The following is a 57,671-nucleotide window of genomic DNA, read 5'->3' as shown; positions in this document are numbered from 1 at the left end:
AGAAGGGGCTGCTGTAATGAGCAAGATTCTCGTCATCGCCGAACACCACGACGGCAAGCTCAACGCCGCCACCGCCAAGACTGTCAGCGCCGCCGCCGCCATCAGCGGTGCCAGCATCGATGTCGTGGTGCTGGCCGCCGATCCGGCCGCCGTCGCCGCCGAGGCCGCGAAGATCACCGGCGTCGCCAAGGTCCTGACCGTGGCCAACGCTGCCAACGCGCAGCCCATCGCGCAGGTGCTGGCGCCGCAGATCGCGCAGCTGGCCAAGGGCTACACCCACGTGTTCGGCCCATCGACCACCTTCGGCAAGGACCTGATGCCGTGCGTGGCCGCCCTGCTCGGCGTCAACCAGGTCTCCGACCTGATGACCGTCGAAGGCAGCCACACCTTCAAGCGCCCGATCTATGCCGGCAACGCGATCATCACCGTGGAAGCCCCGGCCGACCAGATCGTGGTCGCCACCGTGCGTGCCGCCTCGTGGCCGGAAGCGGCCCAGGGCGGCAGCGCCGCCATCGAAGCAGCCAGCGTCGATGCTGTCCTGCCGACCCACACCCGCTTCGTCGGCCTCGCCGCTGGTGCCAGCGACCGCCCGGACCTGCAGAGCGCCAAGCGCGTGGTCTCCGGTGGCCGCGGCGTCGGTTCGGAAGAGAACTTCAAGGTCATCTTCCAGCTGGCCGACAAGCTCGGTGCCGCCGTCGGTGCCTCGCGCGCCGCGGTCGATGCCGGCTACGTCCCCAGCGACCTGCAGGTCGGCCAGACCGGCAAGATCATCGCGCCGGAACTGTACGTGGCGGTCGGCATCAGTGGTGCCATCCAGCACCTGACCGGCATCAAGGATGCCGGCACGATCGTGGCGATCAACAAGGACGGCGATGCGCCGATCTTCGAGATTGCCGATATCGGCCTGGTGGGGGATCTGTTTACGATCCTGCCGGAGCTGGAAAAGGCGTTGTAAGGCGCTCTGGACCGGAGCGGGTCCAGATCTACCCGAGGGGGCGTCCAAACAGACGCCCCCCCCTTCATTTCTGGATCCGGTGACCCTCGCCAATGAGCGGACGCTTCTTTAGATTCCTGATTTCCGGCGGCACCGCGGCCGCCGTGGAGTACCTCGTCTTCCTTTTGATCCAACTGTCTCTGGGGGAGCGTTGGCTCATCCTGAGCCAGACCCTGAGCTTTGGCTGCGGCTTTGTCGCAAGCTTCCTGCTCAACCGCAGCTGGGTCTTTCGCAGCAGCGGCGCAATGAAGGCAGAACTGCTAAAGTATGGCGCAATCGCCGCATTCAACCTCGTGGCGGGCAATGCGGCGATGCTGCTGCTGACCGGCCCTGCCGATCTGGATCAGTACATCTCAAAGTTGCTGGTGATGGGGTGTATCGCCGGCTGGAACTATCTGATTTTCTCGAAGCTGATTTTCAAGCAGCAGACCGGCAAGGCGTGATCACATGTCACTCGAATATTCCAATGTCGCTGTAGTGATCCCTGCCTACAATGAAGGAAGCGCGATCAAGGACACCATTCACGCGATTCCTGGTAACTTCCCCAAGATAATCGTGATCGATGATGGGAGCCGGGACGATACGCATGAGCGTGTCCGCGAAACCCGAGCGACCCTGATCCGCCACCCGATCAACCTCGGGCAGGGTGCTGGTCTGCAGACCGGCATCGACGCGGCGTTGCTGGATCCTGCGATCGAATACATCGTCACTTTCGATGCCGATGGCCAGCACCGGATCGAGGATGTTGAAAGAATGCTGGCCTATGCGGCACAGCACAAGGTGCAGATCGTGATGGGTTCCCGCTTCCTGGGCAAGGCCGTCAACATGCCGCGGATGAAGCGCGTCATCCTGAAGGCCGCTGTCTGGTTTTCCAATGTAACGTCAGGCGTACACCTCACCGATACGCACAATGGCCTCCGCGTCATCCATCGCTCGGCGGCGGAACGGCTAAAGCTGGAACTTCCTGACTTCTCGCACGCTTCAGAGATCGTCGAGCGGATTGGGCAACAGCACTTCAGCTATGCGGAAGTGCCGGTCACGATCATCTACAGCGAGTACTCCCGCAGCAAGGGCCAGTCGATGATCAATGCAATCAACATTGCCTTTGATGCAATCCTGAGAAAGGTGATCAAGTAACCATGCTCATTCGATTTCTGCTGATCGCCTCAACGCTGACCATCGCCTGGTATTTCCTTACCTCGCGCGGCACTAGCCGGTCCAACGCATTCAAGAAAGTACTGTTGGTGGGCTTTGTCGCCGCGGCAATCGTTGCCATTCTGATACCTGAAGCGCTTACGCAACTGGCGAATTTTGTGGGTGTCGGACGCGGCACCGATCTTCTGGTCTATGTACTGGTCCAGGTCGTCGCGTTCCAGATGTTCAATACCTACGCAAAAGACAAGCAGAACCAGCGACAGATCGTTCATCTGGCGCGCCGCATTGCAATTCTGGAATCCATGACTGCGACGGCGCCCGCGGCAATCAGTGGTGGTGCCACTCCGGCTGATGGCGAACAGAAGCACTGACGGAGCTGCAGCCAGATCGATCCGGCGGCCTTATCCACTGAAAGGAATTGGAGGACAACGTTGAGAAGCAGGATTCTGGTGACCGGAGGGGCAGGCTACATCGGCTCCCATACGGCAATCGCGCTGCTGGCTGCAGGCTACGAAGTTGTCATCCTCGACAACTTCAGCAACAGTGAGCGCTGGATACCTGCACGAATCGCAGAGCTGTCCGGCTCCAGCTTTGAATCGGTGGAGCTGGACCTGTGCGACAAGGCCGCTACGCTGGAGTGCCTGCAGCGAATCAAGCCCGATGGCGTCATTCACTTCGCAGCGCTGAAATCCGTTGGCGAGAGTTTTATTCGGCCACTCCACTATTATCAGAACAATCTCTCAGGCACCCTGAATCTGCTGGATGCCATGTTGCAGGTGGGCTGCAAGAACCTGGTGTTCAGCTCGTCAGCTACTGTCTATGGCTATCCTGAGCATTGCCCGATCGGGGAAGATGCTCCACTTTCTGCCATCAATCCCTACGGGCGAACCAAGCTGATGATGGAGCAGGCCATCCAGGACATCAGCGCGGCGAATCCGGAATTCAATACCGCCCTGCTCCGCTATTTCAACCCGGCAGGTGCGCACCCCAGTGGTCTCCTCGGCGAGTTGCCGCGGGGCACACCCAACAACCTGGTTCCATTCGTGGCTCAGGTCGCTGCTGGGCTGCGTGAACGGGTGCAGGTGTTCGGTGGAAATTATCCCACTGTCGATGGAACCGGAGTACGCGACTACATCCATGTCATGGATCTGGCTGACGCACATGTGCACGCGCTGGCCTACCTTTTGCAGCGCAAGCAGGATCTGCTAGTGAACCTGGGCACCGGGCGCGGATACTCGGTACTGGAGATCATCGCTGCATTCGCGCGCGCGAGCGGAAAGCCGATTCCGTACGACATCGTGGATCAACGCCCCGGAGATGCCGCTGAATGCTATGCCGATCCATCCCTTGCTACGGAATTGCTGGGTTGGCATGCCTCTCGCGATCTTGACCTGATCTGCGTGGATACCTGGCGCTGGCAGCAGCATCTCGAACAACACTGAATCTTCCGGCAGCGCCCCTAATCCGGACTTCCAATATGCATGTCACCATGCCTGCCCGTGTAATCGGGCTGCCGCAGGCTTCCGTCGTCGCAGGACTACTAGCCGCTGCCGCGGCAGTATCCATCATCTCCCGCGTGCCCGGGTCCGAGCTTCTGGGCTTCTGGCAGACGTTGAGTGTGGCGGGCCTTTGCGCGGCGGGTCTCTGGTACGTTCTTGTGCCTGTGGCACGCCGGCTGGTTGTCTGGCAGACAAGCCTCGGGCGACGTGGGCGCTGGCTGTCCATCGTGCTGGCTCTTCTGTCTGGAATGATCTGGCTGTATGCCTTACCAGTCGGACCGGCGCCTGCCGGCGTGGCCGATGTGACGGTGAGTGTGCTTGATGGTAGCAATGAGCATGCACAGGGCCGGGAAGTCTGGCTGCGCCTAGAGCGCGATGGCGTCGATGTGCCTTCGGCGGATCTGAAGCAGACCGGCGACTGGCTCGACAAGGCGCCGTTCCTAGTCGCCGCCAATCCACCGGGCCAAGCCTCCGTACACTGGCATGGATCCTATACCAACAGACTTCGCCTGGTGTTCATTTCGCATGCCTGGTCTGGGCGTGCCCGAGTTGCGTGGAATGGCAACCACAAGGACTTGGACCTGTATAGCGCGGAAGGCAGCAGTGCCACCGTCGATCTGGCAGGCATGGTCACCACCAACGGCTATCTTGCCTTCCCTGAACGCAATGGCCGCCAGTGGTTCACTGCGGCGTGCGATGCGCTTGTACTGGGTGCGCTGACCCTATTCGTCTTTGGATGGCTTGCAATGCGACACTGCATGGAAGCCGAGGCTGCGTCACATGGCGCGCTGGCGAGCCTGCAACGCCAGACGATGATGCTTGCCATGCCCATAGTGCTGACGAGCCTCTTTGCGCTTTTCATCTTCTATCCGGGTCTGATGACCTCAGACTCACTGGATCAATGGCGCCAGGCAGGCCATTTCGCATTCAATGATGCCCACCCGCTACTGTATGGCCTGTTCATGGTGGCCATGCGCTTCGTCTGGGATAGTCCCGCTTCTGTAGCGCTTGTGCAGCTGCTTCTCTTCTCCGCAAGTTGCGGCTGGTTACTGGCCAGCCTGCAGCGCCTGACAGGCACCTCGAACCGAGTTGTCTGGGCATCGGCGTGGCTTGTTGCTCTGTATCCACTGCTGCCGATTACTGCGGTGACGCTGTGGAAGGATGTGCCATACGCCACCGCTGTGATTGCACTGACCGCCTTCCTCATGACTTCGCTGTCCCACCGTAATGCGCAGCGAATCAGCGCAGGCGGTGCCGCTGGCCTCTGCCTGATCATGTTCTGCGCGATGACCCTACGCCACAACGGCCCGCCGGTTGCCTTCGCCGCCGCGCTGGCGCTGTTCTTCCTCGCCAAGAAATCCCGCTTTCGCGTGGTGCTGGCACTGGTCGGCGCCATCGTATTGATGGCTCTACTGAAGGGACCGGTATCGAGCGTAGTCGGCATTGATCGCAAACCGGTGAGCTACATTCTGTATTCGCACCACATTGCTGCGCATCTGGCTGCCCATCACCTGCCCGAAGATCCTCAGGAAAGAGCACTGCTGCGACAGCTCAACCACAAGCAGCCCGACTGGGCGTACAACTGCGCAACGGTCAATCCTGTGATCTTCAACCCGGATTTCGATGCACATCAGGCCATGCAGCACAATGATGACCTGCTCCGGATCTGGTTGGCGCTTGCGACGAAACGGCCCGACATCGAGTATGCCCACGGTCTATGCTCGAGTGGACTGATCTGGCGCGTGATCGATTCGGACATCGACCCCCTGTATCTTGCAAGCCTTGGGCTATGGGCACCGCACGGTAAAGTGACGTGGATTACCGGCGAGGCAGGCGCCCCCTCAGCGGAATCCAAATCGCCACAACTGGCCGAGTTCATAGGCCAGATGGTGTTGATGCCGGGCATGCAGGCTGTGTTTCGGCCGGCACTCTTCATGTATGCGCTCATCTTCGCCTGTGGCGTAGCGATGTACCGCCTCAATGACCGATCGATGGCTCTGTTGTTGTTCCTGCCCGCAGTGCATACCGCCTTCTTGTCCATTTCGATCGTGGCACAGGATGCACGGTACCAGCTGCCCTTGTACGCGATCACCCTGGCTGCGGTTCCGTTACTTCTTTTCGCCCGCAGGGCGACTACCCAGCAGCCCGCCGATGCAAACCCGCGTTCCCGCCCGGCATGAGTTGGTATAAGACAGCCAATGCCAGCGGTCTGGCAGCAGGTGTGGTTCTGTCGGCCGCGTGGCTGCCGGCATCGGCGCGCTTCCTGAGCCTGGCTACAGCGCCTGCAGTGATGGTGTTCATACTTGCCAGCGTGCTGTCTGGCTGGTTGATGGCCGCCGTCCTGCGGCGTACGCACCCGATATGGAGCCGTGTAAGAATCGGCGCGCGGATAGGCTGGATCACCAGCTGCATCTTTGCCGGCTGGCTGCTGACCTGGATGATTCCATTCGACCCGGCACCAGCAACAACGCTGCAGGTGGAGATCGAGTCCCTCGGTAAGGGCACCCCCGAATCCAAGGGATCGGAAGTCTGGGTCCGCCTCATAGCTGATGGCCGTGATGCCCGGCTGCGCGACGTCGAGGCGGGCCCAAGCTGGACTGCGGCTAATGGCTACCTTATCTCTCCGATCAACAGCCCACCGGACAAGATCCACTGGAACGGCCATTATTCCAGCGACGTCTACGTGGAGTTCTTCACCCACCCCTGGTCTGGGCAGGCAACCCTGCGCTGGGCCGGCAAAGAGCAGCACTACAACCTCTACAGCCCCACTGGTGGCGAAATCCGGGTTCGCCTGGCCGGAGCTGTCCCCAATCCACACTTCCTGACGCTTCCCACGCGGACGCCCTTGCAGTATCTGGTGCAGGCCTGCCAGTCCGTGACTCTCGGCCTGCTGCTGTTGGCCGGCTTCGGGCTGGCATCGCGTTGGCCATCGCCCTGGCAATCAGCACGGAACGACGAAGCGCAACCGTCATTGGGCCGGGAAGTCTTGATCGCAGCACTGCCATTGCTGCTTGTCGGCAGCATCCTGCTGGTATTGTTCCTCCCCGCCATCCTGACCACCGACTCATTGAACCAGTGGGCGCAGGCGGCAAGCGGGAGTTTCGATGACGCCCATCCGGTTCTGTATGCGTTCTACCTATGGTTCATCCAGCAGATCCTGCCCAGCCCCACCCTTGCAGCCTGGCTGCAGCTGGCCGTTCTGGCGCTGGCATCCGGATGGTTGGCGACTGTTGTCCGCCGCGCCTGCAACGCGCCGCGCTGGACATCGACGGCCGGCGGCCTGCTGCTGGCTGCGTATCCAGTGACGGCGTTGTCATCCATAACACTGTGGAAAGACGTTCCGTATGCAACCAGCGTGGTCGCGCTGACCGCCTTTGTCATTGGCAATACCTTCCTCGACCGACCAAGCCTGCGCAAGTGGTACAACTGCCTGGCGTTGGTGCTGCTCGCTGCCTGCTGCATGGCGCTGCGGCACAACGGGCCTCCCGTAGCGGTCGCGGCCTTCTTGATCCTCCTGCTGCGGCCCGGTACCCGCATGCGTGTGCTGGCCTGCTTGCTGCTGGCTGCCAGCCTCATGTGGGGCATCAAGGGCCCGTTGGCCGACAGCCTGGGCACGCATCGCAGCAGTGCGGCTTACATGGCATACACCCACCACCTGTCCGCGCATCTGGCAGCAGGGCAGAATCCGGAGTCTGCCGAGGACAACGCGATACTTGAAGCCGTCGACAGCGGAGCCAGCGACTGGCGATATCGCTGCTCGATGGTGAATACGACCATCTTCAATGATCATTATGATATTCCGACGGCCGTGAAGCATCAGGATGACCTGTTCCGGATCTGGCTCGGCATGGCCCTGAAACGGCCGGATATCGAACTTGACCACGTGCTTTGTGCCAGCGGAATGGTCTGGCGCTACCGGACCTCGGGGCCACTGTATCTCTATGTCTTCGGCTTCGAGATCGGCGAAGAGCAGAATCTGCAATGGGTGCAGCCGGGGCTGAGCGGACCGCCGCAAGCATCCGTGCTGCCGAACGCGACCAACTGGATGGGCAAGACCCTGTTGAAGCCGCAGCTGGGACGCCTTTGGCGCCCCGCTCCTTTCCTGATCGCGCTGTGCCTGCTGACCGTAGTTGCGTGGAGGCGCACCGGTGATCGGCGCATACTGCTTGTGCCGATGCTGGTGCTGGTTCATAGCGCGATCCTGATGGTGGCGATCATTGCCCAGGACGCGCGCTATCAGCTTCCCCTCTACATGGTGTGCCTGATCGTCGCGCCAGCGCTCGCGCTGGCACGGCGGCAACCGCATCACATTCCGTTGGCCGCCGGGCGCGCCGCCGGATAGCGCAGCAGGAGGCGATGCAATGCATGACGCGGCATCGCCGCCGTATCATGCGAAAGGAAGGCCAGCAACAGCTGTACCCCAAGAACCAATGGCAACGCTGCCAGCATGATGGTGCCGAGCGGGGTAATGAGGCCACCTTCCACTGAACCGATCCAGTGATACAGGCCGAACGCCACGCCAAAAACGATCATCGGCACGGCAACCAGAAGCTCGAACGAGGCAATGTTCATGTCTCGCAGAAAGTAGCCGTAGATGATTCGCTTGCTGGTATTGCGTACGTGCTTGGCGAGGAACTCGCCAACGATCTTCGATACCTTCAAGCCGCTTATTTCGTCGCCGTAGCGGGCGTCCATCGGCACGTCGAGCACCTTTGCCCTCATCACATTGAGCCGGAACAGGATGTCGCTCTCGAAGAAGTATCGCGAGCTGATCGAGTCGTAAGGCAAGCGACGCGCAACTTCAGCATGGATGGCGGTATAGCCGTTGGTGGGATCGAACAGGTCCCAGTACCCGGTCGATGCCTTTGCCATGAACGACAATCCAAGGTTGCCAATCCGCCGCAGCAGGGGCATCGACTTGATCTCGCGCAGATCGAAGAACCGATTGCCCTTGGTGTAATCAGCATCAGCCCCGAGGATCGGCGACACAAATGCTTCGATCAATGCCGGGTCCATCTGGCCATCGCCGTCGAGCTTGACGATGACCGTCGCGCCGTCTGCCACAGCGCGGCGGTAGCCATGCATGACGGCACCGCCTACTCCGGTATTCACGCGGTTACGCAGCACGACCACACGAGGATCGCTGCAGCTCCGTTCGATCAGATCGCCACTGCCATCAGGGCAGGCATCATCAACACAGTAGATGCGATCGACCTCGGGACCGATTTCAGCCAGCAACACTAGGATCTGGCGGGTCACCTTGTAGCATGGGATCACCACTGCTATGCCTCTATCCCACTCCATCGCCTTTCTCCAGCAACAATGATGCATGTGTTTCTGCCCCGGACGGGGCATCTCAAAGACAACTCAGCGGCGCAGCCACCGCAACAGCGCCGACAATCTGTATCCCAGCCCGACGATGCGACTACGGCGCAATGCCTGCATCTCGTCGAGCGCTTCGACAACGCCACCCAGCAACAGCCCCGATGAGCTCCCGTCGATCCGTGGGGGAGCGGCCAGCGCCCCCAGCAGGTTCGGCGACACCACCGGCCCCTGCCCAATCAACGTCGCCCCGCCCACCATCTCCGCATAAAGCAGGCTGTGGCGAGCGCGCATGGCCGGATCGTGGATCATTGAATCCGGTCGCTGCCGGTAGAAAAAATGTACGTCATTGGTCACAACGAAACGACTGCCTTGTTGCAGCGCGCGACGGTAAAGCTGCCAGTCTTCATAGGAACGCAGGCTTTCGTCATAACCGAGTGCACGCAGTACCGAAGTTCGCGCCAGGCTGGTCGCCGTTGAGAAGCGATTGCCCAGCGCACCGGAATCAAATGCCGCACCAACCATCGGCAAGCCCTGACCGAGCCGCAACTCGTTCACATCAAGCGCAGATTCGTCACCGAAGAAGTAGGCGCAGCGAGGAACAACGAAGTCGTGCGCAGGGTGTCGCTGCAGTGCTCGTACAGCAATCGAAACAAACTCTGGCGACACCAGGTCATCAGCGTCCAGACACAGGGTGAACTCACCCTGCGCTGCGGCAACGCCGGCATTCCTGGCAGCAGACAACCCCTGGTTGAACTCAAGACGGACCACGCGCAGGCCAGCGGTGGGGCTTGCTTCCAGCTCTTCGATGAGCTGCACGGTGCCGGGATCCGTCGATCCATCGTCAACAACGATGACCTCCAGATCGCTCCATGAAAACTGCTGTATGTTGCACAAGGTCTGCGGCAGCCAACGGCCCATGTTGTAGCAGGGCACGACCACGGAGACCTTGGCTGGGCCCGGCGTACCAACGTCAAGCTTGGGCAGCGGCGGGGAAGGCCCCATCCGCAGGTGACGAGTGGGCACCCACTGCTGCGAAGCCCGCAGCGCTTCGAACAGCCCACGGGCATCCGTGTAGCCAAGATGGGTCCGCCCCTGTTCCCACCCCTGTGCGGCAGCCAGCGCCGGGTTGGCGACATCCACAATCAGGCTATGGCCATGAGCAAGCAGCTCCCGCGCCAGAGCCGAGCCTGCAGACCAGCGATCAGGCATGACCACACGCATGGGCGAAGCGCGCAGGCAATCTGCAGGCGCTTCCTGGAAACGATGGCGCAGGGCAGCAGGCACCACATGCAGCACTTCGGATAGAAGCGCAGGCTGGCAAACGACCGAGACCTGCAGCAGACCATCATTGCTCTGCTGCAGGTAACCGGAAATCGCCCGCAGGCACTGCCTGAGAGCAGGCGCTTCGGTTGCGACGCAAGCCAGTGCTGAACCCACTGCATGGTGCTCCGACACGAGCCCGGCTGACTCCAGCAGCGTCGCCTGCAGGTGAAGCGGCCTCTGGCTGCCTGGTAGGAAGTGCTGCAAGGATTCCGCGATCGCCTGACTATCGACCAGAACCTGGTCGCATTGCTCCAGGCACATCCGCTCCATGTCCATCAACATCAGCGCAGCCATCTCGACATTGCGTCCCTGCCTCAGGACTTCGATGGCCTGGATGCCGTCAAACCGCAACATCACGCGCGTAGTGTCAAACACCTCTGACAGAGCTCGCTCCTGGAGAAGTGCATAGGCCAGCGCACCACACGATGGAATCTCCACACAGTCCAGGTGCACATCCTGCTGCAGCGCCCGAAGCGCCGCCATCACCGCCAATGACCAACCGAGCTGCTCCGCGTCACCACTGCGGCGGACATCAGGCAACCGTCGGCCCTGCATCGCATGCAAAGGCGAATTCACGCACAGCGTGCGTCTCTCTGCACACTCCTCGAGCAGGTCGGCGGGCGGCGCTCCCTCGCCAACGATCAGCACCGAAGCAGCGGGCATCGCGCGCAGGCGGGCACGCGCCAATGCAGCCCGCTCTCCGCCAACACGCCAACACGCCAGCTGGATGACGATCACATGCATCGATGCTGCCCCGGAACGCTCACCGCAATCGGCGATAGATCGGCGCCAGTCGCTGCACCGACCATTTACCCAAGCGCAGTACCCATGGCGCCCGCTTCTGCAGAAGCCTGGCAAGTGCCAGGGTGTAGCGCACGGACTCGCTTTCCATCAGTGCCTGCAGCCGATAGGCCATTTCCGCGTTGGAGGCATCCCCCATGAACCCGCTCGGCGATACATGCGCACCAAAGATGAAGTACGCAGGCACCTCCAGTGAGCCGACACGCACGCGCTTGCGCTGCAGGCGCCGGCGCATCGCGATCTGGATCTGCTCCAATTGCCGTTCATCTGGTTGCCCCTGATGCCGTGCAAGCACGTTCACGGCGGAAGTCACCATGAAGCGCGCACCCGACTGGCAGGCGCGCAGCATCATTTCCCATACTTCAAGTGCAGGGATGACGGGATCGAATGCGAAGCGCCTGGCAACCTCGGTCCGGATCACGTAGCTTTCCGGCGCCAGGCAGTTCTCGTAGAGTCCTGCGAGGCGTCCTTCACCATAGAAAATGCGGAATCCATCCGGGGCGACATTGCCGGCGATTACATCATCGGGATCCACGGTCACGCCCACCTGCCCCACGACCACATCAAAATCCGGGTGCGACGCCAATGCGCTCACCGCGACCTTGAGGAAGCCCGGCAGCAACTGGTCACCACCACGCACGAATCCAGCAAACGGCGTCTCAACCAGCGCAAGGCCCATGTTGCGCGCTACAGCGTCACCAACGGGCACCGCAAGCCGATGCACGGACAAACGCGGATCATTGCTACCCAGCTGGTCCAGCGCAGCGATATCGCGTGGGTCCCGCGAGGCATCGTCAATCACGATCAGCTTGTCAAGCGTCAGATTGGACGCGAGGATGCTATCCAGCGTATTCAATACGCGCCCCGCACTATCGCGGTTGACGACGACTACGGTCAATTGCCTGTCCAGGGGAACCGCAGCAGGTATTGCCACCGGATCAAGCCCCTTCCAGGGAAGCGGGTCCTTCGGCACCTCGACCGGCGACAGTCGGCCGGGGGTGCTTTCAAACAGGCCGCAAAGCGCGCGTGCCAGATCTTCGGCGCTCCCATCAAACGTGCTGCAGTTGTATCCATCCCGCCACGGACTGCCCGGCCCGAAAGCCGGATTCTGCGCGTTGAGCACGCAAGCTGCGCCTGACAGCGATGCCTCGTACGCAGCAAGGCAGAAAGACTCCCATGGCGATGGGAATACGCATACCGCGCCAGAAATGCTCTTCTCGCGCGCCGCACCGGTTACGCCACGGGCAAACACCACCCGGCTGCGCAGTTCCTCCGGCACCAGCGAGATGACATACTCCTGATAGCTCACATCAAAAGAATGCGCCAGGAAAACAATGTTGCCCTGATAACGCGGCCTGTCCCGCAGGAACTGGATGCAGCCACGGATGAAAGTATCCGGGCGCTTGATATCCTGCAGTTTCGAAGTGAACAACAGCGGCGTTGAATCATTGATCACGGTGGTCTGTGTGACCGGCTGCATCGTATCCAGCAACACCGGCGGAGCATGCAGGCGCAGGCGTGGAGTCCACTCCTCCTCGCTGAAGCCGTAGAACACGCGGAACGCCTCGGCAACCGGCGCGATCTGACCGACGATAATGTCGCAATCGGCCAGTGCCTTTCGCTCTAGGTCAAAGAGATTCAACCCGTGCACACTCTGCACGCGCGGCTCAAAATCGGCCAGGATGCTGTCTGTAGTGTGCAGGCGCACGGCCAGCGTGGCCGTCGTCAATGCGCTGCCAAGCAGCTTTTCCTGGGTTGCGGCGAACGCAGGTGCCCCCCAGTCCACGAACTCGACATACTCAAGCGGGCCTTTCAGGCGTTCCAGCTCGAGCAGCCCCTGCAGCACATGCACCGATTCCCAATGCAGCATGCTGTGGGTGAACGCCGACATTGGCGGGAAAATCTCCCCACGCTCGTCTACTTGTTGAAAGCGCGAATGCGGCCACGCGAGGAAGGTCACGCCCGGGTGGGCGACCGCGAACGCGTCCGCCTCGACGTTGTCGCCGACGTAAAGTACTGCCATCTCCGCGCGATCTTCTTCCGGCGCGGTCATCAGCATGTTCGCGATCACGCGTCCAATGCCACCGGCGGTAAAGGGGAAAAGTTCGCGGGTAACGAAAACCCTCAAGCCCATTTTTAGATTTCCATAAATTCTGAATATCGCTCGAAGGACAACGCCACCATCTGGCGCGAGTAGGACGACATCATGTCATCCATCTCCACTGCGGGAGCCGCCAATATCCGGCGCAGCGTCTGGCGCACATCGGCAACGCTGAGTGGATCGGCCACCTGGGTAATCTCGACATAGGGATGGTCTTCCAGCGCATCCATCCCCAGACGTCCCCGCAGCGCGGGAGTACCGGCAGCAAGTGCCTCCAACTCCACCATCGGATGGCAGTCGACGATGGAGGCATTCATCACTGCATCGGCTTGCGACATCGCCTCCATCATCTGCAACTGGCTGAGTTTTGGAAGACGCTTAACATTCTTGTCCACCCGGTACGGTAACGCGAAATCATCCGCCATCAGCCAAATGTTTGCCACTTCCGCGGTCGCAGCCGCGGCTGCGGCATTCGTGAAGATGTTCTTGTGAATCAGGTTCCAGGACGGAATGAATACGGTGGCTCCGGTCGCCCGCCGTGGAATGCGCTTGCCGGTATAGGCTGGCGGCATGTTATAGACCTGCCTCTGCCAGCCCGCTACATCTGCAAGCGCCGCATGGGAACCTGCGCGCATGACACTGACCCTGCGGATCAGACCAGTGCGGACCGCCTTGTAGGCCAACGCGAACAGGCGCCGTTCTTCAACATGGATCCACATCGAGGGCGCGCCATGCCAGACCATGTAGATCCGGTCGAATCCGGCTGCAGCGAGGCCTTTCACCCACTGCAACATGCCATCGGAGAATCCATGAATAACCAGCCGATTCACCTTGTTGGCGGCAAGCAGACGGGCCACCTCCTCAACATCGCCGGCGCCGGGCGCTGAGGTACTGGTCACCGCAAGCTTGTGTCCCGGGAGCGAGCCGCAGGCCGCACGGATACCGAACCACTCCTGATGCATGATGTGGCAGACCCGCTCATGCCCAACCACAGCCTGTGCGAATCGCATGTCACGGCGGGCGTTGAATTCGTACACCGGAGGTGCCGGCTGACCGACCGAGGCACTGCCACCCACCGGCGCTTCGAGGTATGGCATGGCGCGCTCTTCCGTTCGGCTGCTCAGGACCTGGCGGACCTGCTCACGGAGGCCCTGTTGCCATTGCAGGTGCTGGTTGGCGCTTTGGGCAGCTTCCAACCGGGCCTGCACCTGCTCAAGCTCTCGCTCCTGCTGCGCCAGCGATTCGACAAGCGTCGCTTCACGCGCATGCAGCGCTTCAATCCGCTCCAAGGACTGGACCTGCTGCACGGAGGTCTCGCCAGCCAGCACGCCGATACGCATCGCCAATGCCGGAAGCGCATCAATGGCTGCGGTAAGATGGCCTATACCATCCAGCAGGCCCACGTCATCGCCTAGATGCTGTCGCGCGATGTCCAGATTCGTTCGCGCGCGTTCTTCGGCCTGACGATAGAGCTCCACCGCATCACGCATCTGCGCGATGTCGCCGCCAAGCGTGGCACTTTCCACTTCCATGCCACGCGCAACAGCCGTGGTAGCTTCCAGCGTCCGCAACAGGTAGTCACCAGCGGTGATCGGTTCAAACCCGCGGGCGCCCGGCACACGAAGCTGGCGTGGGATCCCGGCGGCGGATTCGTGCAGAATGTAGATGGCATGGTCCGAAAGGATTCCGTCTTCGACGTCCACATTCATGTCCGGCGCCAACGTGCCGGCAACATCATGACTCCAGCAACCTGCGTGCCACAGGTTGGCCAGCAGGCTGATCGACACCGGTCGGTTCTCGATGAAGCACAGCCGTCCTTCGGGCGCCAGCAACGCACGCATCTGTGCAAGTACGTCTGCCGCCTGTTCGCGGTCGTTGTGGATCAACACCGAGACGGTGAAGATCACATCAAACTGCTCGCCCTGCATGGCGTCGGCCAACGAAGATCCGACGCGGATGCGATGCCCGATGTCTGCGGCCAGTTCAACAGGCGGTTCACGCAGCAGTGGCTCCACCATAGCAGGGGAGATATCGAAACCGAAGTAGTCCACGAAGGCATGCTGCGGCAGCAACCGCGCAAGACGTCCGAAGCCCACCCCGAAGTCCAGAACCCGAACCGGCCGCCCCAGTTGTTCGGAACGCTCGGCGAGGAATCCCACCAGCCACGCTTCCTGCCGGGCGTAATTGCTGTTGCCCGCCTCACGCCGGATCTTCTGCTGGTCGGCATAGAGATCACCGCTCCTGTTGATCCAGTAGTCCCGGTTACGAGTATTCATCAGGCACGGGCCTCTATCGGCTGATCGCTGGTGATGCGCCCATGCTCAAGATGCATGATGCGATTGCAGTTAGCGGCGATGATGTCCTGATTGTGGCTGGCCAGGACCAGAATGCTGGCCTTCTGTACGATTTCGGCGAGGCGTTGCTGAGCGCGGGCGTTGAAGTCCGCATCGCCGACACCCAACCATTCGTCCATCAGCAGAATCTCGGCATCGAAACTGGTGGCAATCGAGAACGCCAGACGCACCATCATGCCACTGGAGTACACGCGCACCGGCATGTTCACATACGGGCCAAGGCCCGAGAACTCGGAGATCTGCGGGATCTTGCTTTGGATCTCAGCACGGGAAAGCCCATGCAGCAGCCCCTTCAACCGGATGTTCTCGACACCGGTTGCTTCGAAATCCATGCCCATCGTCACGTCCAGCAGATTGGCAACGCGCCCCTGGCTGCGGATGTAGCCAGAAGTTGGCTCATAAACGCCCGCAAGTGTTTTCAGCAACGTGGTCTTGCCTGCTCCGTTATGGCCGACGAGACCCAGCTTGTCACCCTCACGCAGGTTGAAGGTGACGTTCTGGAGAGAATCCACTACGGTCACGTTGCGGCTGGTGGGAGCCACGCGCCCGCCGGTAACGGCGGACATGATGGCTCCCTTCATGGAGCGGTTGTTGGTGCCATAGATCGGCAGCTGGACGCTGCAGTCGACCACTTCAATGAAGGTCATGGTGTTACACCCACAGCGAGATCTTGTGGCGATTTGCCGCCAGGAAGGGAAGCGCGATCACAAACGCCGCGGCGATGAAGGCGAGTACGAAGTAGTACGAGTGCGCTTCTGGAACCTGTCCCATCAGCGGCATGCGCACGATCTGGATGAAGTGGTAGATTGGATTGATATCGGCAACCCAACGATGCGGGCCCAGCATGTCCGCCTTCCAGATGATCGGCGTCATGAAGAAGCCGAGCTGCATGAAGTTTGCGATCGCGGGTTGCAGGTCGCGGAAGCGAGCAGACAGCATGCCGAATATCGCCGTAATGGGAATGGTCGCCAGCACAATCAGGGCAACGCCCGGCAAAGCGAGCAACCAAACCAGCTCCGGCTCGATCTTGAGAAATACAACAAACGGCAGATAGGCGACTGCCCCATGCAGGAACACGATGAAGGTTCGTGTCACCAACCGCATCACATGAAGCGTCATTGGCAGCCGCATCGAACGGATCAGATTCTCCGAAGCAGTGAACGTGGTACATCCCTCCTGCACTGTGGTCGAGATGTAGATCCACACAATATCGCCAAGAGCGATGTAGGGCAGATAGTCCCGAAGGTTCATCCGGAACAACTGGCTGTAGAGCAGGCCAATACCGAGGATCAGCACAAACATGCTGATGGTAATCCAGAAGGGACCCAAGACTGATCGGCGATACTTGTGCTTGATGTCAAGTAGTGCCAACGCCGTCCAAGCACGCCAGGCTCCCATGCCTTCGGCAATGTCACGAATGAACGCCGGGAGAGCCTTCATCTGAGTATCGTGGCTGCTGATTCGGACCGGACGCCGATCAGCTTCCGCCTTCAAAATAGTTTCGGTGTTCAAGCCAATGCTCCTTCCAGATCCACCTGCAGATCCCCCAACTCTTCCACACCCACGCTGAGCCTTACCAGCGCATCACTGATCCCCAGCTGCTCCCGACGCGCCACGGGAATCGAAGCATGCGTCATCACCGCCGGATGGTTCACCAGGCTTTCCACGCCGCCCAGCGACTCGGCCAGGGTGAACAGTTCGGTCTTCTCGCAGAAACGCTTGGCCGCCTCGAAACCGCCCTTGAGCACGATCGAGACGATGCCGCCGTAGCCGGCCATCTGCTTGCTGGCCAGCTCATGCTGCGGGTGCGACGGCAGGCCCGGGTAGATCACCTTTTCCACCGCCGGGTGCTTTTCCAGCCACTGCGCCAGCGCCATCGCATTGGCACAATGCGCCTTCATGCGCAGCGGCAATGTCTTCAGGCCGCGCAGGGCCAGGAAGCTGTCGAACGGGCCCTGCACGCCACCCACCGAGTTCTGCAGGAACGCCATCTGCTCGGCCAGCGGCGCGTTGTCGCCGACCACGACCATGCCACCTACCATGTCCGAGTGACCGTTGAGGTACTTGGTGGCCGAATGCAGGACCAGGTCCGCGCCCAGCTCCAGCGGACGCTGCAGCATCGGCGAGGCGAAGGTGTTGTCGACCACCACGATCAGGCCATGGCGCCTGGCGATGGCAGCGACCGCGGCGATGTCCACGATCTTCAGCATCGGGTTGGTCGGGGTCTCGATCCACACCATCTTCGTCTTCGGCGTGATGGCGGCTTCAAATGCCGCCAGATCGGTCAGGTCGACGAAGCTGAAGTCCAGCCCGGCGGTGCGGCGGCGCACGCGCTCGAACAGGCGGAAGCTACCGCCGTAGATATCGTCCATCGCCACCACGTGGCTGCCGGCGTCCAGCAGCTCGATCACGGTCGAGCTGGCCGCCATGCCCGAAGCGAAGGCAAAGCCGCGGGTACCGCCTTCCAGCGAGGCCACGCAGCGCTCATAGGCAAAGCGCGTCGGGTTGTGGGTACGCGAGTACTCGAAGCCCTGATGCTCGCCCGGGCTGGACTGCGCATAGGTCGAGGTGGCGTAGATCGGCGGCATCACCGCGCCGGTGCTGGGATCGGGCGACTGGCCGCCGTGGATGGCCAGCGTGGCCAGGGCCAGCGCGCGATCGGGCGAAGAGGAGTTGGACATGTCGTTTCCTGAATGGCGCCGACGTGCGGCGCCGTCAAAGGATCGGGAGTCTATCAGCGCGGCCTTAACGAGCTTTGACGCGAATAAACCGGAATTCAGCGGTGAACGGCAGCGATCAGCGGCCTACTGCACGCGACGGCGCAGATAGTTCAGCAGGTCGATGCGGGTGATCAGGCCGAGGAAGGCGTCACCGTCCATCACGATCGCCACCTGCCCGCGGTCGAACACCGGCAGCAGGGCCTCGATCGGCGACTTCACGTCCAGCCGGTCCAGCTTACTGACCATCGCGGTGGCCACGGTGTCGCGGAAGCGCGCTTCGTCGCCGTAGACATGCAGCAGCACGTCGCTTTCATCGACGATGCCGACCAGCTGGTCACCGTCCATCACCGGCAGCTGCGACACGTCATACAGCTTCATGCGCTGGTAGGCGGTGGTCAACAGGTCGTTCGGGCCGATCACCACCGTGTCGCGCTGGCCGTACGGGCGCAGGATCAGGTCGCGCAGGTCGCCGTGCTGCGGGCGCTGCAGGAAGCCGTTGTCCAGCATCCAGTAGTCGTTGTACATCTTCGACAGGTACTTGTTGCCGGTGTCGCAGACCAGCACCAGCACCTTCTTCGGCGTGGTCTGCTCCTTGCAGTACTTCAGCGCCGCGGCCAGCAGGGTGCCGGTGGACGAACCGCCGAGGATGCCTTCCTTGCCCAGCAGCTCGCGCGCGGTGTGGAAACTCTCGGCATCGCTGATGGCATAAGCCTTCTTGACACGGCTGAAGTCGGAGATCGAGGGCAGGAAGTCCTCGCCGATGCCTTCCACCAGCCAGCTGCCCGACTTGTCGTTGAGCACGCCGTCGTTGATGTACTCGGCCAGGATCGAGCCGACCGGATCGGCCAGCACCAGCTCGGTCTTCGGCGAAAGCCTGGCGAACGCACGCGACAGGCCGGTCATGGTGCCGGAGCTGCCGCAGCCGAACACGATGGCGTCGAGGTCACCGCCCATCTGCTCGAGGATCTCCGGGCCGGTGCCGAACTCATGCGCGGCCGGGTTGTCCGGGTTGCCGAACTGGTTGATGAAATAGGCGCCCGGGGTCTGCTCGGCGATGGTCTTGGCCAGGTCCTGATAGTACTCGGGATGGCCCTTGGCGACGTCCGAACGGGTGAGGCGCACTTCGGCGCCCATCGCCTTCAGGTTGAAGATCTTTTCGCGGCTCATCTTGTCGGGAACGACGAGGATCAGCTTGTAGCCCTTCTGCTGGGCCACCAGTGCCAGGCCCAGGCCGGTGTTGCCGGCGGTACCTTCGACCAGGGTTGCGCCCGGCTTCAGGTCACCCCGCTGCTCCGCCGCCTCGATCATCGACAGGCCGATGCGATCCTTGATCGAACCGCCCGGGTTGGCGCTCTCGAGCTTCAGGTAAAGCTCGCAAACGCCGGTGTCCAGGCGCTGGGCCTTGACGATCGGGGTCTGGCCGATGAGTTCGAGGACGGAAGAATGGATGGGCATTCGGAGGACTTTCGATTCGCGCCACGCAGGGCCGGACCGATGATTATCCGACGGATGGCGCTGAATGTCAGGTCGGCGCGGAGATGCCGCCCGCCGGCCCTGTAAAGGGATGCGGGCGGCCCCGGATCGACGAGGAGACCGGTACCGCTCGCATCGGTGAGTGGTGCCTGCAGGCCAAGGCACCACCGCCTGTGGTGCCTTGGCGCGGTCGCCTCATCGGCGGTGCCGCGATGCCGGGGCAGAAGCGCCCGGCGGGGCCATCGATGGCCGGGTCACGCCGTTCCGGGCGCGACGGAGTGCGTCAAAGCGTGGGGGACGTCGTTGGGAGCGGTGTTTCGTACATTCGCAGAAGACGTTGCTTGGCCAGCAGCTTCTCACGCTTCATGCGACCCAGGGTGACATCATCGATCGGGAGTACACCCAACTCCGCGTCCATGCACTTCTTGTTCAACTTGCGGTGCTGGTCATGGAGTGCCCTGAACTCCGGATCACGCGCGCGACGGGCGTCGATCTCGCTCTGGGGCTGATCTTCAAACATGATGGACCTCCTTCGACAGATACACGAACGCCCCGGCCGCAAGGCACGGGGCGTTGTTCATGGAGGAGTGCCGGTCGATGACCACCTGGACGCCTGCAACGACCTGCGGCACTGGCCTGCGCACGTCGATCTGCTGCGGTTCGCGCCCTGCTTGCATCGGCCCGGCCCTCCCATCGTCCGGTCCGCGGCATTGCGTCCCGGACGATTGACCCTACGCCTGCTCAAGGCGGGGTACAAGACCCCTGCGTCAAAAAGACCGAACCCCGCCGGGGCGGGGTTCAGGCTGAATGCTCATCGCAACGAAAAACAAACAATATCAATGCATTACGGCGCGATGATGACCTCGGCCGAGCGCGCCCGGGTGGACGCAGCCTTCTTGCCGCTGACCTGGATCCGGTTGCTGGCGACACCACCCGCGACCAGGGCGTCGCGCAGCGCTTCGGCACGCTTCTGGCCCACGCCGTTGGCGCTGTCGTAGGCCTCGATGCGCAGGCGCCCCTTCTTGCCGATGTTCAGGTACTCGGCCAGGGCCTTGGCCTGGTTGCGGGCGCCACCCGACAGGCTGGAGGCGCCTGCGGCGAACGCGTCACCACCGAAGGTGAAGACCTCACCGCGAGCGTCGAACTTCGAACCGGGCAGCTTCTGCCCGGACACCAGCTCGGCTTCCTCCCGGGCCAGCCTGGCAGCGTTCTGCTGGGCAGCGCTCAGACGCTGCTGCTGCTTGCCGGCCACGCTGGTCAGGGCATTCTCGGCGTCCTGGCGGGCCAGGGTCTCGGCCTCGGCCGCCTGGCGCAGGCGTTCGGCCTCCTCGGCCTGCATCTGCGCCTGCATGCGCAGCTGCTCGGCTTCCTGGCGGGCACGGGCGGCATCGCGGCGGCTGGCCTCGATCAGCAGGTCGCTGCGGGTACGCTCCAGGCGGTCGACCTCGCGCGCGGCCAGCGCGGTGCGCACGGCGGTCTCGGCAATCTCCACCCGGCGCTCGGCCAGGTACGTGGCCAGCTCCTGGTCGCGGCGCTTGGCCTTGTCCAGGGTGGCGATCGCCTGCTGCGCCTGCATGCGCTCGAAGGCGCCCAGCTCAGCGGTATCGGGGTTGGCCTGGATGGCCATCAGGCGCTGGCTCAGCTGCGCCACCATCGGGTTGTCGGCGGCCGTGGCCAGGGTCGGCAGCGCCAGCAGCGCGGCCAGGGTTGCGGCGGTCATCGGCTTCACCGGCGGTCCTCCCCGGTCGACAGCTGGCGTTGCAGCTGGTTGACCTCGTTGCGACGCAGCTGCAGCTGCGCGGTGACGGTGGCTTCCTCACTACGGACGCGGGCCAGATCGGCATCGGCTGCAGCGCGCAGGGCCATCGCCGGGGCGTTCTTGCGCTCGCGGCGGTCGCCGGCGGCGCGCTGGGCCTGCTCCAGCCCCTGCCGGGCCAGCCCGATCAGGTCCGGGGCGTACTGGTCGGCATCGGCCTGGGTGGCCTTGTCGACCGCCTGCCGGGCCTGCGCCAGTTCCAGGGCAGCGTCCTGCGCCCAGGCGGGGGCAGACAGTGCGAATGCAAACGCCATCACATACAGGCCATGGCGCATTCGTGCGAAGCTAAGTCGTTTCATTGGGGAGGCCGTACCGGTTGTCGGTTCACGGCCATTGTCGTCAAGCCGACACCGTGCTGGCAACGGGCGTCGGCCGTTTCGTTGGGGAAAATTCGCAATGGATATCGGCTACTTCCTGAAGCTGATGACCGAAAAGAACGCTTCGGACATGTTTCTGACCACCGGGGCACCGGTCTACATCAAGATCGAGGGGAAGCTCTATCCGCTGGGCAACACGGGCCTGCCGCCGGGCATGGTCAAGAAGATCGCCTACTCGCTGATGGACGAGGGCCAGGTGCCGCAGTTCGAGCGCGAGCTGGAGCTCAACATGGCCATCGCCCTGCCCGATGCCGGGCGCTTCCGCGTCAACGTGTTCAAGCAGCGGGGCGAGGTCGGCATGGTCATCCGCGCCATCCGCAGCCGGATTCCGAGCATCGAGGAGCTGAACCTGCCGCAGGTGTTGAAGGACGTCATCATGACCCCGCGCGGGCTGGTGCTGGTGGTGGGGTCCACCGGCTCCGGCAAGTCCACCTCGCTGGCGTCGATGATCGACCACCGCAACAGCACCACCACCGGTCACATCCTCACCATCGAGGATCCGATCGAGTACCTGCACAAGCACAAGATGTCGATCGTCAACCAGCGCGAGGTCGGCCTGGACACCCATGCCTTCCACAACGCGCTGAAGAACGCGATGCGTGAAGCGCCGGACGTGATCCTGATCGGCGAGATCCTGGATGCGGAAACGATGGAGGCGGCAATCGCCTTCGCCGAGACCGGCCACCTGTGCCTGGCGACCCTGCACTCCAACAATGCCGACCAGACCATCGAGCGCATCCTCAACTTCTTCCCGGAAAGCGCGCACAAGAACGTGCTGATGAACCTGGCACTGAACCTGCGTGCGGTGATCAGCCAGCGCCTGGTGAAGAACAAGGAGGGCCGTCGCCTGCCGGCCACCGAGGTGCTGATCAACACGCCGATGATCCGCGACCTGCTGCGCCGCGGCCAGGTGCACGAGATCAAGGCGGCGATGGAAGCCTCGCTGGAAGAAGGCATGGAGAGCTTCGACCAGTGCCTGTTCCGGCTGGCCAAGGCCGGCACCATCGAGCAGGAGGAAGCGCTGCGCGCGGCCGACTCGCGCGATGGCCTGGCCCTGAAGTTCCGCCTGTCCGAAGGCAGCAGCGGCGAGCACGACCCGTACGCGGATTTCTCGGCGGGCGCACCCAGCATCACCCACGGCTTCTGATCCCACGAAAAAGGGGACGGAGGGGATCAAGTCGTTTATGCACTGGCGACTTGATCCCCTCGATCCCCTTTTTCTGAAGAGTTCAGGGGCGGTCTCATCCAATGAGACCCCTCATTCGTAGGTTTCCTCAATGGAAACCATCCGCAAGCTGGCCATTCTGGCTGATGCCGCCAAGTACGATGCCTCCTGCGCCTCCAGCGGCTCGGGCAAGCGCGATTCGCGCGCCAGCGGCGGTATCGGCAGCACCGAGGGCATGGGCATCTGCCACAGCTACACGCCCGATGGCCGCTGTGTTTCGTTGCTGAAGATCCTGCTGACCAACTTCTGCGTCTACGACTGCGCCTATTGCGTGAACCGGGTTTCCAGCAACGTGCCCCGTGCACGTTTCAGCGTGGATGAGGTGGTCACGCTCACCCTGGACTTCTACAAGCGCAACTACATCGAGGGCCTGTTCCTGTCCAGCGGCATCATCCGCAATGCGGACTACACCATGGAACAGATGGTGGAAGTGGCCCGGCAGCTGCGCGAAGAACACCGCTACGCCGGCTACATCCACCTCAAGACCATTCCCGAGGCCTCGCCGGAACTGCTGGCCAGTGCCGGGCGCTATGCCGACCGCCTGTCCATCAACGTGGAACTGCCGACCGAAGCCGGCCTGAGCGCCTTGGCGCCGGAGAAGACGGTTCATTCCATCCGTGGCGCGATGGGCGAACTGCGCTGGCGCATCGAGGAAGCCAAGGAAGCTCGCAAGGCCCCCGCAGCGGTGGCACCGACGCCCAGCCGCAGCACTCGCCCGCGCCCTCCCCGTTTCGCACCGGCCGGGCAGAGCACCCAGATGATCGTCGGCGCGGACGGGGCAAACGACCGGCAGATCCTGGCCAGCGCCGACAGCCTGTACGGCAACTACCGCATGCGCCGGGTCTACTACTCCGCGTTCAGCCCGATTCCGGACGCCAGCCGGCAGTTGCCACTGCAGCCGCCACCTCTGCAGCGCGAACATCGCCTTTACCAGGCTGACTGGCTGCTGCGCTTCTACGGGTACGGCGTGGATGAGATTACCGATACCACCCAGGACGGCATGCTCGACCTGGATATCGACCCGAAGATGGCCTGGGCGATCCGCCACCCCGAGCGCTTTCCGGTCGATCTGAACCGGGCACCGAAGGAGATGCTGCTGCGCGTGCCCGGCCTTGGCGTGCGCAACGTCAAGCGCGTGCTGATGGCGCGCCGTCACGGGCGGCTGCGCGTGGCCGACCTCGCACGCCTGAAGGCACCGATGAGCAAGCTGCTGCCGTTCGTGCTGCTGGCCGACCATCACCCGCGCAAAGCACTGGACGACCCGGCGGCGCTGCGCGCGCAGCTGGCCCCGCCGCCGCGACAGGGGTCGCTGTTCGATGCCCCGTCCGCGGCCTGACGCGCAGCGCTGGTCGCTGCGGGTGGATCCGCCATGGTCGCTGGAGGCCTGGCGCAGCGGCGCGCGCGAAGCCCTGCTGCGCTGCGTCGCGCCGGAGCAGCTGGACTGGCTCGAGGGCAGCGACGCATCGCTGCTGGACGCGCCAGCGGTCACCTCGGCGCCCGCACAGGCCGATGCTGGCGCACTGACGGTACCGCGCGACTTCCTGGAACTGGCGGCCACCTGCCTGTGCCATCGCGACGGACAACGCATGGCCCTCCTGTACCGGTTGCTGTGGCGCATCGCCCATGGCGAACGCTCGGTGCTGTCAAACCCCGCCGATGCCGACGTACTGCGGGCGATGGCCATGGCACAGGCGGTCCGCCGCGACACGCACAAGATGAAGGCATTCGTGCGCTTCCGCGAAGTGCCTGGCCAGCCTGATGCGTTCATCGCCTGGTTCGAGCCACAGCACCGCATCGTCGACTGGGTCGCGCCGTTCTTCGCGCGCCGTTTCACCGGCATGCGCTGGGCCATCCTCACGCCTTCGCGCAGCGTCGCCTGGGATGGGCAGGCGCTTGCCTTCGGCCCCGGTGCACGGCGCGAGGATGCCCCGGCCGAGGATGCACGCGAGTCGCTGTGGCAGACCTACTACGCCAGCATTTTCAATCCGGCCCGGCTCAACACGCGGATGATGATGCAGGAGATGCCGGCCAAGTACTGGCGCCATCTGCCTGAAGCACAGTTGCTGCCACGCCTGGTGCGCGATGCGGCCGACCGCGTGCAGGAAATGCATGACCGTCCCGCGCAGGCACCGCAACGCAGGATTCCGCTGCGAGCGAACCCTCCGGCATCGGCAGCCGAAGCCAGCAGCCTGGACAATCTGCGCGGACAGGCCAGCGCCTGCCGCCAGTGCCCGTTGTGGGAGCAGGCCACGCAGACCGTGTTCGGACAGGGGCCGGCAGGGGCCGGGGTGATGCTGGTCGGAGAGCAACCCGGTGACACCGAAGATCTGCGTGGGCAGCCATTTGCAGGACCTGCCGGCCAGGTGCTGGACCGCGCATTGGCGGAACTGGGGATCGATCGCGCCACGCTGTACCTCACCAACGCGGTGAAGCACTTCCACCATGAGCGGCGCGGCAAGGTGCGGCTGCACAAGCGGCCGGAGAGCCGTCACATCCAGGCCTGCCGGCCCTGGCTGATGGGTGAGATCGCGCGCGTGCGGCCCCAGGTGATCGTGTGCCTGGGCGCGACAGCGGCAGCCTCGGTATTCGGTCGTGACTTCGACCTCTCGCGTGACCGCGGGCGCTGGCACACCCTCGAGGACGGCACCCGCGGCTACGCCACGGTGCACCCGGCGTGGGTGCTGCGACAGGCCGGCGATGCCCGCCGCGAGGAGGCCTACCGGTTGTTCCGCGATGACCTGGCTCGATTGCAACAGAAAGGGGACGGAGGGGATCAAGTCGAAAATGCACTGACGACGTGATCCGCTCCGTCCCCTCTGCTTTCAGGCGGCGTCGGGCTGGTTTTCCGGGCGCGCGCGGTCGAAGGCGTCCACTGCCTGGCACGCCGCTTCGATGCGGCGCAGGGTCGGGTACGGCGTCAGGTCCAGGCCGAAGCGGTGTGCGTTGTACAGCTGCGGCAGCAGGCAGATGTCGGCCAGGCCAGGACGGTCGCCGTGGCAGAAGGTGCCGGTGTCGCGGCTGTTGGCCAGCATCGCTTCCATCGCGTCAAAGCCTTCGGCGATCCAGTGCAGGGTCCACTGCGTGCGGGCGTCGGCAGGCAGCTGCAGGTCGCGTTCCAGGTACTGCATCACCCGCAGGTTGTTGATCGGATGGATATCGCAGGCCACAAGCTGCGCCAGCGCCCGCACCCGTGCGCGGCCCGCAGCATCGGCCGGCAGCAGCGGCACCTGTGGGAAGCGCTCTTCCAGGTACTCGATGATCGCCAGTGACTGGGTCAGCGTGTGCCCATCATGCAGCAGGGTCGGCACCAGCTGCTGCGGATTGAGCGCGCGATAAGCCTCATGGTGCTGCTCGCCACCGTCGCGCACCAGATGCACCGGCCGCGCCTCCCAGGCCAGGCCCTTCAGCTCCAGGCCGATGCGCACGCGGTAGGCGGCGCTGGATCGCCAGTAGGTGTACAGCACGATGCCGTCGTCGACCGGAATCTCCATCGCCGCCTCCATGCTCAGGGCTTGGCCGCCTGTTCGATGCGCTGCTCGATCGCACCGAAGATGCTGTTGCCGGCAGCGTCGAGCATCTCGATGCGGACCACATCGCCGAAGGACATGAACGGCGTGCTCGGCTTGCCGTCACGCAGGGTCTCGACCACGCGCTGCTCGGCGAAGCACGAGGCACCCTTGCTGGTGTCTTCATTGGCGATGGTGCCCGAGCCGACGATGGTGCCGGCACCCAGCGGGCGGGTCTTGGCCGCATGCGCGACCAGCTGGGCGAAGTTGAACTGCATGTCCACGCCCGCCTCCGGCGCACCGAACCACTGGCCGTTGATGTGGGTCAGCAGCGGCAGGTGCACCTTGCTGTCCTGCCACGCAGCACCCAGCTCATCGGGGGTGACGAACACCGGCGACAGCGCCGAACGCGGCTTGGACTGCAGGAAGCCGAAGCCCTTGGCCAGCTCGCCCGGGATCAGGTTGCGCAGCGAGACATCGTTGACCAGGCCGACCAGCTGGATGTGGCCGGCGGCCTGTTCGGGGGTGGCCGCCATCGGCACGTCGTCGGTGATCACCACGATCTCCGCTTCCAGGTCGATGCCGTAGTCCTCGCTGACCACCTTGACCGCATCGCGCGGGCCGTAGAACCCCGCACTGGTGGCCTGGTACATCAGCGGGTCGGTGTAGAAGCTCTCCGGCACCTCGGCGCCACGGGCGCGGCGCACGCGCTCGACGTGCGGCAGGTAGGCGCTGCCGTCGACGAATTCATAGGCACGCGGCATCGGTGCGGCCAGCGCCTGCGGATCGAGGTCGAATACGCCATCGGCGTCGCCAGCGTTGAGTGATTCGTACAGGGCGTTCAGGCGCGGTGCGATGTGGCTCCAGTCCTCCAGGGCCTGCTGCAGGGTGGCGGCAATGCCGGTGGCGCGCACGCCGTGGCGCAGGTCACGCGAGACGACGATCAGGGTGCCGTCGCGGCCGCCTTCCTTCAAAGAACCAAGCTTCATGGGTGGGTGTCCGGAGTCGTGGGCAAACAAGTTTCAAGTGTAATCAAATCTGCGGCGACGCCAAGCTGCAGCGCGGCATCGGCCCACCCTACCGCAGGAGGGGGTTCGGCAGGGCTTGCAGCCCTGCACCTGCAGAAGCAACGGCAACGTCAAAAGCCTGCATTCCGTGGGATGGCGGGGCGGTGTGGGTGGGCAGGACACGCCGTAAACCCATCCCTGGGGGCTCGATGGCGCCATCCATGGCGCCAACGGTCCTGCCCGCCCACACCGCCCCACCCCCGACAGGTTCCCAATGACTGATCGAACATCCACATCATTCATCGTCGAGATCCGTCAGACACCGAAATTGATCGAATGAGATTCGACAGATCGCGGAAAACTGTCGAAGGCGGGGTGGGTCCGGTGACAGGGGCGTGAGCCGCATGGATGCGGCGACCGAGCTTACATGGACGTACTTGCAGCGTCCCCTGCCACCGGACCCACCCCGCCTACCCACAGGAACCCGGCCTTTGACGTTGCTTCAGCCTCTGCGGGTGCAGGGCGCAGCCCTGCAGAGAACCCCTACCTGAACCGGCCTTTTTGCGTGAAGTCTCAAACATCGGTTAGACTTGCGTGGTCTGCAGCGGCCGTCCGTTTCCCTTCGGGATCGCCGGCGACCAGGGTCCGCCCTCTTCGCCCGCCCCCACTCCGACGCCGTTCGTCACGCATTCCAGCCTGCGCTTCGTGCCGGCTGCACCCAATTCTCGCAGCGCGGTTCACGGGAACGCTCCGAGTCAGCCGATCACTTTGATCTGCCCCCGTCTGTCCGCTCGGACAGGCGTTTCTTGTACCTGGAGCAATCTCAATGTCTTTTGAATCGCTGGGCCTGGCGCCCTTCCTGCTGCGTGCGCTTGCCGAGCAGGGCTACGAAACCCCGACCCCGATCCAGCAGCAGGCGATCCCGCTGGCGCTGGCCGGTCGCGACCTGCTGGCCGGCGCACAGACCGGTACCGGCAAGACCGCCGCGTTCGGCCTGCCGCTGCTGCAGCACCTGGGCACCGCCTCGCAGGAAGTGCGTGCCGGCCCGCGCAAGCCGCGTGCGCTGATCCTGGCCCCGACCCGCGAACTGGCCACCCAGGTGCATGACAGCCTGCGCGGCTACAGCAAGTACCTGCGCATTCCCAGCGCCTGCATCTACGGCGGCGTCGGCATGGGCAACCAGCTGGACATCCTGCGCCGTGGCGTGGACCTGCTGGTGGCCTGCCCGGGCCGCCTGATCGACCACCTGGAGCGTCGCAGTGTCGACCTGTCCGGCATTGAACTGCTGGTGCTGGATGAAGCCGACCGCATGCTCGACATGGGCTTCCTGCCGTCGATCAAGCGCATCCTGGCCAAGCTGCCGAAGCAGAACCGCCAGACCCTGCTGTTCTCGGCCACCTTCGAGGACAACATCCGCCAGCTGGCGCTGGAGTTCATGCGCAACCCGGAACAGATCCAGGTGACGCCGAAGAACACCGTGGCCGAAACCATCACCCACCGCGTGCACCCGGTCGATGCCGGCCGCAAGCGCGACCTGCTGCTGCACCTGCTGGCGCAGGACAGCCGCGAGCAGACCCTGGTGTTCGCCCGTACCAAGCACGGCAGCGACAAGCTGGCCACGTTCCTGGAAAAGTCGGGCATCAAGACCGCGGCGATCCATGGCAACAAGAGCCAGGGCCAGCGCCTGCGTGCGCTGGGCGACTTCAAGGCCGGCCGCGTGACCGTGCTGGTGGCCACCGACATCGCTGCGCGCGGCATCGACATCAACGAGCTGCCGAAGGTGATCAACTTCGACCTGCCGATGGTGGCCGAGGACTACGTGCACCGCATCGGCCGGACCGGCCGCAACGGCGCCACCGGCCAGGCGATCTCCCTGGTGGCGCAGGATGAAGTGAAGCTGCTGCGCGCGATCGTGCGCCTGCTGGGCCGCGACATGGACATCCGCGATGTGCCGGGCTTCGAGCTGCAGACGCCGATCCGCTGGGGCAACAGTGCGCCGGGCAAGGCCGAGCACGATACCGGCGAGCGCGCACCGCGCAAGAGCCACGCACGCCGTCCGCACGGTGATGCGCCGCGCCATGCGCATGCCGGCCCGAAGAAGGCCGGCGGTGGCCGTCGCGAGGGCGGTGGCAACGGCCAGCAGCGTGCGGGTGCAGGCGCCGGTCAGGGCCAGCGTCGTGGCGGTGGCGGTAATGGTGGCGGCCGTGGCCGCGGCCAGGGAGGCAATGGCGGCGGTCGCGCCGGCTGATCACAGCTGACAGCTGTTGTGCTTCCCGTTGCGCGGGAGGCTATCGAGGGACGGCGCTGACGCGCCGTCCTTTTTTGTTGCTGGCTACCGGGTGATGAAGCACGCGGTGGCGGCACCGAGGGCGGATGGGCATGGGGGCAGCGCAGAACACGCTGTAAATACGTCCATGTAAGCTCGATGGCGCCATCCATGGCGCCAACGGTTCTGCGCTGCCCCCATGCCCATCCGCTTCAAGCATTGCCTGCGCCTTCTTCTCCCGCAGGGTAGCCGGGAGAAGAAAGATCAAATTCAAATTCAAGTTCAAAGGCAAAAGCCGAAGTCGCAATTCCTGGCTGTGCTTTTGCTTTTGCCCTTGCTCCCGTCTTGGGGTCTGATGCGTCCGCGCCCGCAGGAAACCGTCGAGGGGCGGCCGGGCGGGCTGCGCAGGACCGTTGCGCCATGGATGGCGCCATCGAGCCCCCAAGGACGGGTTTACGGCGTGTACTGCGCAGCCCGCCCGGCGCCCCCACACGCATCAGTCAAGGCGCCAAACACCTCAACCCCGCGCCTTACTCGGATTCACCAGATTCCCGAAGAAGATCGCGTTGATCAGCAACCGGTCCGTCCCGTGCCAGTGCTTCCGGTGCGCCGGATCATCGGCAAACAGCACGACGTTGCCCTGCCCCTGCGCCGACACCAGCAGCCACGCGCTGCCGGCCACCCGCGCACGGTTGCGCTCGGAAAGATAGCCATTCACCCGCGGCGGCGTGTCGATGCGTACCACCGTGGAGAATGAGTTCGCACTCGGCTGCAGCGTCACTGTGTTCTCCTTGTTGATCGCCAGTTGCCGGCGCGGCACGCCGAACGCCAGCGGATGACTGGTGTCCACATCGGCGCTGAGGATGTTGCCGCTGACCCGCTCGATCGCGGCGATGTCGCGCTGGTCGCCGAACGCACGGCGGCTCTCGTCGGCAGTCTCTTCTTCCTTGCCGAGCTTCTCGCCGTCGGCAAGCTTCTGTTCGATCGCCCACTTCGAAGCACTGCCGTAGGTCACCAGTGAACCACCGGCCTGCACCCAGCGCTTCAGTGCAGCCACCGCCGTGGTATCGACGCCGGTGTAGGTCCCCCCGGACAGCACGATCGTGGTGTAGCGGTCCAGGGACACTTTGCCCAGCTGCTGTGGGTCCAGCTTGCTGGCCGGAAGGTGCAGTTGCTGGTCGAGCAGGAACCAGGCCGAGCCGATCTCGGTGGCGGCCACGCCCTCCCCCATCACCAGCGCAACCGCGGGTTTGCGCAGCGCCTTGACGCCGTCACTGCCCAGATCGATGCCTTCGCGGCTGCGGCCACTGGACAGCGCGTGCACCTGCACACCTGCCTCGCGCGCGGCCGATGTCACTGCCTCAAGCAGCGCCGCGCCCTGCAGCGTTTGCCCGGCAACTGGAATCACCAGGCTGCCGGCGGCGAAGCTGACGTCGCCCTGCGCGGTCGCCGTGGTGAACGGCTGGAATGCCGCACGTGCGCTCACGCCTTTGCCCTGCAGCGCGGCCAGCGCGCACCCGGCGTTGTAGTCGCGCCAGTCGATCGCGTACGCGAATCCGGCCTGGCCACCCAGCACCGCACCCTGCTCCGCCGGCAGCGCGGTCACGCGTGCGCCACCGTCGACGCGGCTGCGGCTGCCGGCGAACGCCACGCCGTAGGCCGGTGCGATCGCATAGCTGGTGCTGCCGTAGAACACATCCCCCTTGATTGGCGGCGTCTCGGCAAAGATCGAATGCACCAGGCGGAACTGCGCCTGCTGCACCGGCACCACGTAGGCGCTGCCGGCATCGAAGCGCTGCCCATCGACGGTGACTGCACGCTCCAGCGCGCGTACCTCGATGCGATGCAGCAGCAACAGTTCCAGCAGGCGGCGGGTCAGTGCCGGATCATGCGCATCACCGAACACGAAGCTCTTCACCGGCTGCTGTGCGGCCTGCTTCAGCGCGCTCTGGAAGAACTGCTTCTGCAGGTCGAACAGGCCGCTGCGCTCAGTTACCGCGCCACGCACCGTGCCCAGCCCGGTGGCGACCTGGTTGCGGATGGTGAACGGGAAGGTCAGCAGGCCGTTCACCGATTCCTGCACGCGGCCACGCGAACTGGCCTGCTCGACGGTGACGCCGACCGCGCCGTGGAAGTCCGGATAGGTCGAGCCATACACCGGCGAGAAGTTGTCGAAATTCTCGCCGGTGTAGTACAGCGAACCCAAGGCATCCAGCGCCTGCGCGTGGTACCTGGCCAGGGTCTTGTTGAACTCGTACGACGGCGCCGGAATCAACGGGCTGTGCATGCTCTTCGGCGAAGGCTCGAAGTAGTACGTGCTGTCCTTGCCCATTTCGTGGAAATCGATCTGCACGTTCGGGTACCACTGGTGGAACACCTCTACCTTCGGCCGTGAGTCCTGCTGGGTCAGGGCAAGCCAGTCGCGGTTGAGATCGGTGAAATAGTGGTTGGTGCGACCCTGCGGGAACGGCTCGACATGTTCCTTGTCGGCGGGGTCGGCCGACGCCGGATCGGAGGCCCAGGCATTGTGCCAGTTGGCGGCACGGTCGCGGCCGTCCGGATTCTGTGCCGGATCGAACAGCACCACCGCGTGCTGCAGCCACTGCTGGGTTTCGGCACTGCGGTTGGCCACCAGGTAGTACGCCGTCAGCATCGCCGCCTCGGCACTGGAGGTCTCGTTGCCATGCACGCTGTAGCCCAGCCACACCACCACCGGGCTGCCACCGGCCGCGCTGCGTGGTTGCGCCGGATCGACCAGGGTCGCGTGCTGTTGGCGGATCTGTTCCAGCCGCGCATGATTGCCTGCAGTGGTGACGGTGGCGATCAACAGCGGGCGGCCCTCGTAGCTGCGGCCGATCTCGCGCACGCTGATCTTGTCCGAGCGTCTGGCCAGCTCCTGGAAGTACGCCACCAGTTGGTCGTGCCGGGTGTAGCGGCTACCGATCGGGTAGCCGAGGAACTGCTCCGGCGTCGGCACCGCTGCATCGAAGGCTGCCGCATCCGTGGCCTGCGGGAAGAAATAGGCACTCTGTGCCTGCGCCGGCTGCGGGCAGGACAGTACAGTGGCGGCGGCAAGCAGCAACGGAAGAACGGCACGGCGATGCAAGGACACGGTGACTCCCCTGGAACACAACGGCAGACAGTTGCGGGGGCGGTCCCGTCAGGTGGGCGGCCGCGGCGGGTGGATCAGAAGCGGTAATCGAAGCCCAGCGTGAAGTAGCGGCCGCGCAGGTCGTACTGGCTGAAGTCGTACGGCGCGCGGATGCCCGGGAACGAGGCGTCGTACGGCGGCGTCTTGTCGGCCAGGTTCTGCACCTTGGCATACAGCGTCAGCTTGTCGATGCCGGTGTAGGCCAGGTACAGGTCGTACTGGCTGTAGCTGCCGACGCGCTGCTGCACGGCCTTGGCTGCGGTGCTGGCTTCCTGGCGGTAGCTGCTGGTGTAGTACCAGGTCACGGCTGCGTTGAAATCACCGTACTTCCAATCCAGCGTGGTGGTGGCCTTGTCCTTGGGCAGGGTCGCGCCCAGGTTGCTGCCGGCGTAGTCGACCAGCGGGCCACCGACCACGGTCGGGCGACGGTAGTCGCGCACGTGGGTGTAGGCCGAGGACACGGTGAAGTCACCCAGCGCCGCGGTCGGGATGCGCTGGCGCAGTTCGACGTCGATGCCCGAGGTCTTCAGCTCGCTCAGGTTCTGGTAGCGGTTGTAGACCGCCTGCAGCTTGCCGCGTTCATCGCGCTGCACCGCGCCGGCCACGTTGTCGTTGACCAAGGTCTGGGTGTTGTTGGTGCCGACCAGGTTGTCCAGCTGGATGCGGTAGTAGTCCACGCTCAGGTTGGTGTTGGCCCACGGCGACAGCACCACGCCGAAGTTCACGCTCCTGGTGCGCTCGGGCTTCAGCGCGTTGTTGCCAACGGTGAAAAAGGTAGGGTTCTGCCGCGAGCCCGGCACGTCAGGATCACGCGGATCGACCACGCTGCCGTAGGCGATGCTGGTGCTGTTGGAGTTTTCCGACAGCGACGGCGCACGGAAGCCCTTCGAGGCCGATGCACGTACCAGCAGGAAGTCCAGCGGCTGCCAGCGCAGGCCGATCTTCGGCGAGAACGCATCGCCGAAATCATCATAGTGATCGGCGCGTGCAGCGGCGGACAGCTCCAGCGTCGATGCCAGCGGTACGTTCACTTCGGCGTAGGCGGCACTGACCTCGCGCTGGCCATGCACTTCGGCAATGGCCGGGCGCACCTGCAGGCCGGCATCGATCTGCCACGGGTTGTTGGAATCGAGCTTCTCGCGGCGCCACTCGGCACCCGCGGCGAAGCCGATCTCGCCGGCCCAGGTGCGGCCCAGGCTGCCGGAAATCTTCGCATCGATGCCCTGCAGCTTGGACTCGGCCGGACGCAGCGTGGCGATGTTGATCGAATCACGCACCGACTGCGGCGTGGCTGCCGGGTCAAGCAGGTTGTAGCTGCCCGTGGACAGTGCGTTGGCCAGCGCCCAGCGGTTGGCGAAACCACCGGACACAGTCTCCCGCTCACTGCTGCGCGCACCGAATGCAGCCACTTCCCAGTCCCAGTTGGCGGTGGTGCCACGCAGGCCGAACACACCGCGATAGGCGGTGGAGCGGTTGGTCTTGATCGTGCCGCCGAGGTCGAAGAAGGTGTACTCGATCGGGATCGCACGGCCGTACGGGTTGTACGGATTGCTGGCCGGCAGCAGCGACGACACCGGCTCGGCCAGGCCGCTGTTCGCGTTCAGTGCGAAGCGGCCGCTTTCCAGGGTGAAGAACGGGCTGCTGCCGAACCACGCGGCGCTCTTGATCTGGCTGTACAGCACTTCGCCGAAGGCTTCGACGTTGTCGTTCAGGCGGAAGGTGCCGTTGGCGTAGGCCTGATAGCGCTTGGTAGAGGGGATCAGCGTGGTGAACGGTGCCTGGTTGAAGCCGCAGGTATCACCGGACAGGCCATCGATCGGCGCGCTGGCAACGCGGGTGGTGCCGGCCGGGCAGTTGCCGTTGGCATCGAGCATCGGCACCGACACGCCGTTGACCAGGTAGCGTGCGCCCTTGGCCGACCAGCCGTTCCAGCGGCCACCGGGCTTGTCGGTGTAGATGCCACTGCGGGTCAGGTTGCGCTCGTCCTGGTCCAGGCGCTCGCGGTTGTAACCCTGCAGGCTGAAGAGGATGTTGTAGCCGTCGGTGTCGAGATCACCGAGGCCGCCGACGAACTTCAGGTTCTGCTCGTGCAGGCCGCCCTGGTCGGCACCGCCGAAGCTGCCGCGGATCTCGGCGCCTTCGAAGTTCTGCCGGGTGATGATGTTGACCACGCCGGCCACGGCGTCGGAACCGTATACCGCCGAGGCGCCGTCCTTGAGCACTTCAATGCGCTCGACCGCGACCAGCGGCAGCGCATTGAGATCGACGAAGGTGTCGGACAGGCCACCGGCCGGGAAACCGTAGTTGGCCAGGCGGCGGCCGTTGAGCAGCACCAGCGTGTTCTTCTGCGACAGGCCACGCAGGCCGATGCCGGCCGAGCCGGACGCCCAGCCGTTGTTGGTGGTTTCGTTGGCGGCGTTGCCGGTGTTGGCCGAGATCGAACGCAGCACGTCGGCCACGGTGGCCTTGCCGGTCTGTTCCAGCTGCTGGCGACCGATCACCTGCACCGGGTTGGAGGCCTCGGTATCGGTACGCTTGATATTGGAACCGGTGACACGCACGGCGGCCAGGGTATTGGCGTCGCCAACGGCGTCGGCGGAGTTTTCGGCGGCGGCGGACAAAGGCGCGGCCAGAGCGACGGCCAGGGCCGCCACGAGCAGGGTGTGCTTGGGCATGACGATGTGGGGAGGTGGTAAGGACGACGAAGTTCCGCAGTAGTCCATGCCTGGCCCGGGTCCGGCCAATAACATCTCTTCATACGGATATAAGAGAAACTATCATCTCTTCATCCGGATGGAAAGAGTTACTTCACGAAAGCCCGACATCCACTCAGGATGGCCGGCCACCTGCGGCGTACAATTGCGCCATGGAAATCTTCAAAGTCTTCATGCTCGAGGCGGCGCACCGCCTTCCCAACGTGCCGCCGGGGCACAAGTGCGCGCGCCTGCACGGCCACTCGTTCCGGGTGGAACTGAAGGTCGAGGGCGAGCCCGGCGCGCAGACCGGCTGGATCATGGACTTCGGCGACGTCAAGGCGGCCTTCCAGCCCATCTATGACCGCCTGGACCATCACTACCTCAACGACATCCCCGGCCTGGAGAACCCGACCAGCGAGAACCTGGCGGTGTGGATCTGGAACGAACTCAAGCCCAGCCTGCCGGCGCTGAGCGAGATCACCGTACACGAAACCTGCACCTCCGGCTGCCGCTACCGCGGTCCGACGGCCTGATCAACTCATTGATCTGAAAGGTTTTTCAAAGGCGCCCTGAGCGCCTTTGTTATTTTTGTTGCATTGCCGCATCAAGGGCGTATGCTGCAATGCATCAAGTCACTCCCTGATGCCCCATGGCCGCCGCCTTCAGCGATCGCTTCAGTGATGCCACCCGCCAGCTCGCCGCCGCGGCAACCCGCGCGAACCGGTTGGCGTTGGAGAACGCGGAAAGCATGTTTGGCGTGCAGCTGAAGGCGATGGAGCGCAACCTGACCGCGACCGGTGGCTGGCTGGGTGAACTGGCCCGCAGCGACGACACGGCCGGGATGCTCAACAGGGGCGCACAGCTGTGGCAGGACAACCTGCAGCGGCTGGGTCAGGCCCAGCAGGATGTGGTTGGTCTCGGCCTGCAGGCCAGCAAGGCCTGGTCCGAACTGGTGCAGGGTTACAACGAATCAACGGCGGACGCGAACAGTCACTGACGCGACGCAACGCTCATTGCATGGGTCCCTCCCCCCATGCAATCCGGACCCGGCAGATCCCTCCCTCTGCCGGGTCTTTTTTTGCCCGTTGTCTGGATTGAAGAGCGCTTCCTCGTCTGGATTTCCTGCGAGCTGATGGGCCCCGCCGGGGCAGGCAGGGGTCTGGGCAAATGTCCCCCGGCGCCGGCCGTTGGCCGTCACCTCCTCCTTTACTTTGCCCAGGCCCCTGCCCACCCCGACGAGGCTCGGCTTACGGTGGGCGAGGCGGCGATCAGTCCGCCTTCAATAAAGCGCCGATAGATTTCGAACGCAGGGCGGAGGCCCTTGCGTACGAAGTAAAGGGGGAGCTGACGGCCAACGGCCGGCGCCGGGGGACATTCATACGCAAGGGTTTCCGCCCTGCGCCACGCAGAACGAATCCGCCACACGCCACGCAGAACACACCGCAAAGGAACCTCAGCGCCCGCGACCACCGTGCCAGTGCTGGTGCCACGCCTGGAACATCAGCACGTTCCACAGGTGCGTGTGCCACTTGCGCTCGCCGCGCAGGAACGCTTCCCAGATGCCGCGCACGCGCGCCGCATCGAAACAGCCCTGGTTGCGCAGCAGCTGCGGGTCCAGCAGCGCCTCCGCCCAATCGCGTAATGGACCGGCCAGCCAGCGCGCCATCGGCGGGCCAAAGCCGCGCTTGGGACGGTACACCAGCGGCTCGGGCAGGTAGCGTGCCAACAGGTGCTTCAGAATCAGTTTGTGTTCGCCATCGTGGTACTTCAGGTGCTGCGGCAGGCGCCAGGCCAGTCGCACCACCTCCATGTCCAGCAGCGGCGCACGGGTTTCAACGCCCGCCGCCATGCCCGCGCGGTCAACCTTGGCGAGAATGCCCTCGGCCAGGTCCATGCGGAAATCCAGCAACTGGATGCGCGCTTCGGCCGGCAGCTCCGTGTCCTGTTGCTGGAAGATCGTCACCGGTTCACGCGCGCCCAGCACCACCTGCGCCGGCTGCCGCCAGCGGGTCACCCGCTGCAGGTAGTGGCCTTCCACATCGTTGGCAGCAACCTCGGCCACCAGCGCACGCCAGCCACCCAAGCGACCACGCTCGGCGTTCATGCGGTTGCCGCTGCGCCGCGCCAGGTCGCGTACCCAGTCCGGCAAGCCGCCGCACAGGCGCGCATTGCGCAGCGCGCGGCCATAGCTGGGGTGGCCGAAGAACAGTTCATCGCCACCGTCACCGGTCAGCGCCACCGGCTTGCGTGCCCCCAGCAGTTCACTGGCCAGCAGCGTCGGCAGCTGCGACGCGTCGGCGAACGGTTCGCACCAGACCTGCGGCAGGCGCTGCAGCAGATCCAGGCCCTGGCGCGCGTCCATGCGGTGCAGGTGATGCTGCACACCCAGATGGCGCGCGACCTGCGACGCCCAGTCGCTCTCGTCATGTCCCGGATCGTCGAAGCCGACCGTCCATGCTTCGATCGGCAGGTTGGATTGGGCCTGCATCATCGCCGTCACCAGCGAGGAGTCGGTGCCACCGGACAGGAACGCGCCACAGGCCAGCGGCGAGTGCATGCGTGAAGCGATGGCTTTCTGAAGTACCACCTCAAGCTGATCGGTGGCCTGTTCCAGGCTCGGCGCCGGTTGCACCGGCTCCTGCAGTGCACGCTGCATTGCTTCGCGTGCGCACCAGTAACGCGCGCCCCCCTGCGCGGCCTGGCTGGAGCAACCCGCGGCATGGTCGCTGAGATCGATGCGCAGCATCGCGCCCGCCACCAGCTTGTGGATGCCGCGGTAGATGGTGTGCGGCGCCGGCACATAGTCGTGGCGCAGCAGCAGGCTCAGCGCATCCTGGTCGATACTCGGGGCGAACCCGGCGAAAGCCTGCAGCGCCTTCAACTCCGAGGCGAACAGGAACCGGCCCTGGCACCAGCCGTAATACAGCGGCCGCTCGCCCACCGGATCACGGGCCAGCCACAGCACGCGCGACTCGCGGTCCCAGACACTGAAACCGAAGGCGCCCTCGATACGCGCCAGCGCCCGCTGCACGCCCCATTCGACGATCGCCTGCAGCAGCAGCCGTGCATCGCTGCAGCTGCGTGGCAGATCGCGCAACTGCGCCTGCAGGTCAGCGCGGTTGTACAGGCGGCCGTCCAGGCACAGCACGTAGCGACCGCAGTCCGAGCTCAGCGGCTGCAACGGCGTGTCGGCCGGCGCCCGGCAGTGGCCCAGCGCGAGGCCGGCCTCGGCGTCGGTCCAGTAACCGATGCGGCCACGCCCACGCTGCTGCAGCGCCCGCAGCATTGGCGCCAGCTGCTGCAGCAGCTGCTCGTCCTCGGCGGGCGGCAGCCAGGCCCCGACCACGCCGCTCATCGGGAGCCTCCGCACTGGCGGCGGCGGGACGGGTTCAGCAGGCAGGGGGCGGCGGGCGACATGGGGACGGCACGCGGAGCGGAGAAGACTCCATGCTCGGCCGCAGGCCCCGTCGCGTCAGTCGCTTTGCTGTCAGCGATCGTCACCCGCCGTATCACGAAGGTAACGTTTTGTAACAGCGGCAGGCTATGCTGGGCGGCAAGTCGTTGCCGGGACTGAGACCCGGCCCGTGCGCCAGCAACCCCGGCTGAATGGCGCCCGCCCCGGCACCCGGGCGGCCCGATGGCTGGGATAGCATCGCCGCGCTCGTGCCGTGGCGGTACGTCTGCGCCTACGGAGGCCTTGGAAATGCTGGATATCGTACTGGTCGAAGACGATGCCCGCCTGGGAACGATGGTCAGTGACTACCTGCAGCGGCATGGCTACCAGGTCGCCCATGAACGCAGCGGCGAGCGGGCAGTGGCCCGGATCCTGGCCGAAAAGCCGGCGCTGGTGCTGCTCGATGTCGGCCTGCCCGACCAGGATGGTTTCGAAGTGTGTCGGCAGATCCGCCCTCACTATGACGGCATCATCTGCGTGCTGACCGCCCGCACTGACAACATTGACCAGGTGCTGGGACTGGAGCTGGGGGCCGACGACTACATCGGCAAACCGATCGAACCGCGGGTGCTGCTGGCGCGGCTGCGCGCCCACCTGCGCCGCCACCGCCGGGTCGAACCGCGTGACGGCAGCCTGCGCTTCGGCGAGCTGAACATCGACCCGTCCACACGCAACGTGCACCTGCAGGGCAGCCTGCTGGAGCTGACCACGGCCGAGTTCGACCTGCTGTTCCTGCTGGCCAGCAACGCCGGCCAGATCCTGGACCGCGACGCGCTGCTGCGCGGCCTGCGTGGCATCGCCTTCGACGGCCTGGACCGTTCGATCGATGCCCGCATCTCGCGCCTGCGCCGCAAACTGGGCGACAACCCCGAGCAGCCGGAACGGATCAAGACCGTCCGTGGCCGCGGCTACCTGTTCAGCCGCTCGGCATGGGGATGAAGCGCACGCCCTCGGCGATGCGCGGCCACGCCTTCCACTTCCTGCGCTACGGCGTCGGCTTCCTGGTCGCCCACCTGTTGTTGATCGTGCTGGGCCTGTGGGCCTGGGATGCCCTGCTGGAAGACCGCACGGAAGCTGGTCTGCAGGCCGAGATGCGTGGCACCCATGCGCTGCTGCAGCACCGTTTCGCCGAAACCCCGCGCGACCAGTGGCCGGTGCTGGCACGCGAACTCGACGCCGATTTCGCCTACGCGCTGCGCATGGTGCCGCTGGCTGAGGCAGTGAGGGCGTTGCCGGCCAGCCAACGTCCGCCGTTCAACAACGGCCGCGTGCAGATCGACCTGGAGCACATGCGCAGCCTGCAGCGCATTGGTGACAGCGACTACGCGGTGATGCTGGGGCCGCTGGACGAAGCGCTGCCGGACGAGGGCTGGCAGGACAGCGAAGTGTCCGGCGTGGCGATCCTGCTGCTGATCCTGATGGTGGCGGTGGCACTGCCGATGTACGTGATGGTCTATCGGTTGTGGCGCGACGTCTCGCAGCTGGCACAGGCGGCCAGGCAGATGCGCGATGGCCAGTTGGACACGCGAGCGCCGCGTGCGGGCACCGCGCTGGTGCGGCCACTGGCCAATGCCTTCAACCACATGGCCGAGCAGCTGCAGCAGCTGCTGGAAAGCCAGCGTGTGCTGGCGCAGGCGGTGGCGCACGAAGTGCGCACGCCGTTGGCGCGGATGCGTTTCGGCCTGGCCGACCTGGAGGACACCGCGCTGGATGATGGGCAGCGCGATGCACTGGGCGGATTGCGCACCGATGTGGATCGGCTGCAGCACCTGACCGATGCCGGCGTCGAGTACGCCGCACTGGGCCGCTGCCATCAGCCGACCCGCCAGCGCCTGCAGCTAGCGGCGCTGGTGCGTGGCGTGGTCGCTCAGTTCGCGCCGCTGCCGATGCCGGTGCAGCAGGCGCTGTCGCCGGTGGGCCTGGTCAACGTCAACCGGCACATGCTGGAGCTGGCACTGCGCAACCTGCTCGGCAATGCACTGCGTTACGCGCGCCGGCAGATCCGTATTGCCAGCACCGTCAATGACGGCTGGCTATGCCTGCAGGTGGAGGACGACGGCCCCGGCATCGCACCCGAACTACGCGGCCAGGTGCTGCAGCCCTATGTCCGGCTGGACCCGGGCAGTCCCGGCTTCGGCCTCGGCCTGGCGCTGGTGCAGGTGGTGGCCGACAAGCATGGCGGCCACGTCGAAGTGACCGATTCGGCGCTGGGCGGTGCCTGCATCCGCCTGCGCCTGCCGCTGGAAAACGGCGGCATCGTCGAATGCGAAGCGGCCTGCTAGGCCGCCGGTTCCGCACGCGGCAAGGCGAACACGAACAGCGCGCCACGCTCGCTGTCGCGCAGTTCGATGCGGCGGCCGTGCAGCTGCACGATGCGCTGCACGATCAACAGCCCCAATCCGCCGTTCTCGCCGCGCCGCGCGCCCAGCGCGGCCGGTGCCTGGAACAGCTGGGTGCGCAACGCCGGCGCGACCCCTGGGCCGTCATCGGCCACGCTGACCTCCACGCTGTCGGGAGTCGCACGCAGGCGCACTTCGATCTGTCCACCGTCAGGTGCATGGCGCAGCGCGTTGTCGAGCAGGTTGGTCAACACCCGTTCGACCAGGCCCAGGTCGGCGCGCACCAGCGGCAGGCCGGGGGGGAACGCCGCGTGCAGCTGCTGGCCGCGCGCCTGTGCCGCCAGTTCGAACTTCTGCAGCACGTCCTGCAGCAGCTCCGGTAGTGCGAACACCTCCCACTCCAACCGCACTTCGCCATGTTCCAGCCGCGCCAGCTCGAACAGCGCGCGCGCCAGCCGGCCGACCTTGGCGCTCTGTGCCAGCGCGATGCCGAGATAGCGGCGGCGCTCATCCGGCGACAGCGTGGCGTCCTTCAACGCCAGCGTTTCCAGGTAGCCATGCAGCGACGACAGCGGCGTGCGCAGGTCGTGCGAGATGTTGGCGACCAGTTCGCGGCGCTGCAGGTCCTGCTGGCGCAGCTGCTGCCACTGCTCGCCCAGCCGCTGCGCCATCTGCGCGTGCGCGTGTTCGAGGATCACCAGCTCGTCGCGCTCACCGGGGCGCAGCGGCTCCGGCGGTGGCAACGGCGTGGGTGCGTCGATGTCGAAGGCCTGGATGCGCCGGGTCAGCCGCCGCAGCGGACGGGTCACCCAGTAGAACGCCACCAGCCCGGCCAGCAGGCCGAGGCCACCGACCAGCACCACCGACCACAGCGTGGTGTTCCACTGGCTGCCGGCGGCAAGATCGTCGGCCAGCATCTGCCGGTGCTCGCCGACCAGCACCACGTACACGTAGCCCGCCGGCCGGCCCTGCACGATCAGAGGTGCCGCGCTGAACACCTTGCGGCCATTCGCGCTGCGCGGGTCATCGCCGAGGATCGGCAACGGCGCACCGGCCAGCAGGCGGCGCAGCGGCGCCACGTCCACCCGGTTTCGCACCAGGTGCCCACTGGGTGCATCGTGGCCGAGGATGCGGCCCTGGTCATCCAGCAGGTAGACCTCGACGCTGGGGTTGACCGCCATCAGCTGGCCGAACAGCGCCCGCACCGCCGCATCACGCATGCCGCTGGTATCCATCAGCTCGCTGCGCTGGGCGATGTGCTCGGCCAGGCCCAACGACAACCGCTGTACCACCTCCTGCTCGTGGCGGGTATTGGCACGCATCTGCAGTGCAAGCAGCGCCATGCAGCACGTCAGCATCAGCGCAGCGGTCACCACTGCCAGCTTCTGCCACAGGTTCGGCTTGATCATGCCGCCGCTCCGGCCGGGTCGACCAGCTTGTAGCCACGGCCCCATACCGTCAGCAGCCGCCGCGGATTGGCCGGATCGGGCTCGATCTTGCTGCGCAGGCGGTTGATATGGGTGTTGACCGTATGCTCGTAGCCGTCGTGCTGGTAGCCCCAGACCTGGTTGAGCAGTTCCATGCGCGCGAACACCTGGTCCGGGTGACGGGCAAAGAACAACAGCAGGTCGAACTCGCGCGGGGTCAGCTCCAATGGATTGCCATCCACCGAGGCGGTGCGCGCGACCGGGTCCAGCTGCAGTCCCCCCAGCTCGATCGCGCCGGCATCGATGCGTGCGCTCTGCGCCATCGCCTCGGCGCGGCGCAGCAGCGCGCGCACGCGTGCCACCAGTTCCGGCATCGAGAAGGGTTTTGCCAGGTAATCGTCCGCGCCCAGTTCCAGGCCGACGATGCGCTGGGTTTCGCTGCCGCGCGCACTGATGATGATGATCGGCACATACCGCGCCATCGCGCGTGCGCGCTGGCACACCTGCAGCCCGTCCACGCCGGGCAGCATCACGTCCAGCACCAGCGCGTCCCAGGGACCTTCCTGCTCGAGCAGGCGCAGGCCGGCATCGCCGCTGGCAGCATGGGCGACGTCGTAGCCCTCATCGCCCAGGTGCATGCGCAGCAGGTCGGCGATGTGGGCATCGTCTTCAACGATCAGCACGCGTTTGGTCGACATCGTCAGCTCAAGGCCAGTGGGGAGGCGGGTTGCATTGTGGCGCGGGACGGCCGCCGATACCTCACGAAAAATTGAATCCTGCGTGAGGATTCGTTGATCCGGGCGGGCGCAGCATGGCCCCGTCACCCCCTTCCCGGAGTCCGCCATGTCCTTGTCCCGCCGCCATCTGCTGGGCCTGGGCGGTGTTGCCACCGCCGCCGGCCTGCTCGGCCTGGGGGCCTGCAGCCGCGCCGCCCCCGCCGCCGCCGAAGCGCGCCCGTCGCGACAGTTCGAGGTCATGCACAGCGATGCCGACTGGCGCCAGCGCCTGACCCCGGCGCAGTACGCGGTGCTGCGCCAGCAGGCCACCGAACGGCCGTGGAGCAGCCCGCTCAACAAGGAACACCGCCAGGGCACCTTCGCGTGTGCCGGCTGTGCGCTGCCGCTGTTTTCCTCGTCCACCAAGTTCGAGAGCGGCACCGGCTGGCCCAGCTTCTGGGCGCCGCTGCACAACGCCATCGGCGAAGACCGCGACGTCACCTTCGGGATGCTGCGGGTGGAGGTGCACTGCCGTCGCTGTGGCGGCCACCTCGGCCATGTGTTCAACGATGGCCCACGCCCGACCGGGCTGCGCTACTGCATGAACGGTGCGGCGATGGTGTTCGTTCCCGGCGCCACGGATGGCACTGCCGACGGCTGGCGGGTGCCGGTCGGTTCTTCCCCTGTTTCCGGAGCCTGACGATGCTGCTGTTGCTGCTTGCCTACCTGGGCGGCGCGCTGACCCTGCTCAGCCCCTGCATCCTGCCGGTGCTGCCGTTCGTGTTCGCGCGTGCCGACCGTCCGTTCCTGCGCAGCACGCTGCCATTGCTGCTGGGCATGGCGCTCACCTTCACCGTGGTCGCCAGCCTGGCCGCGGTGGGCAGCCAATGGGTGGCACAGGCCAACCAGGTCGGGCGCTGGATCGCCCTGCTGCTGATGGCGCTGTTCGCGGTCGCCCTGCTGTGGCCACGACTGGCCGACCATCTGCTGGCGCCGTTCCAGCGCGTGGGTGCCCGTCTGAGCGCGCGCGCCGATGCCGCGGATGCCGCTGGGCGCGGCGGCGCGTGGACCTCGCTGCTGATCGGCATCGCCACCGGCCTGCTGTGGGCACCGTGTGCAGGTCCGATCCTCGGCCTGGTGCTGACCGGTGCCGCCCTGCATGGTGCCAGCGCTGGCACCAGTGGGCTGCTGCTGGCGTATGCGCTGGGCGCGATCACTGCGCTGGCGCTGGCGGTATGGGTGGGTGGCCGCGTGTTCCGTGCGCTGCAGGCGCGGCTTGGCCTCGGCGATGTACTGCGCAAGGTGCTGGGCGTGGCCGCCTTGCTGGCGGTGGTGGCAATCGGCCTGGGCTGGGATACCGGCCTGCTGACCCGTCTATCCACGGTCAGCACCGCGCGTATCGAGCAGGGCCTGCTGGACGCGGTACCCGGCGCGCAGCCGGCGGCACCACCGATGATGATGATGGCCGGTGCCAACGCCGCTGGCGATGCACCGCTGCCGGTCGAGGGCACCCTGCCCGCGCTGGACGGGGCCACCGGCTGGCTCAACAGCCCACCGCTGACGGCCCAGCAGCTGCGCGGCAAGGTGGTACTGGTCGACTTCTGGACCTACTCCTGCATCAACTGCCTGCGTGCGATGCCGTTCGTGCACGAATGGGAGCGCCGCTACCGCGACCACGGCCTGGTGGTGATCGGCGTGCACACGCCGGAGTTCGCCTTCGAGCGTGACCCGCGCAACGTCATGAAGGCGGTGCAGCAGCTGAAGGTCGAGTACCCGGTGGCGCTCGACAACCAGTACACGATCTGGCGCGCATTCAACAACCGCTACTGGCCGGCGCAGTACTTCGTTGATGCGCAGGGCAACATCCGCGGCCACCAGTTCGGCGAAGGCAACTACGCGCGTTCGGAACAGATGATCCGTCGCCTGCTGACCGAAGCCGGGCAGGCCAACCTGCCGCCGCCTGCCGATCCTGCTGCCGCCGACCTGAAAGGCGTGGCCGTGCAGGCCGACATGGGCAACCTGCGCTCGCCGGAAACCTATCTGGGCCACGCCCGCGCCGAGCAGTTCGCCTCGCCCGGCGGACAGCGCAGCAACAGCGCGTTCGACTACACGCTGCCGACCACCCTGGCGTTGAACCAGTGGGGACTGTCGGGGCGCTGGACCGTCACCGATGAAGCCGCACAGCTGCAGCAGGCCGGTGGCCGCATTGCCTTCCAGTTCCATGCGCGTGACCTGCACCTGGTGCTGGCGCCCAGCCGCGACGGCACGCCGGTGCGCTTCCGCGTCTGGCTGGATGGCAAGGCGCTGCCCGCTGCCGATGCCGGTAGTGATGTCGGCGCCGATGGCAGTGGCGTGGTCGACGAGCATCGCCTGTACCAGCTGGTACGCCAGCGCGGCACAGTCGGCCCGCATCGCTTCGAGATCGAATTCCTCGATGCGGGCGTGCAGGCCTATGCCTTCACCTTCGGTTGAACCGGGAGCACATGATGAAACTCTGCTTTGAACAGGGCATCGCCGCCGGTGTTGCCGGCCTGGTGGCCATGGCATTGATTGCCGGGGTGCTGCTGGTCGATCACGGCGCGGCTGCGGCGCCGGTCGAAGCCAGCGCGCAGATCCAGGCACTGCCGGCCCCCACCGGCGATGCGGCGTTCCGCGATGACGCCACCCACGCCAGCGTGGTGTTTGCCGGCGGTTGCTTCTGGGGCGTGCAGGGCGTGTTCCAGCACGTCAAGGGCGTGAGCAATGCGGTGTCCGGCTATATCGGTGGCAGTGCAGCCAATGCGCGCTATGAGCGCGTCAGCGGTGGCCAGACCGGCCATGCCGAAGCCGTAAAGATTGACTACGACCCGCGCCAGGTCAGCTATGGACAGCTGATGCAGGTGTTCTTCTCGGTCGCGCACGACCCGACCCAGCTCAACCGCCAGGGTCCGGACCACGGCAGCCAGTATCGCTCGGCGATCTTCAGTGACGACGCCCGCCAGCAGGCGGCCAGCCGCGCCTACATCGCCCAGCTCGGCCAGGCCGGCAGCTACCGCGCACCGATCGTAACCCAGCTGGTCAGCGGCCAGCGCTTCTACCCGGCCGAGAGCTACCACCAGAACTACATGACCAACTACCCGCAGGCCGCCTACATCCGCTACTACGACGCACCGAAGCTGGTGGCCCTGGCCAGGCAGTTCCCGGCGCTGTACCGGCGCGAGGCGGTGCTGGTGCCGATGCGCTGACGGCATTTCCCCTGGGGCTGATCGGTGCTCGGCTCTACACACCCAAAAAAGACGCACGGCGATCCCGCCGTGCGCTTGGAATGCGCCGGCCACGCCCCGATCAGGCCCGGCCGACGACGACATGCTAGGCTCGCCATCATCATGGGTACAGCATCAGATGGCGGGATGTTCGATGGATACAGATGACCAGGTCACGATGATCCCTCCACGCTACCAGCGGCTCTCCGACGAACTGGCCGAGGCCATCCACGGCGGTCGCCTTCCGGTCGGCAGCCGCCTGCCTTCGCTGCGGCAGATGGCGTCGCAGCGCAGGCTCAGCCTCAACACGGTGATCGCGGCCTATCGCCAGCTGGAAGATGCCGGGCTGGTGATTCCGCGGCCGAAGGCGGGCTTCGAAGTCGCGCCGCGGCTGTCGGTGCCGGAGCGTTCGCTGCGCGACACCCCGTCCGCGCCCACCGCGCCGCTGCAGCAGGTGCTGATGGCCCGGGTACTGGAAGCACAGCGCCGCCCGGGTGTGGTCGACCTGGCCTTCGCCGGCCCACGTGGTCGCCAGTTCTATCCCGGCGCGCAGCTGGCCCGGCATACCGCGCAGGTGCTGCGCCACGGCCAGCAGACGGTGGAGACCTATGCGAGACCCAACGGCTCCCCCCGGCTGCTGGCGCAGATCGTGCGCCGCAGTCCGCGCATGGGTCTGCACACCCACGCCGAGCGACTCCTGCTGACCCATGGTGCGATGGAGGCCCTGCAGCTGGCGTTGCGCGCGGTCACCCAGCCCGGTGACGCAGTGGGCATCGAGGCGCCGTCCTACTTCAACCTGTATCCGTTGCTGGCCAACCTCGGCCTGCAGGCCATCGAGTTGCCCACCCACCCGCAGCACGGGCTGGATGTGGATGCACTGGATGCGCTGCTGGAGCACACGCCGCTGGCCGCACTGGTGGTGATGCCGACCGTGCACAACCCGCTCGGCTGCACCATGCCGACCGCCGCCAAACAACGCTTGGCCGAGCTGGTCAACGCACGGCAGCTGCCCCTGATCGAGGATGCGGTGTACGCCGAGCTGCAGTTCTGTGAACCGCCGGCACCCTTGCTGAAAGCCTTCGATCGCGATGGCTGGGTGATGGTGGTCGGTGGCTTCTCAAAGACACTGGCGCCGGATTACCGCATCGGCTGGCTGGATGGCGGTCGCTTCGCAGAGCGCATCGCGCTGCTGAAGTTCCAGTCCACCGGCGGTGAGCCGCAGCTGCTCGGCGATGCGGTGGCCGCTTATCTGGAAGCAGGCAGCTACGAGCACCATCTGCATCGCATGCGCCGCCTGTACCGCGAACAGGTGGGACGGCTGCGCCAGCTGGTAGCCGAGCATTTCCCGGCAGGCACCCGCGCCACCGAACCACAGGGCGGATTCCTGCTGTGGCTGGAACTGCCGGGCGTGGACACGCGCGAGCTGTTCGAGCGAGCGTTGCAGGAGGACATCGTGTTCATGCCCGGCCAGGTCTATTCGCGTGGCGCGCGCTATCGCCACTGCCTGCGGCTGTCGTGCTGCCAGAGCCTGGATGCACGCTTCATCGGTGCGGTGGAACGGCTGGGTGCGATCGCGCGGGAGCTGGCAGTGCGCCAGCTCCTGTAGAGCCGAGCCCACGCTCGGCTGCCCTTCGCTGACGGTCCCCCGCTGAGCCGAGCATGGGCTCGGCTCTACAGGAAGCAGGTCAGTCGCGCAGGTGCGTACTCAGGATCTGACCATCCGCCCCCGGCAGATGCGGCAGCCGTCCCCAGCACGGCATCGGCAGGCGCTGCTGCAGCGTGGCGATGTTCTCGTCCTGGCGCTGCATTGCCGGGTCGATGTGGTTGCCGATCCAGCCCAGGCAGTCCACGCCGCTGGCCTGCAGCGATTGCGCGGTCAACCGCGCGTGGTTGACGCAGCCCAGCCGCATGCCCACCACCAGCAGCACCGGCAGCTGCAGCGCACGCACCAGGTCGAGCTGGTCCAGCGTGGCCGAGACCGGCGCCAGCCAACCGCCCACGCCCTCCACCACGACGATATCGGCCTTCGCGCGCAGGCGTTCGAACGCGGCCACGATCGGCGCCAGCTCCACCTGCACGCCGTCCTCGGCAGCGGCCAGCTCCGGTGCCAGTGGCTGCCGCAGCGCATAGGGATTCAGATCGGCATAGTCCGGCACCGGCCAGCTGGCCGCCTGCAGCGCCAGCGCGTCCTCGTTGCGCAGGCCCTGCCCCAGATCCTCGCTGCCGCTGGCCACCGGCTTCATGCCCACTGCACGCAGGCCACGCTGGCGCAGTGCGTGCAGCAGCGCGGTGCTGGCCGCGGTCTTGCCGATTTCGGTATCGGTGCCGGTAACGAACAGGGCGGGCGGCAGCGTAGCGGGCAACGGCATCGATGGGCTCCAACAGGGCAACAGTGTGTGCATTATCGCCGGCCCGGTGCACTTGCTAGACTGCGGGCATGTTCGCCAATGCCTCGCTCACCGGCAGCAAGCCGGAACAATACGCCCAGCTGCTGGAACAGGCCCGTGGCCTGGTCTACGCCGAGTCCGACCGCATCGCCAACGCGGCCAACCTCTCCGCACTGGTCTATCACGCCCTGCCCGACCTGAACTGGGTGGGCTTCTACCTGTATGACGGCAAGGAACTGGTGGTCGGCCCGTTCCAGGGCCTGCCGGCCTGCGTGCGCATCCCGCTGGACAAGGGTGTGTGCGGTGCCGCCGCCAGCCAGCGCGTAACCCAGCGCGTGGACGACGTCGATGCCTTCCCCGGCCACATCGCCTGCGATTCGGCCTCGCGTTCGGAGCTGGTGGTGCCGCTGCTGCGCGGCGATGAACTGATCGGCGTATTCGATATCGACAGCCCGAAGGTCGGCCGCTTCGACGCCGACGATCAGGCCGGCCTGGAAGCCATCGCCCGCGTGTTCGTCGAGGCACTGGGATGAGCGCACCGAAGCTGCGCAACATCGGCCCGAAAAGTGCAGCGTGGCTGCGCCAGGTCGGGCTGCGCAGCCGCGAGGACCTGGTGGCGATCGGCGCAGTCGGCGCCTTCGTCAAGGTCAAGCGGGCCGGCTTCAAGCCCAGCCTGAACCTGCTGTACTCGCTGGAAGGCGCATTGCTGGACTGCCACTGGCAGGAGCTGAGCGAGCCGCAGCGTGAAGCGCTGGTGCAGGACTATGAGGCGCGCATCGCCGCGCATCCGCTGAAGGCGGCCGGCCCGGCGTCGGGCCCGGTGCATGAGCAGCGCTTCGATGCCGACGATGAGGCCGAGAACAACGTGGCCGAGCGCGCGGACGAGGATTGACTGCACCGGTAGTGCCGGCCGCTGGCCGGCAACTGCGTGATCCTTGCAACGTTCCTGAGGCTGCCGGCCAGCGGCCGGCACTACCGATGGACTACGGCTGCTGCAGTTCCAGCAGCTCGCCCACCAGCCCGACCTCGCCCCGCTCCAGCCACACCCGCAGGCGCGTGCCGTGGTCGATGCGCAGGGCCCAGCACAGCGACATCGGCAGGCCGCAGACCTGCGACAACACCATGCGCAGCGGGCCACCATGGCTGACCACCAGCGTCGGCACCGGATCATCATCATCGAGCAGGCGATCCAGCGCGCGCGCGATACGCCGCTCGAAATGCCCCCAGCTCTCGCCGTTCGGCGGCGGGAACGCATGCGGATCGGCGTGGAAGGCGGCCAGCGCATCTTCCGGCAGGTCGAACAGCGACTGCCCGTCCCAATCGCCGAAATCCAGCTCTTCCCATTCCTCGTCCGCTTCGACGTCCAGCCCGCGTGGGGTGGCCAGCGCCATCGCCGTGTGCAGCGCGCGCAACCGCGGTGAACTGATCACCCGCTCCCAGCGTTGCTCGGCATAGGCCTCGACCAGCTCCTGCGGCAGGCCGGCCAGCTGCGGTGGATCGCTGCGGCCATCAAGGAACTCATCGCGACCGTTGCCGGCGTGGCGGACCAGGTCGAGGATCATGCGTGCGTCCCGGACGGGCGGCGCAGGTACAACGGAGAACGGGCAGACATCGGTAACGGCACCACGGGATCGAGCAACCATTCTAAAGGCACAGCAAAGGCAGCCGCGCAGGCGCGACGCAACGGGACGGCCTGCGATGCCGTAGACTGCGCGCACTTCCAGGTGACCTGCGGCCGTGGCCGGCAGGTTGAAACGGGAAGCCGGTGACGCGTGATTCCACGCCAGGCCGGCGCTGCCCCCGCAACGGTAAGCACGTCAGTTCCAGGCAACACCGCCACTGTGCCGCAGGCATGGGAAGGCGCCTGGACGGTGGCCTCGCGCCACCCGGCGGCAAGCCCGGAGACCGGCCCGGAAGCCTCAGGTCGCGATGCGGTGGGCATGGCGCTGGATGACCGTGGCGTGCGCTGCGGCATCGGCGCGTGCCTGCCTTCGCGGCTCCTCCCCTTCGCCACGCGGGCGTGCGTGGCACCTGGAGTCCCCCCATGAAGCTGCAGTCCCGAATGCTGTCCCTGGCCGTACTGGCCGCCCTGCCCGCGCTGGCACAGGCCGCCGATGACACCACCGCGCTCGACCAGATCCTGGTCACCGCCACGCGCACCCCGATCGCCCTGCAGGACAGCATCGCGCCGGCCCAGGTGATCGACCGCGCGCAGATCGAATCCAGCCAGGCCACCTCGCTGCAGGAACTGCTGCGCGGCCGCGCCGGCATCAACCTGACCAATGCCGGTGGGCTCGGCAAGCAGAGCTCGCTGTTCCTGCGCGGCACCAACTCGGGCCACACCGTGGTGCTGGTCGACGGCGTGCGCATCAACAGTGCCGACCTCGGCCTGGCGATGTACCAGGACCTGCCGCTGGCGCAGATCGAGCGCGTGGAAATCGTGCGTGGCCCGCAGTCGAGCCTGTACGGCGCCGATGCCATTGGCGGCGTGATCCAGATCTTCACCCGCCGCAACCAGAGTGATTTCGCCCCGCACTTCCAGCTCGGTGGCGGCAGCAACGGCCTGCGCGAAGCCAGCGGCGGGATCGGCGGCGGGACCGAACGCGGCTGGTTCGGCGCCGACATCGCCTACCAGCATTCCGATGGCATCGATGCCTGCCGCGGCTCGGCAACGCTGTTCACCGGCTGCTTTGCCGACGAACATGACCGCGATGGCTACCGCAACCTGTCCAAGAGCCTGCGCGGTGGCTACACCTTCAACGACCAATGGAACGTGGAAGGCAGTGCATTGCGTGCCGACGGAAAGAACCATTACGACGGCTACTACAACTATTCGGAAACCCGCCAGCAGGTGCTGGCCGGCAAGGTGCGCTACACCCCGTCCGAACGCCTGGCGTTCACCGCCAATGTCGGGCGCAGTGACAACGAGTCGGACAACTTCGGTGACTTCGATGCCCGTGGCAGCGCTCAGACCCACCGCGACAGCGCCTCGCTGCAGGGTGACTTCGCCTTGGCCGAAGGCCAGCTGCTGAGCACCGGCGTGGACTGGAGCGAAGACAACCTCGATGGCAGCAGTGCCGGATATCGGGTCGACAGCCGCCGCAACACCGGCGTGTTCGTGCAGTACCAGGGCCGCTTCGGCCGCCACCAGCTGCAAGCCAGCGCGCGCAACGACGACAACCAGCAGTTCGGCAACCACGCCACGGGCAGCCTCGGCTGGGCGATGGAGCTCGGCCACGGCCTGCGTGTCAATGCCAGTTACGGCACCGCGTTCAAGGCGCCGACCTTCAGCGACCTGTACGACCCGTGGAGTGGTGTGCCGACGTTGAACCCGGAGAAGTCCAAGAGCGCCAACCTGGGCGTTTCGCAGCAGGGACAGGGCTGGCACTGGGGCCTGGACGTCTATGAAACCCGCATCGATGATCTGATCACCTACGATGCGGCGACCTTCAGGATGCAGCAGGTGGAGAAGGCGCGCATCCGCGGTGCCGAACTGACCGGTGGCGTGCTGCTGGCCGGCTTCGACATCAACGCCCAGCTGAGCTACACCGACCCACGCAACCGCACCGGCGGCAGCACGCAGTTCGACAACTGGCTGCCGCGTCGTGCACAGCAGACCGCGCGCCTGGACATCGACCGGCGTTTCGGGGACTTCCGCGCAGGCCTGACGGTTCAGGGTGCGGGCAAGCGCTATGACGATGCCGCCAACGCGGTGAAGGTGGGGGGGTACGGCACGCTGGATCTGCGCGCCGAGTACGCGCTGACGCCGTCGTGGTCGCTGCTGGCGCGTGCCACCAACGTGTTCGACCGCAGGTATGAGACGGTGGCGTGGTTCAACCAGCCGGGCCGTGAGTACCAGTTGAGTGTGCGTTACCAGCCGAAATGACCGCGACGGTCATGGTAGTGCCGGCCGCTGGCCGGCAACATCATGACCTTCGGCAACGCATTCCGGGTTGCCGGCCAGCGGCCGGCACTACCCCTGCGTCAGCCCTGCAACCCCGGCAGTTCACGCAGGTCGTCGATCACCGCCACCGCATGCGCGCTGGCCAGGTCCAGACCGCGCGGGTAGCCGTAGCGGACCAGCGCGATCGGCATGCCCGCATCTTCGGCGGCGCGGTAGTCGGTCAGCGAATCACCCACCATCAGGCAGGCATCGACCGGCAGCCCGAAGTGCGCAGCGATATGCCGCAGCGGCTCACCGCTGGGCTTGCGCTGCGGCAGTGAATCGCCGCCCAGTACCAGCGCGAACGCATCACCGATGCCCAGGTGCTGCAGCAGCGGCGGCACCAGTGCTTCGGGCTTGTTGGTGCAGATCGCCAGTGGCACGGCGCGCGCGCGCAGCTGCGCCAGTGCGTCGGCCACGCCATCGAACAGGCGCGGGCTGCGCAGCAGGCATTCACGGTAGTGCACCATGAACACCGGCATGACCTCGGCCAGGTCGACCTCACGACCGGCGGCGTGCACGGCCTGTTCGACCAGGCGGCGCACACCGTCGCCGATCCAGCCGAGCACGGTGGCTTCCGGCACCCGTGCCATGCCGATGGCTTCCAGCGTGCGGTTCAGCGCTTCGGCGATGTCAGCTGCGCTGTCGACCAGCGTGCCATCGAGATCGAATACGACCAGCGGATAGGGATACGACAAGGGACGACGCCTGTACAACGTGGGGCCGTCCATTGTACGCCGCGCTTTTTGCCCGGGATCGGCCTCAGCCGATCCTGCGTGCGCGGGTGGCCAGAAAGGTGGGCAGGTAACGGTCGATCAGGAAGCGCGGCTTCGGCTGCCAGTCTTCCATGAACCGATCAATCACGAAGCCTGCATCCAGCTGACCGCCGATCAGTTCGGTCAGGCTGTGGCCAAAGGTCAGCGCATCGCCGCGGGCGAGTTTCGCCTCACGCTCTGCGGCGGGCAGGTCTTCCAGGTCCGAATAGGGAATGGCGTACTGCGGCCGGATCAAACCCTGTGCATCCAGCTGCGGATCACGTGCACCGACGAACAGCACCGGGTTGTAGAAGCTGGCCATCAACATGCCATCGCGCGCCAGCACGCGGCGGCATTCGGTCCACACCGGGCGCACGTCGGGTACGTACAGGTTGGAGATCGGATGGAACACCACGTCGAAGCTGTCATTGGCGAATACGTGCAGGTCGCGCATGTCGCCCTGCACCGTGCGCAGCTGCAGGCCGTCGCGCGCAGCGACCCTGCGGTCCTGTTCCAGCTGCCCATCGGACAGGTCGAACACGGTGACGTCGGCGCCCGCAGCGGCCAGCACGGGTGCCTGCTGGCCGCCGCCCGAAGCCAGGCACAGGATGCGACGGCCGCGCACGTCGCCCAGCCAGTCCAGTGGCAGCGCGCATGGGGTCAGGTGCACCTGCCAGCGGCCTTCGCGCGCGGCGGCAATGGTTGAACTCTCCACCGGGCGCGACCATTCGCGCACTTCGCTGGCCTGGCGGTCCCAGGCAGCACGGTTGTGGTCGATCAAGGCCTGTCCATGGTTCATGTGTTCTCCTTGCCCGGTGGGCGCCAATCCAGATCCTGGAAGGCCGGGCTGGCGAAACACTCGGCCAGGTAATCCAGGAATCGCCGCATGATAGCGGGCTGCTGGCGCCGTGATGCGTACACGGCATGAATGCCGAGCTCGTCCAGACTGAATCCGGGCAGCAGTTCGATCAGCTCGCCGCTGCGCAGCAGTGGCGCCACCTGGTAGGTCGGCAGCATGGCGATCCCGGCACCGGCGCGTACCGCCTCCAGCAGCAGCGACGCATCGTTGGCGCTGATGTTGCCGCCCACCGCCACCGACAGCGAACGGCCATCGCGGTGCAGCTGCCACAGGCTCTTGCCGACGTAGTGGTGGGTCAGGCAGTTGTGCGCGGCCAGGTGCTCCGGCGCGGTCGGCGTGCCACGCGCCTGCAGGTACGACGGCGTCGCGCACAGCACCGAGCGGCAGGTGGCCAGCCGCCTCGCGATCAGGCTGGGGTCGATCTGGCGCGCGATGCGCACGGCCAGGTCCACGCGTTCCTCCACCAGGTTCACCGTGCGGTCGACCAGCAGCAGCTCGATGCGCGCCGCCGGATGGCGCGCGACGAAACCGGCCACCGCCCGTGCCAGGTGGCTCTGCCCGAACGACACGCTGGCGGTCACGCGCAGCGTACCGTGCGGCTCGGGATCATCACTGGCCAGCTCGCCCTGCAGTTCTTCGCCGATCGCCAGCATCTGCCGGAAGCGCGCCAACGCCGCCTCGCCCGGGCCGGTCAGGCTGACCCGGCGCGTGGTCCGGTGCAGCAGGCGTGCACCCAGCCAGCCCTCGACCTCGGCCAGGTAGCGGCTGACCATCGCCCGCGACATGTCCAGCACTTCCGCGGCGGCGGTGAGGCTGCCGCGCTCGGCCACCTCGACAAACACGGTCATGGCGGTCAATCGGTCCATATGCTCGATCCACGCAACAAACAAGCGCGTTATACGCTGTTTTTCGAGCGACTGCAGCAGCCTAGAGTGGCCCCATTCCCAGCCCACATCGCCCCACGGAGTCCTGCCATGAAGATCGCCCTCGTTGGTTCCACCGGCAACATCGGCCGCCAGATCGCCCGCCACGCGCTGGCCCACGGCCACGAACTCACCGTCATCGTGCGCAGCGCGCAGGACCTCCCGGCCGAACTGGCCGGTGCCCATCCGGTGATCGCCTCGCTGGATGACCAGGACGCACTGGTCGCCGCCATCGCCGGCCACGACGTACTGGCCAGCGCCTACGGCCCGCGCCCGGGCGACGACATCGGTCGCGTGGGCGAGATCGCCGCGCAGCTGGCGGCCGCCGCGCGCAAAGCCGGCGTACCGCGCCTGGTGGTGGTGGGTGGCGCTGGCAGCCTGGAAGTCGCGCCGGGCGTGCAGCTGGTCGATACCCCCAACTTCCCGGAAGCCTACAAGCCGTACGCGCTGGCCCATCGTGAAGCCTTCAATCGCCTGCAGGCAGTGGACGACCTGGACTGGACCTTCTTCTCGCCGGCCGCCGAAATCGGCCCGGGCGATGAGCGTGGCCAGTATCGCGTGCAGCCCAGGGCCTTCCTGGCCGACGCCAGTGGCCACAGCCGCATCAGCTATGCCGACTACGGCGCCGCGTTCGTCGCCGAGCTGGAAGCGCACCAGTACCCGAAGCAGATCATCACGGCCGCGTATTGATCGACGCGCGAGCCCTGTAGGGCCAAGCCCACGCTCGGCTCCCTATCCGACACAAGGAATTCCCCATGCGTACCGCTGCCCTGCTGCTTCCCCTCGCCCTGGCCGCCACGTTCACCAGTGCGCCGCTGCTGGCCGCACCGGCCACCGCGGCGCCGACCATCGCGACGAAATCACAACTGCACCTGCAGACCTTCCATCCCGGCCCGCAGGCGATGTTCTCGGTATCCTCGGTGCTGATCGAAGGCCGCCACGACGCGATCCTGGTCGATGCACAGTTTGGTGCCAGCGACGCGCGCAAGCTGGTCGAACGGATCCGCGCCAGTGGCAAGCAGCTGACCATGATCTACATCAGCCACGGCGATCCGGACTACTACTTCGGCCTGGCCACCCTGCAGGATGCCTTCCCGCAGGCACGCATCGTCGCCACTGCGCAGACCGTCGCCCACATCCAGCAGACCCAGGCCGGCAAGCTGGCCTACTGGGGACCGAAGATGGGCGCCGACGTGCCGGCACGCATCGTGGTGCCGCAGGTACTGGACGGCGATGCCCTGCAGCTGGAAGGCCAGCGCCTGCCACTGATCGGCCTGGATGGCCCGACCCCGGACCGCACGGTGCTGTGGGTACCGTCGCTGCGCGCGATCGTTGGCGGCATTCCGGTGGTGGCCGGTGAGCACGTGTGGATGGCCGACACGCAGACGACGAAGTCGCACACTGACTGGCTGCAGACCCTGCAGCGGTTGCAGGCACTGAAGCCGAAGGTGGTGGTGCCGGGGCATTACGCGCCGGGTGCCGCACTGGATGCCAGTGCGCTGCGCTTCACTGCGGACTACATCCGCGCGTTCGACGCCGAGGCGGCAAAGGCCAAGGACAGCGCGGCACTGGTGAAGGCGATGCAGGCGCGCTATCCGAAGCTGGACGGCGTGGCGTCGCTGGAGCTGAGTGCGAAGGTAGCCAAGGGCGAGATGCAGTGGCCATGAGGTAGGGGTTCTTCTGCAGGGCTGCGCCCTGCACCTGCAGAGGCAACAGCAACAGCAACAGCTGGCTATCGGTGGGAAGGCGAGGTGGGTCCGGTTGCGGGGGGCGCTGCAAGTACGTCCATGTAAGCTCGGTCGCCGCATCCATGCGGCTCACGCCCCCGCAACCGGAC

Annotated in this window: 48 protein-coding genes and 1 riboswitch (1 of these 49 running past the window's edge); of the genes, 25 read left to right on the top strand and 23 right to left on the bottom strand. The window is 65.5% G+C overall.

All coding sequences use genetic code 11. The features are described from left to right. From ACM0PY_RS16640 to ACM0PY_RS16605, 8 genes are all read left to right on the top strand, one after another. On the top strand, positions 1-17 hold the 3' portion of the coding sequence (locus ACM0PY_RS16640) for an electron transfer flavoprotein subunit beta/FixA family protein (RefSeq protein WP_069139440.1). It extends 730 nt beyond the left edge of the window; the window shows 17 of its 747 coding nt (coding positions 731-747); its start codon lies beyond the left edge, outside the window; it ends in the stop codon at positions 15-17. Further along, positions 17-955: an electron transfer flavoprotein subunit alpha/FixB family protein gene (locus ACM0PY_RS16635; RefSeq protein WP_180885636.1), complete on the top strand. Its 939-nt coding sequence runs from the start codon at positions 17-19 to the stop codon at positions 953-955. Before ACM0PY_RS16640 ends, ACM0PY_RS16635 begins: the two co-directional genes overlap by 1 nt. Positions 956-1,047: 92 nt before the next feature. Continuing rightward, positions 1,048-1,437, top strand: a complete 390-nt coding sequence (locus tag ACM0PY_RS16630) for a GtrA family protein (RefSeq protein ID WP_088496879.1) — start codon at positions 1,048-1,050, stop codon at positions 1,435-1,437. A 4-nt stretch (positions 1,438-1,441) separates the two neighbouring features. After that, the gene (locus ACM0PY_RS16625) at positions 1,442-2,131 is read left to right on the top strand and encodes a glycosyltransferase family 2 protein (protein WP_088496878.1); all 690 of its coding nucleotides are present in this window, start codon (positions 1,442-1,444) and stop codon (positions 2,129-2,131) included. A 2-nt stretch (positions 2,132-2,133) separates the two neighbouring features. Then, the gene (locus ACM0PY_RS16620) at positions 2,134-2,520 is read left to right on the top strand and encodes a DUF2304 domain-containing protein (protein WP_088496877.1); all 387 of its coding nucleotides are present in this window, start codon (positions 2,134-2,136) and stop codon (positions 2,518-2,520) included. A gap of 60 nt (positions 2,521-2,580) precedes the next feature. Continuing rightward, positions 2,581-3,591, top strand: a complete 1,011-nt coding sequence (gene galE / locus ACM0PY_RS16615) for a UDP-glucose 4-epimerase GalE (protein WP_088496876.1) — start codon at positions 2,581-2,583, stop codon at positions 3,589-3,591. 35 nt (positions 3,592-3,626) lie between these two features. Continuing rightward, complete coding sequence (locus tag ACM0PY_RS16610; RefSeq protein WP_180885634.1) at positions 3,627-5,828, top strand: hypothetical protein; 2,202 nt, start codon at positions 3,627-3,629, stop codon at positions 5,826-5,828. Beyond that, positions 5,825-7,990: a hypothetical protein gene (locus ACM0PY_RS16605; RefSeq protein ID WP_180885632.1), complete on the top strand. Its 2,166-nt coding sequence runs from the start codon at positions 5,825-5,827 to the stop codon at positions 7,988-7,990. The genes ACM0PY_RS16610 and ACM0PY_RS16605 overlap by 4 nt, the downstream gene beginning before the upstream one ends. On the opposite strand, the gene ACM0PY_RS16600 is transcribed toward ACM0PY_RS16605, so the two are convergent. The 11 genes from ACM0PY_RS16600 to ACM0PY_RS16550 all read right to left on the bottom strand — a co-directional run bounded on the left by ACM0PY_RS16600 (position 7,954) and on the right by ACM0PY_RS16550 (position 21,836). Then, the gene (locus tag ACM0PY_RS16600) at positions 7,954-8,952 is read right to left on the bottom strand and encodes a glycosyltransferase (RefSeq protein ID WP_088496873.1); all 999 of its coding nucleotides are present in this window, start codon (positions 8,950-8,952) and stop codon (positions 7,954-7,956) included. The two genes, ACM0PY_RS16605 and ACM0PY_RS16600, sit on opposite strands and share 37 nt — an antisense overlap. A gap of 63 nt (positions 8,953-9,015) precedes the next feature. Then, positions 9,016-11,040 (bottom strand): glycosyltransferase family 2 protein, encoded by a 2,025-nt coding sequence (locus ACM0PY_RS16595; protein WP_414609433.1) that lies wholly within the window; start codon positions 11,038-11,040, stop codon positions 9,016-9,018. Positions 11,041-11,059: 19 nt separating this feature from the next. Next, a complete protein-coding gene (locus ACM0PY_RS16590; protein WP_180885629.1) occupies positions 11,060-13,231 on the bottom strand; it encodes a glycosyltransferase in 2,172 nt (723 codons plus the stop codon). 2 nt (positions 13,232-13,233) lie between these two features. Then, the gene (locus ACM0PY_RS16585) at positions 13,234-15,474 is read right to left on the bottom strand and encodes a methyltransferase (RefSeq protein ID WP_088496870.1); all 2,241 of its coding nucleotides are present in this window, start codon (positions 15,472-15,474) and stop codon (positions 13,234-13,236) included. Beyond that, positions 15,474-16,199: an ABC transporter ATP-binding protein gene (locus tag ACM0PY_RS16580; protein WP_414609434.1), complete on the bottom strand. Its 726-nt coding sequence runs from the start codon at positions 16,197-16,199 to the stop codon at positions 15,474-15,476. The genes ACM0PY_RS16585 and ACM0PY_RS16580 overlap by 1 nt, the downstream gene beginning before the upstream one ends. Before the next feature lie 4 nt (positions 16,200-16,203). Next, a complete protein-coding gene (locus ACM0PY_RS16575) occupies positions 16,204-17,064 on the bottom strand; it encodes an ABC transporter permease (protein WP_143592520.1) in 861 nt (286 codons plus the stop codon). Continuing rightward, positions 17,061-18,233, bottom strand: coding sequence for a cystathionine gamma-synthase (locus ACM0PY_RS16570; protein WP_180885627.1), 1,173 nt, complete (start codon positions 18,231-18,233; stop codon positions 17,061-17,063). Before ACM0PY_RS16570 ends, ACM0PY_RS16575 begins: the two co-directional genes overlap by 4 nt. 123 nt (positions 18,234-18,356) lie before the next feature. Then, positions 18,357-19,727 carry a pyridoxal-phosphate dependent enzyme gene (locus tag ACM0PY_RS16565; RefSeq protein WP_049416902.1) on the bottom strand — a complete coding sequence of 457 codons (1,371 nt, stop codon included), beginning with the start codon at positions 19,725-19,727 and terminating at the stop codon, positions 18,357-18,359. A gap of 301 nt (positions 19,728-20,028) precedes the next feature. Continuing rightward, entirely contained in the window at positions 20,029-20,265 is a 237-nt protein-coding gene (locus tag ACM0PY_RS16560; protein WP_005407964.1) for an HP1242/YdcH family protein, read from the bottom strand. 324 nt (positions 20,266-20,589) lie between these two features. Beyond that, complete coding sequence (locus ACM0PY_RS16555) at positions 20,590-21,474, bottom strand: OmpA family protein (RefSeq protein ID WP_080375071.1); 885 nt, start codon at positions 21,472-21,474, stop codon at positions 20,590-20,592. Continuing rightward, positions 21,471-21,836 (bottom strand): DUF4398 domain-containing protein, encoded by a 366-nt coding sequence (locus ACM0PY_RS16550; protein WP_005415160.1) that lies wholly within the window; start codon positions 21,834-21,836, stop codon positions 21,471-21,473. The genes ACM0PY_RS16555 and ACM0PY_RS16550 overlap by 4 nt, the downstream gene beginning before the upstream one ends. A gap of 121 nt (positions 21,837-21,957) precedes the next feature. On the opposite strand from ACM0PY_RS16550, the gene ACM0PY_RS16545 reads away from it, so the two are divergent. The 3 genes from ACM0PY_RS16545 to ACM0PY_RS16535 all read left to right on the top strand — a co-directional run bounded on the left by ACM0PY_RS16545 (position 21,958) and on the right by ACM0PY_RS16535 (position 25,964). Beyond that, positions 21,958-23,085 (top strand): PilT/PilU family type 4a pilus ATPase, encoded by a 1,128-nt coding sequence (locus ACM0PY_RS16545; protein ID WP_049416904.1) that lies wholly within the window; start codon positions 21,958-21,960, stop codon positions 23,083-23,085. A gap of 130 nt (positions 23,086-23,215) precedes the next feature. Then, positions 23,216-24,499: a putative DNA modification/repair radical SAM protein gene (locus ACM0PY_RS16540; protein ID WP_180885625.1), complete on the top strand. Its 1,284-nt coding sequence runs from the start codon at positions 23,216-23,218 to the stop codon at positions 24,497-24,499. Next, entirely contained in the window at positions 24,480-25,964 is a 1,485-nt protein-coding gene (locus ACM0PY_RS16535) for a UdgX family uracil-DNA binding protein (protein WP_180885623.1), read from the top strand. Before ACM0PY_RS16540 ends, ACM0PY_RS16535 begins: the two co-directional genes overlap by 20 nt. Before the next feature lie 21 nt (positions 25,965-25,985). Here ACM0PY_RS16535 and maiA read toward each other — a convergent pair whose 3' ends face one another. Together maiA and ACM0PY_RS16525 are read right to left on the bottom strand one after the other, a co-directional pair. Then, positions 25,986-26,654, bottom strand: coding sequence for a maleylacetoacetate isomerase (gene maiA / locus ACM0PY_RS16530; protein ID WP_111200780.1), 669 nt, complete (start codon positions 26,652-26,654; stop codon positions 25,986-25,988). 14 nt (positions 26,655-26,668) lie between these two features. Continuing rightward, on the bottom strand, positions 26,669-27,658 hold the full coding sequence (locus ACM0PY_RS16525; protein ID WP_065179110.1) for a fumarylacetoacetate hydrolase family protein: 990 nt from the start codon (positions 27,656-27,658) through the stop codon (positions 26,669-26,671). A gap of 844 nt (positions 27,659-28,502) precedes the next feature. Here ACM0PY_RS16525 and ACM0PY_RS16520 point away from each other — a divergent pair. Then, a complete protein-coding gene (locus ACM0PY_RS16520; protein ID WP_180885621.1) occupies positions 28,503-29,924 on the top strand; it encodes a DEAD/DEAH box helicase in 1,422 nt (473 codons plus the stop codon). A 535-nt stretch (positions 29,925-30,459) separates the two neighbouring features. On the opposite strand, the gene ACM0PY_RS16515 is transcribed toward ACM0PY_RS16520, so the two are convergent. Next, the gene (locus ACM0PY_RS16515) at positions 30,460-33,054 is read right to left on the bottom strand and encodes a M14 family zinc carboxypeptidase (protein WP_414609515.1); all 2,595 of its coding nucleotides are present in this window, start codon (positions 33,052-33,054) and stop codon (positions 30,460-30,462) included. A gap of 74 nt (positions 33,055-33,128) precedes the next feature. Continuing rightward, entirely contained in the window at positions 33,129-35,768 is a 2,640-nt protein-coding gene (locus tag ACM0PY_RS16510) for a TonB-dependent receptor (protein WP_180885617.1), read from the bottom strand. A gap of 191 nt (positions 35,769-35,959) precedes the next feature. Here ACM0PY_RS16510 and queD point away from each other — a divergent pair, with 191 nt between their 5' ends. Then, positions 35,960-36,322, top strand: coding sequence for a 6-carboxytetrahydropterin synthase QueD (gene queD / locus ACM0PY_RS16505; RefSeq protein ID WP_005407953.1), 363 nt, complete (start codon positions 35,960-35,962; stop codon positions 36,320-36,322). A gap of 116 nt (positions 36,323-36,438) precedes the next feature. Continuing rightward, positions 36,439-36,786, top strand: coding sequence for a phasin family protein (locus tag ACM0PY_RS16500; protein ID WP_134971482.1), 348 nt, complete (start codon positions 36,439-36,441; stop codon positions 36,784-36,786). Positions 36,787-37,242: 456 nt separating this feature from the next. Here the strand turns inward: ACM0PY_RS16500 and asnB are convergent, their stop codons facing one another. Then, positions 37,243-39,144, bottom strand: coding sequence for an asparagine synthase (glutamine-hydrolyzing) (asnB, locus tag ACM0PY_RS16495; RefSeq protein WP_180885615.1), 1,902 nt, complete (start codon positions 39,142-39,144; stop codon positions 37,243-37,245). Positions 39,145-39,492: 348 nt separating this feature from the next. Here asnB and ACM0PY_RS16490 point away from each other — a divergent pair, with 348 nt between their 5' ends. Together ACM0PY_RS16490 and ACM0PY_RS16485 are read left to right on the top strand one after the other, a co-directional pair. Further along, the gene (locus ACM0PY_RS16490; RefSeq protein ID WP_004141029.1) at positions 39,493-40,182 is read left to right on the top strand and encodes a winged helix-turn-helix domain-containing protein; all 690 of its coding nucleotides are present in this window, start codon (positions 39,493-39,495) and stop codon (positions 40,180-40,182) included. Continuing rightward, positions 40,179-41,525 (top strand): ATP-binding protein, encoded by a 1,347-nt coding sequence (locus tag ACM0PY_RS16485; RefSeq protein ID WP_180866770.1) that lies wholly within the window; start codon positions 40,179-40,181, stop codon positions 41,523-41,525. Before ACM0PY_RS16490 ends, ACM0PY_RS16485 begins: the two co-directional genes overlap by 4 nt. On the opposite strand, the gene ACM0PY_RS16480 is transcribed toward ACM0PY_RS16485, so the two are convergent. Beyond that, positions 41,522-42,991 (bottom strand): sensor histidine kinase, encoded by a 1,470-nt coding sequence (locus tag ACM0PY_RS16480; RefSeq protein ID WP_180885613.1) that lies wholly within the window; start codon positions 42,989-42,991, stop codon positions 41,522-41,524. The two genes, ACM0PY_RS16485 and ACM0PY_RS16480, sit on opposite strands and share 4 nt — an antisense overlap. Then, positions 42,988-43,707 (bottom strand): response regulator transcription factor, encoded by a 720-nt coding sequence (locus tag ACM0PY_RS16475; RefSeq protein WP_005415146.1) that lies wholly within the window; start codon positions 43,705-43,707, stop codon positions 42,988-42,990. Before ACM0PY_RS16475 ends, ACM0PY_RS16480 begins: the two co-directional genes overlap by 4 nt. Before the next feature lie 145 nt (positions 43,708-43,852). Between ACM0PY_RS16475 and msrB the strand changes: the two genes are divergently transcribed. From msrB to ACM0PY_RS16455, 4 genes are all read left to right on the top strand, one after another. Beyond that, positions 43,853-44,425: a peptide-methionine (R)-S-oxide reductase MsrB gene (gene msrB, locus ACM0PY_RS16470; protein WP_005415145.1), complete on the top strand. Its 573-nt coding sequence runs from the start codon at positions 43,853-43,855 to the stop codon at positions 44,423-44,425. A gap of 2 nt (positions 44,426-44,427) precedes the next feature. Further along, positions 44,428-46,197, top strand: coding sequence for a cytochrome c biogenesis protein DipZ (locus ACM0PY_RS16465; protein WP_180885611.1), 1,770 nt, complete (start codon positions 44,428-44,430; stop codon positions 46,195-46,197). A 14-nt stretch (positions 46,198-46,211) separates the two neighbouring features. Beyond that, positions 46,212-46,949, top strand: a complete 738-nt coding sequence (msrA, locus tag ACM0PY_RS16460; RefSeq protein WP_180885609.1) for a peptide-methionine (S)-S-oxide reductase MsrA — start codon at positions 46,212-46,214, stop codon at positions 46,947-46,949. A gap of 172 nt (positions 46,950-47,121) precedes the next feature. Then, on the top strand, positions 47,122-48,573 hold the full coding sequence (locus ACM0PY_RS16455; RefSeq protein WP_180866778.1) for an aminotransferase-like domain-containing protein: 1,452 nt from the start codon (positions 47,122-47,124) through the stop codon (positions 48,571-48,573). A gap of 79 nt (positions 48,574-48,652) precedes the next feature. Here ACM0PY_RS16455 and bioD read toward each other — a convergent pair whose 3' ends face one another. Beyond that, positions 48,653-49,336, bottom strand: coding sequence for a dethiobiotin synthase (gene bioD, locus ACM0PY_RS16450; RefSeq protein WP_134972459.1), 684 nt, complete (start codon positions 49,334-49,336; stop codon positions 48,653-48,655). 68 nt (positions 49,337-49,404) lie between these two features. Between bioD and msrC the strand changes: the two genes are divergently transcribed. Further along, on the top strand, positions 49,405-49,887 hold the full coding sequence (msrC, locus tag ACM0PY_RS16445; RefSeq protein ID WP_004140850.1) for a free L-methionine (R)-S-oxide reductase MsrC: 483 nt from the start codon (positions 49,405-49,407) through the stop codon (positions 49,885-49,887). Continuing rightward, the gene (locus ACM0PY_RS16440; protein WP_180885607.1) at positions 49,884-50,246 is read left to right on the top strand and encodes a TfoX/Sxy family protein; all 363 of its coding nucleotides are present in this window, start codon (positions 49,884-49,886) and stop codon (positions 50,244-50,246) included. Before msrC ends, ACM0PY_RS16440 begins: the two co-directional genes overlap by 4 nt. A 91-nt stretch (positions 50,247-50,337) precedes the next feature. Here ACM0PY_RS16440 and ACM0PY_RS16435 read toward each other — a convergent pair whose 3' ends face one another. After that, positions 50,338-50,916, bottom strand: coding sequence for a histidine phosphatase family protein (locus ACM0PY_RS16435; RefSeq protein WP_005415139.1), 579 nt, complete (start codon positions 50,914-50,916; stop codon positions 50,338-50,340). Between the two features lie 143 nt (positions 50,917-51,059). After that, positions 51,060-51,282: riboswitch (cobalamin riboswitch) on the top strand. A gap of 116 nt (positions 51,283-51,398) precedes the next feature. Here ACM0PY_RS16435 and btuB point away from each other — a divergent pair. Further along, positions 51,399-53,240, top strand: coding sequence for a TonB-dependent vitamin B12 receptor (btuB, locus tag ACM0PY_RS16430; protein WP_180885606.1), 1,842 nt, complete (start codon positions 51,399-51,401; stop codon positions 53,238-53,240). Positions 53,241-53,338: 98 nt separating this feature from the next. Here btuB and gph read toward each other — a convergent pair whose 3' ends face one another. From gph to ACM0PY_RS16415, 3 genes are all read right to left on the bottom strand, one after another. Next, complete coding sequence (gph, locus tag ACM0PY_RS16425; RefSeq protein ID WP_065186285.1) at positions 53,339-53,995, bottom strand: phosphoglycolate phosphatase; 657 nt, start codon at positions 53,993-53,995, stop codon at positions 53,339-53,341. A gap of 64 nt (positions 53,996-54,059) precedes the next feature. After that, the gene (locus ACM0PY_RS16420) at positions 54,060-54,851 is read right to left on the bottom strand and encodes a class I SAM-dependent methyltransferase (RefSeq protein WP_414609479.1); all 792 of its coding nucleotides are present in this window, start codon (positions 54,849-54,851) and stop codon (positions 54,060-54,062) included. Further along, the gene (locus ACM0PY_RS16415) at positions 54,848-55,777 is read right to left on the bottom strand and encodes a LysR family transcriptional regulator (RefSeq protein WP_111129494.1); all 930 of its coding nucleotides are present in this window, start codon (positions 55,775-55,777) and stop codon (positions 54,848-54,850) included. The genes ACM0PY_RS16420 and ACM0PY_RS16415 overlap by 4 nt, the downstream gene beginning before the upstream one ends. 108 nt (positions 55,778-55,885) lie before the next feature. Between ACM0PY_RS16415 and ACM0PY_RS16410 the strand changes: the two genes are divergently transcribed. Beyond that, entirely contained in the window at positions 55,886-56,524 is a 639-nt protein-coding gene (locus tag ACM0PY_RS16410) for an NAD(P)-dependent oxidoreductase (RefSeq protein WP_180885604.1), read from the top strand. Between the two features lie 65 nt (positions 56,525-56,589). After that, positions 56,590-57,501, top strand: a complete 912-nt coding sequence (locus ACM0PY_RS16405) for an MBL fold metallo-hydrolase (RefSeq protein WP_180885602.1) — start codon at positions 56,590-56,592, stop codon at positions 57,499-57,501. Positions 57,502-57,671: the final 170 nt, after the last annotated feature.

Source organism: Stenotrophomonas sp. BR163 (genome assembly GCF_047520985.2).
Taxonomy (GTDB): domain Bacteria; phylum Pseudomonadota; class Gammaproteobacteria; order Xanthomonadales; family Xanthomonadaceae; genus Stenotrophomonas; species Stenotrophomonas sepilia.
Note: the sequence above shows the minus strand (reverse complement) of the source record. Positions and strands in the feature narration are given on the sequence as shown.

Coding starts and splice junctions, on each gene's coding strand:
- ACM0PY_RS16605 (WP_180885632.1), top strand. CDS start 5,825: ATGAGTTGGTATAAGACAGCCAATGCCAGCGGTCTGGCAGCAGGTGTG.
- ACM0PY_RS16435 (WP_005415139.1), bottom strand. CDS start 50,916: ATGATCCTCGACCTGGTCCGCCACGCCGGCAACGGTCGCGATGAGTTC.
- ACM0PY_RS16580 (WP_414609434.1), bottom strand. CDS start 16,199: ATGACCTTCATTGAAGTGGTCGACTGCAGCGTCCAGCTGCCGATCTAT.
- ACM0PY_RS16585 (WP_088496870.1), bottom strand. CDS start 15,474: ATGAATACTCGTAACCGGGACTACTGGATCAACAGGAGCGGTGATCTC.
- msrB (WP_005415145.1), top strand. CDS start 43,853: ATGTCCTTGTCCCGCCGCCATCTGCTGGGCCTGGGCGGTGTTGCCACC.
- ACM0PY_RS16620 (WP_088496877.1), top strand. CDS start 2,134: ATGCTCATTCGATTTCTGCTGATCGCCTCAACGCTGACCATCGCCTGG.
- ACM0PY_RS16535 (WP_180885623.1), top strand. CDS start 24,480: ATGCCCCGTCCGCGGCCTGACGCGCAGCGCTGGTCGCTGCGGGTGGAT.
- ACM0PY_RS16405 (WP_180885602.1), top strand. CDS start 56,590: ATGCGTACCGCTGCCCTGCTGCTTCCCCTCGCCCTGGCCGCCACGTTC.
- queD (WP_005407953.1), top strand. CDS start 35,960: ATGGAAATCTTCAAAGTCTTCATGCTCGAGGCGGCGCACCGCCTTCCC.
- ACM0PY_RS16500 (WP_134971482.1), top strand. CDS start 36,439: ATGGCCGCCGCCTTCAGCGATCGCTTCAGTGATGCCACCCGCCAGCTC.
- ACM0PY_RS16465 (WP_180885611.1), top strand. CDS start 44,428: ATGCTGCTGTTGCTGCTTGCCTACCTGGGCGGCGCGCTGACCCTGCTC.
- ACM0PY_RS16600 (WP_088496873.1), bottom strand. CDS start 8,952: ATGGAGTGGGATAGAGGCATAGCAGTGGTGATCCCATGCTACAAGGTG.
- ACM0PY_RS16550 (WP_005415160.1), bottom strand. CDS start 21,836: ATGCGCCATGGCCTGTATGTGATGGCGTTTGCATTCGCACTGTCTGCC.
- btuB (WP_180885606.1), top strand. CDS start 51,399: ATGAAGCTGCAGTCCCGAATGCTGTCCCTGGCCGTACTGGCCGCCCTG.
- ACM0PY_RS16440 (WP_180885607.1), top strand. CDS start 49,884: ATGAGCGCACCGAAGCTGCGCAACATCGGCCCGAAAAGTGCAGCGTGG.
- bioD (WP_134972459.1), bottom strand. CDS start 49,336: ATGCCGTTGCCCGCTACGCTGCCGCCCGCCCTGTTCGTTACCGGCACC.
- ACM0PY_RS16455 (WP_180866778.1), top strand. CDS start 47,122: ATGGATACAGATGACCAGGTCACGATGATCCCTCCACGCTACCAGCGG.
- ACM0PY_RS16545 (WP_049416904.1), top strand. CDS start 21,958: ATGGATATCGGCTACTTCCTGAAGCTGATGACCGAAAAGAACGCTTCG.
- ACM0PY_RS16510 (WP_180885617.1), bottom strand. CDS start 35,768: ATGCCCAAGCACACCCTGCTCGTGGCGGCCCTGGCCGTCGCTCTGGCC.
- msrA (WP_180885609.1), top strand. CDS start 46,212: ATGAAACTCTGCTTTGAACAGGGCATCGCCGCCGGTGTTGCCGGCCTG.
- ACM0PY_RS16590 (WP_180885629.1), bottom strand. CDS start 13,231: ATGGGCTTGAGGGTTTTCGTTACCCGCGAACTTTTCCCCTTTACCGCC.
- ACM0PY_RS16595 (WP_414609433.1), bottom strand. CDS start 11,040: ATGCATGTGATCGTCATCCAGCTGGCGTGTTGGCGTGTTGGCGGAGAG.
- ACM0PY_RS16540 (WP_180885625.1), top strand. CDS start 23,216: ATGGAAACCATCCGCAAGCTGGCCATTCTGGCTGATGCCGCCAAGTAC.
- ACM0PY_RS16520 (WP_180885621.1), top strand. CDS start 28,503: ATGTCTTTTGAATCGCTGGGCCTGGCGCCCTTCCTGCTGCGTGCGCTT.
- ACM0PY_RS16485 (WP_180866770.1), top strand. CDS start 40,179: ATGAAGCGCACGCCCTCGGCGATGCGCGGCCACGCCTTCCACTTCCTG.
- ACM0PY_RS16490 (WP_004141029.1), top strand. CDS start 39,493: ATGCTGGATATCGTACTGGTCGAAGACGATGCCCGCCTGGGAACGATG.
- ACM0PY_RS16525 (WP_065179110.1), bottom strand. CDS start 27,658: ATGAAGCTTGGTTCTTTGAAGGAAGGCGGCCGCGACGGCACCCTGATC.
- asnB (WP_180885615.1), bottom strand. CDS start 39,144: ATGAGCGGCGTGGTCGGGGCCTGGCTGCCGCCCGCCGAGGACGAGCAG.
- maiA (WP_111200780.1), bottom strand. CDS start 26,654: ATGGAGATTCCGGTCGACGACGGCATCGTGCTGTACACCTACTGGCGA.
- ACM0PY_RS16410 (WP_180885604.1), top strand. CDS start 55,886: ATGAAGATCGCCCTCGTTGGTTCCACCGGCAACATCGGCCGCCAGATC.
- ACM0PY_RS16630 (WP_088496879.1), top strand. CDS start 1,048: ATGAGCGGACGCTTCTTTAGATTCCTGATTTCCGGCGGCACCGCGGCC.
- ACM0PY_RS16420 (WP_414609479.1), bottom strand. CDS start 54,851: ATGAACCATGGACAGGCCTTGATCGACCACAACCGTGCTGCCTGGGAC.
- ACM0PY_RS16560 (WP_005407964.1), bottom strand. CDS start 20,265: ATGTTTGAAGATCAGCCCCAGAGCGAGATCGACGCCCGTCGCGCGCGT.
- ACM0PY_RS16565 (WP_049416902.1), bottom strand. CDS start 19,727: ATGCCCATCCATTCTTCCGTCCTCGAACTCATCGGCCAGACCCCGATC.
- ACM0PY_RS16415 (WP_111129494.1), bottom strand. CDS start 55,777: ATGGACCGATTGACCGCCATGACCGTGTTTGTCGAGGTGGCCGAGCGC.
- msrC (WP_004140850.1), top strand. CDS start 49,405: ATGTTCGCCAATGCCTCGCTCACCGGCAGCAAGCCGGAACAATACGCC.
- ACM0PY_RS16625 (WP_088496878.1), top strand. CDS start 1,442: ATGTCACTCGAATATTCCAATGTCGCTGTAGTGATCCCTGCCTACAAT.
- ACM0PY_RS16475 (WP_005415146.1), bottom strand. CDS start 43,707: ATGTCGACCAAACGCGTGCTGATCGTTGAAGACGATGCCCACATCGCC.
- ACM0PY_RS16635 (WP_180885636.1), top strand. CDS start 17: ATGAGCAAGATTCTCGTCATCGCCGAACACCACGACGGCAAGCTCAAC.
- ACM0PY_RS16480 (WP_180885613.1), bottom strand. CDS start 42,991: ATGATCAAGCCGAACCTGTGGCAGAAGCTGGCAGTGGTGACCGCTGCG.
- ACM0PY_RS16610 (WP_180885634.1), top strand. CDS start 3,627: ATGCATGTCACCATGCCTGCCCGTGTAATCGGGCTGCCGCAGGCTTCC.
- ACM0PY_RS16570 (WP_180885627.1), bottom strand. CDS start 18,233: ATGTCCAACTCCTCTTCGCCCGATCGCGCGCTGGCCCTGGCCACGCTG.